Origin of the sequence: Aeromonas sp. R4-1 (assembly GCF_040908325.1) — a bacterium.
In the GTDB taxonomy this organism is placed as follows: domain Bacteria; phylum Pseudomonadota; class Gammaproteobacteria; order Enterobacterales; family Aeromonadaceae; genus Aeromonas; species Aeromonas veronii.
This window is the reverse complement of record NZ_JBFODM010000060.1, coordinates 1-56,564: the sequence shown is the minus strand read 5'-3', so window position 1 is coordinate 56,564 and position 56,564 is coordinate 1. Positions and strand designations below refer to the sequence as shown.

The 56,564-nt window shown below is 60.5% G+C and carries 49 protein-coding genes, 4 tRNA genes and 1 pseudogene (1 of these 54 running past the window's edge); 22 read left to right on the top strand and 32 right to left on the bottom strand.

Annotation, left to right across the window (positions count from 1 at the left end):
• On the top strand, window positions 1-1,084 hold the 3' portion of the coding sequence (locus AB5Y90_RS09830) for a GTP-binding protein (protein ID WP_160880587.1). 44 nt of this gene lie to the left of the window's left edge; only the last 1,084 of its 1,128 coding nucleotides appear in the window; its start codon lies beyond the left edge, outside the window; its stop codon occupies window positions 1,082-1,084.
• On the opposite strand, the gene AB5Y90_RS09825 is transcribed toward AB5Y90_RS09830, so the two are convergent.
• Entirely contained in the window at window positions 1,069-4,176 is a 3,108-nt protein-coding gene (locus AB5Y90_RS09825) for an efflux RND transporter permease subunit (RefSeq protein WP_265784063.1), read from the bottom strand. The genes AB5Y90_RS09830 and AB5Y90_RS09825 overlap by 16 nt on opposite strands.
• On the bottom strand, window positions 4,173-5,273 hold the full coding sequence (locus AB5Y90_RS09820) for an efflux RND transporter periplasmic adaptor subunit (RefSeq protein ID WP_201952865.1): 1,101 nt from the start codon (window positions 5,271-5,273) through the stop codon (window positions 4,173-4,175). Before AB5Y90_RS09820 ends, AB5Y90_RS09825 begins: the two co-directional genes overlap by 4 nt.
• A gap of 90 nt (window positions 5,274-5,363) precedes the next feature.
• On the opposite strand from AB5Y90_RS09820, the gene AB5Y90_RS09815 reads away from it, so the two are divergent.
• Both AB5Y90_RS09815 and mdtD read left to right on the top strand, forming a co-directional pair.
• Window positions 5,364-5,972 (top strand): TetR/AcrR family transcriptional regulator, encoded by a 609-nt coding sequence (locus AB5Y90_RS09815; RefSeq protein WP_201952862.1) that lies wholly within the window; start codon window positions 5,364-5,366, stop codon window positions 5,970-5,972.
• Window positions 5,973-5,983: 11 nt separating this feature from the next.
• On the top strand, window positions 5,984-7,399 hold the full coding sequence (gene mdtD, locus AB5Y90_RS09810) for a multidrug transporter subunit MdtD (RefSeq protein ID WP_201952859.1): 1,416 nt from the start codon (window positions 5,984-5,986) through the stop codon (window positions 7,397-7,399).
• Here mdtD and AB5Y90_RS09805 read toward each other — a convergent pair.
• The 3 genes from AB5Y90_RS09805 to folB form a co-directional block, all read right to left on the bottom strand.
• Window positions 7,371-7,859 carry a YbaK/EbsC family protein gene (locus tag AB5Y90_RS09805; RefSeq protein WP_201952854.1) on the bottom strand — a complete coding sequence of 163 codons (489 nt, stop codon included), beginning with the start codon at window positions 7,857-7,859 and terminating at the stop codon, window positions 7,371-7,373. The genes mdtD and AB5Y90_RS09805 overlap by 29 nt on opposite strands.
• Before the next feature lie 126 nt (window positions 7,860-7,985).
• Entirely contained in the window at window positions 7,986-8,495 is a 510-nt protein-coding gene (folK, locus tag AB5Y90_RS09800) for a 2-amino-4-hydroxy-6-hydroxymethyldihydropteridine diphosphokinase (RefSeq protein ID WP_201952852.1), read from the bottom strand.
• Window positions 8,495-8,866 (bottom strand): dihydroneopterin aldolase, encoded by a 372-nt coding sequence (gene folB / locus AB5Y90_RS09795; protein WP_201952849.1) that lies wholly within the window; start codon window positions 8,864-8,866, stop codon window positions 8,495-8,497. The genes folK and folB overlap by 1 nt, the downstream gene beginning before the upstream one ends.
• A gap of 157 nt (window positions 8,867-9,023) precedes the next feature.
• On the opposite strand from folB, the gene plsY reads away from it, so the two are divergent.
• The 6 genes from plsY (at window position 9,024) to AB5Y90_RS09765 (ending at window position 11,378) form a co-directional block, all read left to right on the top strand.
• Complete coding sequence (gene plsY / locus AB5Y90_RS09790) at window positions 9,024-9,686, top strand: glycerol-3-phosphate 1-O-acyltransferase PlsY (RefSeq protein WP_042053596.1); 663 nt, start codon at window positions 9,024-9,026, stop codon at window positions 9,684-9,686.
• Window positions 9,687-9,733: 47 nt separating this feature from the next.
• Window positions 9,734-9,809, top strand: a tRNA-Phe gene (locus AB5Y90_RS09785).
• Window positions 9,810-9,861: 52 nt separating this feature from the next.
• Window positions 9,862-9,937, top strand: a tRNA-Thr gene (locus AB5Y90_RS09780).
• 3 nt (window positions 9,938-9,940) lie between these two features.
• Window positions 9,941-10,016: transfer RNA gene (locus AB5Y90_RS09775), tRNA-Phe, on the top strand.
• Window positions 10,017-10,024: 8 nt separating this feature from the next.
• Window positions 10,025-10,100: transfer RNA gene (locus AB5Y90_RS09770), tRNA-Asn, on the top strand.
• A gap of 105 nt (window positions 10,101-10,205) precedes the next feature.
• The gene (locus tag AB5Y90_RS09765) at window positions 10,206-11,378 is read left to right on the top strand and encodes a nucleoside recognition domain-containing protein (protein WP_005355060.1); all 1,173 of its coding nucleotides are present in this window, start codon (window positions 10,206-10,208) and stop codon (window positions 11,376-11,378) included.
• Between the two features lie 86 nt (window positions 11,379-11,464).
• Here AB5Y90_RS09765 and AB5Y90_RS09760 read toward each other — a convergent pair whose 3' ends face one another.
• Window positions 11,465-11,797 carry a hypothetical protein gene (locus tag AB5Y90_RS09760; RefSeq protein WP_042053566.1) on the bottom strand — a complete coding sequence of 111 codons (333 nt, stop codon included), beginning with the start codon at window positions 11,795-11,797 and terminating at the stop codon, window positions 11,465-11,467.
• Window positions 11,798-11,929: 132 nt separating this feature from the next.
• Here AB5Y90_RS09760 and AB5Y90_RS09755 point away from each other — a divergent pair, with 132 nt between their 5' ends.
• Both AB5Y90_RS09755 and AB5Y90_RS09750 read left to right on the top strand, forming a co-directional pair.
• On the top strand, window positions 11,930-12,445 hold the full coding sequence (locus tag AB5Y90_RS09755) for a ClbS/DfsB family four-helix bundle protein (protein ID WP_139747732.1): 516 nt from the start codon (window positions 11,930-11,932) through the stop codon (window positions 12,443-12,445).
• Window positions 12,446-12,690: 245 nt separating this feature from the next.
• Window positions 12,691-13,146, top strand: coding sequence for a hypothetical protein (locus tag AB5Y90_RS09750; RefSeq protein WP_201952846.1), 456 nt, complete (start codon window positions 12,691-12,693; stop codon window positions 13,144-13,146).
• 75 nt (window positions 13,147-13,221) lie between these two features.
• Here AB5Y90_RS09750 and argH read toward each other — a convergent pair whose 3' ends face one another.
• The 5 genes from argH to argC all read right to left on the bottom strand — a co-directional run bounded on the left by argH (window position 13,222) and on the right by argC (window position 18,881).
• Window positions 13,222-14,607 (bottom strand): argininosuccinate lyase, encoded by a 1,386-nt coding sequence (gene argH / locus AB5Y90_RS09745; RefSeq protein ID WP_193860485.1) that lies wholly within the window; start codon window positions 14,605-14,607, stop codon window positions 13,222-13,224.
• A gap of 210 nt (window positions 14,608-14,817) precedes the next feature.
• Entirely contained in the window at window positions 14,818-16,053 is a 1,236-nt protein-coding gene (locus tag AB5Y90_RS09740; protein WP_201952843.1) for an argininosuccinate synthase, read from the bottom strand.
• A gap of 57 nt (window positions 16,054-16,110) precedes the next feature.
• Window positions 16,111-17,022 carry an ornithine carbamoyltransferase gene (locus AB5Y90_RS09735; protein WP_139411626.1) on the bottom strand — a complete coding sequence of 304 codons (912 nt, stop codon included), beginning with the start codon at window positions 17,020-17,022 and terminating at the stop codon, window positions 16,111-16,113.
• Window positions 17,023-17,047: 25 nt separating this feature from the next.
• Window positions 17,048-17,851 (bottom strand): acetylglutamate kinase, encoded by an 804-nt coding sequence (argB, locus tag AB5Y90_RS09730; protein WP_201952840.1) that lies wholly within the window; start codon window positions 17,849-17,851, stop codon window positions 17,048-17,050.
• A gap of 22 nt (window positions 17,852-17,873) precedes the next feature.
• On the bottom strand, window positions 17,874-18,881 hold the full coding sequence (gene argC / locus AB5Y90_RS09725; RefSeq protein WP_179903065.1) for an N-acetyl-gamma-glutamyl-phosphate reductase: 1,008 nt from the start codon (window positions 18,879-18,881) through the stop codon (window positions 17,874-17,876).
• A 271-nt stretch (window positions 18,882-19,152) separates the two neighbouring features.
• Here argC and argE point away from each other — a divergent pair, with 271 nt between their 5' ends.
• The gene (argE, locus tag AB5Y90_RS09720; protein WP_307896112.1) at window positions 19,153-20,298 is read left to right on the top strand and encodes an acetylornithine deacetylase; all 1,146 of its coding nucleotides are present in this window, start codon (window positions 19,153-19,155) and stop codon (window positions 20,296-20,298) included.
• A gap of 231 nt (window positions 20,299-20,529) precedes the next feature.
• Complete coding sequence (gene ppc, locus AB5Y90_RS09715) at window positions 20,530-23,163, top strand: phosphoenolpyruvate carboxylase (RefSeq protein ID WP_115522987.1); 2,634 nt, start codon at window positions 20,530-20,532, stop codon at window positions 23,161-23,163.
• 105 nt (window positions 23,164-23,268) lie between these two features.
• Here the strand turns inward: ppc and AB5Y90_RS09710 are convergent, their stop codons facing one another.
• Together AB5Y90_RS09710 and AB5Y90_RS09705 are read right to left on the bottom strand one after the other, a co-directional pair.
• A complete protein-coding gene (locus AB5Y90_RS09710) occupies window positions 23,269-23,904 on the bottom strand; it encodes a Vat family streptogramin A O-acetyltransferase (protein ID WP_257124228.1) in 636 nt (211 codons plus the stop codon).
• 23 nt (window positions 23,905-23,927) lie between these two features.
• Window positions 23,928-24,245, bottom strand: coding sequence for a hypothetical protein (locus AB5Y90_RS09705; RefSeq protein ID WP_201958524.1), 318 nt, complete (start codon window positions 24,243-24,245; stop codon window positions 23,928-23,930).
• A gap of 349 nt (window positions 24,246-24,594) precedes the next feature.
• Here AB5Y90_RS09705 and AB5Y90_RS09700 point away from each other — a divergent pair, with 349 nt between their 5' ends.
• Complete coding sequence (locus AB5Y90_RS09700) at window positions 24,595-25,485, top strand: sensor domain-containing diguanylate cyclase (protein ID WP_257124229.1); 891 nt, start codon at window positions 24,595-24,597, stop codon at window positions 25,483-25,485.
• 471 nt (window positions 25,486-25,956) lie between these two features.
• A complete protein-coding gene (locus tag AB5Y90_RS09695; protein ID WP_307896116.1) occupies window positions 25,957-27,231 on the top strand; it encodes an amino acid permease in 1,275 nt (424 codons plus the stop codon).
• 64 nt (window positions 27,232-27,295) lie between these two features.
• Here the strand turns inward: AB5Y90_RS09695 and AB5Y90_RS09690 are convergent, their stop codons facing one another.
• On the bottom strand, window positions 27,296-27,934 hold the full coding sequence (locus AB5Y90_RS09690; protein ID WP_368166841.1) for an exopolysaccharide biosynthesis protein: 639 nt from the start codon (window positions 27,932-27,934) through the stop codon (window positions 27,296-27,298).
• A 252-nt stretch (window positions 27,935-28,186) separates the two neighbouring features.
• On the opposite strand from AB5Y90_RS09690, the pseudogene AB5Y90_RS09685 reads away from it, so the two are divergent.
• Window positions 28,187-28,810: pseudogene (locus tag AB5Y90_RS09685) on the top strand (outer membrane beta-barrel protein).
• A 90-nt stretch (window positions 28,811-28,900) separates the two neighbouring features.
• Here AB5Y90_RS09685 and AB5Y90_RS09680 read toward each other — a convergent pair.
• Window positions 28,901-29,824 carry a GGDEF domain-containing protein gene (locus tag AB5Y90_RS09680; protein WP_307896119.1) on the bottom strand — a complete coding sequence of 308 codons (924 nt, stop codon included), beginning with the start codon at window positions 29,822-29,824 and terminating at the stop codon, window positions 28,901-28,903.
• 505 nt (window positions 29,825-30,329) lie between these two features.
• On the opposite strand from AB5Y90_RS09680, the gene amt reads away from it, so the two are divergent.
• Window positions 30,330-31,757, top strand: coding sequence for an ammonium transporter (gene amt, locus AB5Y90_RS09675; RefSeq protein ID WP_307896121.1), 1,428 nt, complete (start codon window positions 30,330-30,332; stop codon window positions 31,755-31,757).
• A gap of 82 nt (window positions 31,758-31,839) precedes the next feature.
• On the opposite strand, the gene AB5Y90_RS09670 is transcribed toward amt, so the two are convergent.
• The 9 genes from AB5Y90_RS09670 to AB5Y90_RS09630 form a co-directional block, all read right to left on the bottom strand.
• Window positions 31,840-32,307 (bottom strand): glycine zipper 2TM domain-containing protein, encoded by a 468-nt coding sequence (locus AB5Y90_RS09670; RefSeq protein ID WP_005340126.1) that lies wholly within the window; start codon window positions 32,305-32,307, stop codon window positions 31,840-31,842.
• A 97-nt stretch (window positions 32,308-32,404) separates the two neighbouring features.
• Entirely contained in the window at window positions 32,405-32,902 is a 498-nt protein-coding gene (locus AB5Y90_RS09665) for a GNAT family N-acetyltransferase (protein ID WP_307896122.1), read from the bottom strand.
• Window positions 32,903-33,014: 112 nt separating this feature from the next.
• Window positions 33,015-33,419, bottom strand: a complete 405-nt coding sequence (locus AB5Y90_RS09660; RefSeq protein ID WP_005356534.1) for a nitrous oxide-stimulated promoter family protein — start codon at window positions 33,417-33,419, stop codon at window positions 33,015-33,017.
• A gap of 87 nt (window positions 33,420-33,506) precedes the next feature.
• The gene (locus AB5Y90_RS09655; RefSeq protein ID WP_005355029.1) at window positions 33,507-35,309 is read right to left on the bottom strand and encodes an aminopeptidase P family protein; all 1,803 of its coding nucleotides are present in this window, start codon (window positions 35,307-35,309) and stop codon (window positions 33,507-33,509) included.
• A gap of 33 nt (window positions 35,310-35,342) precedes the next feature.
• On the bottom strand, window positions 35,343-36,008 hold the full coding sequence (locus tag AB5Y90_RS09650; RefSeq protein WP_005340138.1) for a GntR family transcriptional regulator: 666 nt from the start codon (window positions 36,006-36,008) through the stop codon (window positions 35,343-35,345).
• Between the two features lie 193 nt (window positions 36,009-36,201).
• Window positions 36,202-37,827: a phosphoenolpyruvate carboxykinase (ATP) gene (pckA, locus tag AB5Y90_RS09645; protein ID WP_307896123.1), complete on the bottom strand. Its 1,626-nt coding sequence runs from the start codon at window positions 37,825-37,827 to the stop codon at window positions 36,202-36,204.
• A 149-nt stretch (window positions 37,828-37,976) separates the two neighbouring features.
• Window positions 37,977-38,861, bottom strand: coding sequence for an Hsp33 family molecular chaperone HslO (hslO, locus tag AB5Y90_RS09640; protein ID WP_162517420.1), 885 nt, complete (start codon window positions 38,859-38,861; stop codon window positions 37,977-37,979).
• 77 nt (window positions 38,862-38,938) lie between these two features.
• Window positions 38,939-39,337, bottom strand: a complete 399-nt coding sequence (gene hslR, locus AB5Y90_RS09635) for a ribosome-associated heat shock protein Hsp15 (RefSeq protein WP_005356527.1) — start codon at window positions 39,335-39,337, stop codon at window positions 38,939-38,941.
• 256 nt (window positions 39,338-39,593) lie between these two features.
• Complete coding sequence (locus AB5Y90_RS09630; protein ID WP_005340143.1) at window positions 39,594-39,974, bottom strand: hypothetical protein; 381 nt, start codon at window positions 39,972-39,974, stop codon at window positions 39,594-39,596.
• Between the two features lie 185 nt (window positions 39,975-40,159).
• Here AB5Y90_RS09630 and AB5Y90_RS09625 point away from each other — a divergent pair, with 185 nt between their 5' ends.
• The 5 genes from AB5Y90_RS09625 (at window position 40,160) to dhaR (ending at window position 48,448) form a co-directional block, all read left to right on the top strand.
• Window positions 40,160-41,548: a phosphatase PAP2 family protein gene (locus AB5Y90_RS09625; protein ID WP_307896124.1), complete on the top strand. Its 1,389-nt coding sequence runs from the start codon at window positions 40,160-40,162 to the stop codon at window positions 41,546-41,548.
• Window positions 41,545-42,630, top strand: a complete 1,086-nt coding sequence (gene ydiK / locus AB5Y90_RS09620; RefSeq protein ID WP_307896125.1) for an AI-2E family transporter YdiK — start codon at window positions 41,545-41,547, stop codon at window positions 42,628-42,630. The genes AB5Y90_RS09625 and ydiK overlap by 4 nt, the downstream gene beginning before the upstream one ends.
• Window positions 42,631-42,853: 223 nt before the next feature.
• Entirely contained in the window at window positions 42,854-43,924 is a 1,071-nt protein-coding gene (locus tag AB5Y90_RS09615) for a helix-turn-helix transcriptional regulator (protein WP_236382041.1), read from the top strand.
• 183 nt (window positions 43,925-44,107) lie between these two features.
• Window positions 44,108-46,369 (top strand): hypothetical protein, encoded by a 2,262-nt coding sequence (locus tag AB5Y90_RS09610; RefSeq protein WP_307896126.1) that lies wholly within the window; start codon window positions 44,108-44,110, stop codon window positions 46,367-46,369.
• A 177-nt stretch (window positions 46,370-46,546) separates the two neighbouring features.
• A complete protein-coding gene (dhaR, locus tag AB5Y90_RS09605; protein WP_307896128.1) occupies window positions 46,547-48,448 on the top strand; it encodes a dihydroxyacetone kinase operon transcriptional regulator DhaR in 1,902 nt (633 codons plus the stop codon).
• 89 nt (window positions 48,449-48,537) lie between these two features.
• On the opposite strand, the gene AB5Y90_RS09600 is transcribed toward dhaR, so the two are convergent.
• From AB5Y90_RS09600 to AB5Y90_RS09565, 8 genes are all read right to left on the bottom strand, one after another.
• Window positions 48,538-49,620, bottom strand: a complete 1,083-nt coding sequence (locus AB5Y90_RS09600) for a glycerol dehydrogenase (RefSeq protein ID WP_307896130.1) — start codon at window positions 49,618-49,620, stop codon at window positions 48,538-48,540.
• A gap of 132 nt (window positions 49,621-49,752) precedes the next feature.
• Window positions 49,753-50,469 carry a dihydroxyacetone kinase phosphoryl donor subunit DhaM gene (dhaM, locus tag AB5Y90_RS09595; RefSeq protein ID WP_257699625.1) on the bottom strand — a complete coding sequence of 239 codons (717 nt, stop codon included), beginning with the start codon at window positions 50,467-50,469 and terminating at the stop codon, window positions 49,753-49,755.
• A gap of 1 nt (window position 50,470) precedes the next feature.
• Entirely contained in the window at window positions 50,471-51,100 is a 630-nt protein-coding gene (gene dhaL / locus AB5Y90_RS09590; RefSeq protein ID WP_307896132.1) for a dihydroxyacetone kinase subunit DhaL, read from the bottom strand.
• Window positions 51,101-51,109: 9 nt separating this feature from the next.
• Complete coding sequence (dhaK, locus tag AB5Y90_RS09585; RefSeq protein WP_307896133.1) at window positions 51,110-52,180, bottom strand: dihydroxyacetone kinase subunit DhaK; 1,071 nt, start codon at window positions 52,178-52,180, stop codon at window positions 51,110-51,112.
• 238 nt (window positions 52,181-52,418) lie between these two features.
• A complete protein-coding gene (locus AB5Y90_RS09580) occupies window positions 52,419-53,777 on the bottom strand; it encodes an NCS2 family permease (RefSeq protein WP_005340164.1) in 1,359 nt (452 codons plus the stop codon).
• 305 nt (window positions 53,778-54,082) lie between these two features.
• The gene (gene cspA, locus AB5Y90_RS09575; RefSeq protein WP_005316548.1) at window positions 54,083-54,295 is read right to left on the bottom strand and encodes an RNA chaperone/antiterminator CspA; all 213 of its coding nucleotides are present in this window, start codon (window positions 54,293-54,295) and stop codon (window positions 54,083-54,085) included.
• Window positions 54,296-54,889: 594 nt separating this feature from the next.
• Entirely contained in the window at window positions 54,890-55,174 is a 285-nt protein-coding gene (gene yjbD, locus AB5Y90_RS09570; protein ID WP_005340165.1) for a DUF3811 domain-containing protein, read from the bottom strand.
• A 146-nt stretch (window positions 55,175-55,320) separates the two neighbouring features.
• On the bottom strand, window positions 55,321-56,223 hold the full coding sequence (locus tag AB5Y90_RS09565) for a cation diffusion facilitator family transporter (RefSeq protein ID WP_307896135.1): 903 nt from the start codon (window positions 56,221-56,223) through the stop codon (window positions 55,321-55,323).
• Window positions 56,224-56,564: the final 341 nt, after the last annotated feature.

Sequence of the window (56,564 nt, the reverse complement as noted above, 5' to 3'; positions counted from 1 at the left end):
CGGCTTTCTCGGCAGCGGCAAGACAACTCTGCTCAACCACTGGGTCAAGCAGCCGGAGCTCGGTGAGTGCGCAGTGCTGATCAACGAGTTCGGCTCGGTGGGGCTGGATCACCATCTGGTGCAACAGGTGGATGAGCAGGTGATGCTGCTCGACTCCGGCTGCATCTGCTGCTCGGTGCAGGGCTCTCTGGTGGAGGCGCTGCAGGGGCTCTTTATGAAGGCCATCCAGCGCAAGATCAAACCGTTCAAGCGGCTGATTATCGAGACCACAGGTCTGGCCGATCCTGCTCCCGTGCTTTTTACCCTGCGCGAAGAGGGCTTTATCGCTCAGCGTTATCGCTTCGATGGCACCGTCACCGTGGTGGATGCCGGTCATATTGAGCAGCAGTTGGCGGCCCAGTATGAGGCGGTGAAACAGGTGGCGCTGGCGGATCTGCTGGTGGTGAGCAAGGGGGATCTGGTGGAGGACGAACAGCTGGCGCGGGTCGAAGCCCAGCTGGCGGCACTCAACCCGGCGGCCCCCATCCAGCAGGTGACCAATGGCGAACTGTCGCCCAAGGTGCTGGAGAAGCTCGGCGCCTACAACGAAGCGGCGGGGCGCGATGTGCGCCAGCTGCTGGCCTGGCTGCGCACCGAATCCCCCAAGCAGGGGCTGGCATCACCGATGCAGCCGAAGATGCAACCGTTCGCTGCCAAGGTGGGCACAGCTGCGCCCACCCACTTCGAGCACGGCAACATCGAGAGTTTCTCCCTGCGTATCGGTGAGCCGCTCAAGCCCTCTCGCCTGCTGGCCGCCATCGATGCGGTGCAGGCCCAATACGGCGATGCCCTGCTGCGCCTCAAGGGGATCTTGCAGCTGGAAGGAGAGAGCCAGCCGGTGGTGATCCACGGCGTCCACGGCCAGCTCTATCCGCTGCAGGCATTGGGTGACTGGCCGGAGGGCAAGGCCCAGTCCCGACTGGTGTTTATCGTGAAAAGTCAGGACAAGGCCGGTATCGAGCAGCTCTTTATGGCGACCCTCAAGGCCCCCGAGCCCACTCTGGAAGAGCGGCTCAAAGCCATGCTGGGTCAGCCCGACAACTGATCTTGCGCGTTGCGGCTCTCCTGCATCGGGTCAGGACGGCGACGGTTGAACAGCACAAACGCCACCGGCACAAAGTAGAACGAGAGCAGGGTCGCCAGCGCTGTGCCACCGGCGATGGCGATGGCAAAGGGTGGCCAGAGGCCGCCGCCCCCCAGCAATAGCGGGATGAAGCCGCCCACCGTGGTGATGGTGGTCGAGACGATGTGGCGGCTGCAACCGGCCACCAGGTCACGGATCTGCGGCAGATTGCCCTGTTGTGCCAGCGGGTCTGCCTTCAGCTCGGCCAGAATGACGATGGCGGCGTTGATGGCCAGCCCCATCAGTCCCAGCAGGGCGATGATCACCGTAAACCCGAAGGGGTACCCCAGTAGCCAGACCCACAGCAGGCCGAGCCCCGCCGACTGGATCGCCACCAAGGTGACGATGCCTGCCAGCCGGAACGAGTTGAAGCTGAGCACCAGCACGGCCACCAGCAGCACGGCGACCAGGCTGACGTGCGCCATCAGATTGCCCACCGATTCATCCCGCTTGGCGGCTTCTCCGCCAAACTCCAGTCGATAGCCCGGCGGCAACGCCAGCGCCTTGGCGGCCAGCCTCTCTTTGACCTGCTCCAGCACGGTTTGCGGCAGTACGCCGACCGCCAGATAGGCCTCCAGCACATTGACCCGCTCACCATCCCGACGGCTGATTTCCCCCCAGCTTGGCTGCAGCTCGGGAGTGGCCAGCGCCCGCAAGGTGAGATTGGCTGCCCCTTGCTGGCCGGTGCCGGTGAGCGACAGCGGCACATTGAGTAGCGCATCCGGATCCTGACGCAAGGGCTCGGCAAGCCGCACCCGAACCGGGATCGACTCGGTGCCTTCCAGCACAGTGCCGCCCAACCTGCCATCCAGTGCGCCCGCCAGCCGGGAGGCAACATCGGTCAGGCTCATGCCTGCCAGTCGGGCGGCCTCCTCATCGACCTGCAACCAGAGTTTGGGGGCCCCTGCCTGCAAGGTGGCGCGGGTCTGCACCACGGCCGGGGTATTGGCGAGCAGACTGCGAAGCTCCTCTCCCAGACGGTGCAGCTGTTCAAGGTCGGGGCCAAACAGCCGCAGCTCGACCGGGGCATTGAAAGGCGGCCCCTGTTCCAGCTTGCGCACCAGGATCTGCGCTTCGGGAAATTTTGCATCGAGCCGCTGTTGTAGTTGTGGAATGAGCCGTTCGGCGGCATCGGCATCCTGCAGGGTGATCATCCCCTGGGCGTAATCGGCCCGCCCCTGTTTTCTGGGCACCAGGTTGTAGTAGAAGCTGGGGGCGTTGTCGCCCACCACCCAGTCCTGACGAACCAGCTCGGGGAGACTGGCCAGCTCGGCAGAGATCCCCAGTGCCAGCTCGCGGGTGCGCGCCAGGCTCGCCTGTGGGGAGAGGCTGGCCTCGATGTGGATCATGTCCCGGTCGGCAGGGGGAAAGAACTGTTCGGTGAGGCGGCCCGCCACCCAAAAACCTAGCAGGGGCAGCAGACTGACCAGCAGCAGGGTTCGCCAGGGGTGAGCCAGCGCCATGGCGATGCTCTGCTGGAAACGGGCGCTCACCCGGGGCAGGCGCAAGCCATCCTGATACCAGCGTCCCCCCTGGTCACTGCCAATCCAGCGAGCTGCAAGGCCAGCCACCAGGGTGTGGGCGATGAGGTAGGATCCCAGCAGTGAACAGATTACCGCCCAGGCGATACCGCCGACAAACTCGCCCGCCGGGCCCGGCATCAGAATGATCGGCATAAAGGCGAGCATGGTGGTGAGGGTGGAGCCCAGCAGTGGCAGCCAGAGGTGGCCGATGGCTTCCAGTGCGGCGGCACTCATGGCCATGCCGTGGCGGCGCTGATACTGCACCCGATCCGCCATGACGATGGCGTTGTCCACCATGATCCCGAGTGCCACCACCAGACCGGTGACCGACATCTGGTGAATGGGCAGATTGATCAGGTTTATGCAGGCGAATGAGAACGCCACGGTAAGCGGCAGCGACAGGGCCACGATAATGGCGGCCTTGACACCCAAGGTCACCAGCAGCACGGCCACTATGATGAGAAAACCCTGCACAATGTTGATAAGCAGGGTGTCGAGCCGCTGATCGGTATAACGCTGCTGATCGAAGCTGGTGACGAGGCCGATATTATCCGGCAAGTCCTGTTGCAGCTGAGTCAGCATGGAGTCGACCCGTGCCGACCAGAGGTCGATGCGGTGATCCTGTGCCATGCGCAGACCGACCACCACGGCCCGCTCACCATTGGCAAAGGCCAGCTGGCTCTCCGGCTGGTGCAGGGTACGCCGTACCTCGGCCAGATCGCCAAGGCGCAGGGTCTGGCCCTGCTCGCCAGTCCGCAGCGGGATCTGGCGGATCCGCTCCAGGGTATCGAGGGCGCCGCGGATCTCCACCTGAAAGCGATTGTGGCTGCCCTGCAACTCCCCGGCGGCCACTTTGGCATCGGCACCACTCAGCGCCTGGGCAAGCTGTTCGCCACTCATGCCGCTGGCACTGAGGGCGAGGGGATCGAACCGTACCTCGATCTCCTCCTGCGGTGCCCCGACCCGCTCGACGTATTCGGTGCCCGGCAGCTGGCGAGCCCGGCGTTCCAGCTCGGCGCTGTAGCGGGCGAGGCGATCCAGCTGCGGCTGGCCCGGCCCGCGCCAGACCATATTGACCAGGCGGGTGAAGGGGTAGCCCTTCTCGTCATCCAGCTTGGGGGCACTGGCGCCGGCTGGCAGTCCGGCGGCCAGATCTGCCAGCCGGTCACGGACTCTGGTCCAGACGGGCTCGACATCGCTGACCTCATCCTTGAGCTCCAGATTGATGATGGAGAGACCGGGGCGAGAGCTCGACTCGATCAGCTTGATCTCGCTCTGGGCCCGCAGCCGGTTCTCGATGGGCTCGCTCACCAGCGCCTCCACCCGCTCGGCACTGGCCCCGGGGAAGTGGGTAACCACGCTGGCAAAACGGCTGGTGAGCTGGGGATCTTCGGTTCTGGGCAGGGTCTGCAATGCCGCAAGGGCGGCCGTCAGCAGCAGCGCGACCGTCAACAGCAGCAGGCGGCCATTCTCGATAAAAGGGCGGATCATGACTGTGGCTCCGGATGCGCCGCCTGATGATCCACGCTGGTGGTCAGGGTGACCTGCTGGCCCGGCACCAGTTTATGCAGGCCATCGGTCACCAGCTGTTCTTGTCCATTCAGGGCACCACTGATCCAGGCCCGCTCGCCATCTTGTTGCAGCAGGGTGACGTCCCGACTGACCACCCGGGGTGGCGTTTCGTCATTGAGCAGATAGAGGGTCCAGCTGCCGCGCAATCCCTGGGTCAGCGCGGTGAGCGGCACTTCGTAGGCGCGGGTAGGCTCGCGGGTCTGATGCAACAGGGTGATCAGTTGCCCCTCTGCCAGTTGTTCGCCGCCCCGGGTCAGCTGGAAGCGGGCGGTGCGGGTGTGGGTCTGCCCGTCCACTTGTACCCCCAGATTAAGCAGGCGCCCCTCCAGTGATTGCTCCCCGCTTTGCAGGGGGTAGTGTTGGCCGACGATCAGGGACTCGGCCTGTTTCACCGGTACGCCGATATCGGCCTCCCACTGACCGCTGCGGGTGAGGGAGAAGAGAGGCTGGCCTGCGGCCACCACAGCCCCCAATGCCTGCTCGCGGCTGACTACGATTCCGTTGAAGGGTGCGCGCAGCTGTGATTTCTCCTGTTTGACCCGGTTGGCTTCGAGGGCGGCGGCCAGCTGGTTGGCGCTTGCCTCCAGCATGCGGACTTTGCCTTGCTGTTCATCCAGCGCCTGTCGGGAGCTGAACTGCTGCTGGCGCAGGGCGGTGAGTCGTTCGAGCGTCTGCCGGGCAAGGGTCAGCTCGGCCTCGTTCTGGGCAGCCCGGGCGGCCAGCTCTTTGGCTTCCACTGCCAGCAGCCGGGTATCCAGTGTGGCGAGCAGTTCGCCAGCCGCGACCGGCTCTCCCCGTCCCTTGTGCAGAGTGGCGATCCGCCCTGCCAGCTCGAAGCCTATCTGGCTGTGCTCGGGGGCGATCACCCTGCCATTGAAGCGGTGCAGCACCGGGTAGTGATCGCTGGCTTGCAGCGGCTGGGCGATCACCCGGGTCAGGGCGGGTGTTTCTTCTGACTCTGTGACCGGGCTGCAGCCACTCAGTAACAGCGCCAGCAGGATTAAGCAAAGTGTCATGACATCATCCTCTGGTTGACATAACATCAAATCACACCGGTGAGTCTAGTTTTTCGAAACTAGACTGTCCAGTTTGATTGTGGAGGAAAAATGAACATTTCACCCCGTAGTCAGCAGAAGCGAGCTGCGATCCTCGATGCTGCCGGGCGGCTCTTCTGTCAGCACGGTCTGCATCTGGTCAGCATGGACATGGTGGCCAGTGAAGCGGGCGTCTCCAAGCAGACGGTCTACAGCCATTTTGCCAACAAGGAGTCGCTGTTTGCCGAAGCGGTGGGCAGCAAGTGCGTCAGCAGCGAGCTGATGCCGGAGGTATTGTTGCGTGGCAACAATGTGCGGGAGAGTCTGATTGCCTTTGGTCGCAGCTTTCGCAAGTTGATCCTGAGCGATGATGCCATCAATATCTTTCGCACCTGCATCAGCAGCAACGATGCCCAGCTGGCCACCCTTTTTTTCGAGGCGGGCCCGCTCTATGTGACCAAGATGCTGTCCAACTGGCTGGAGCAGCAGAAGCAGCAAGGCCTGCTTTGCCATCAAGACAGCGAACAGGCCGCCTTGCAGCTGTTGCTGATGTGGCAGGGCAAGGAGCGCATGCTCCGTGAGCTGGGTCTGCCGTTGACCCAGAGCGCTGCCGAGCAGGATGCCTGGACCCTGAGTTGTGTCGATCTCTTCCTGACCGCCGCCGCTCCCCCGCAAAAATAATGGAGGTGGCAATGAGCCACACAGTGACAGATGCCCAGCGCAAGTGGCTGCCCCTGCTGGCGGCGGTCGGTTTCTTTATGCAGGCGCTGGATGGCACCATTCTCAACACCGCCCTGCCCAGCATGGCCGAGACCTTGGGGGAGAGCCCGCTGCAGATGCAGTCGGTGATCATCGCCTACATGCTGACGGTGGCGCTGCTGATCCCGGCCTCCGGCTGGCTGGCAGACAGGTTCGGTACCCGCCGCATCTATCTGGCCGCCATCTCGCTCTTTACCCTCGGCTCGCTCGCCTGCGCCGCCTCCAATTCGCTCTCCATGCTGGTCGCCGCCCGGGTACTTCAGGGGATTGGCGGTGCGCTGCTGATGCCGGTGGGACGGTTGGCGGTGCTGCGGGTCTATGACAAGCACGAGCTGCTGCGGGTGATGTCGTTTGTCACCATCCCGGGGCTGCTCGGCCCGTTGATGGGGCCGGCGCTCGGTGGCTGGCTGGTGGAAGTGGCGAGCTGGCACTGGGTATTTCTCATCAACCTGCCGGTGGGGCTGCTCGGCTTTATCGCCAGCTGGCACTTTATGCCGGAGCTGCGGCAGCAGACCGCCCGGTTCGACTGGCAGGGCTTTGTGATGTTCAGCGTCGGCATGGTGCTGGTGTCGGTCGGCTTGCAGGGGCTGGGGGAGCACAGCATCTCCACCGGTTGGGCGCTGTTTGCACTGATCTTCGGCTTGGCGGCGATGGCGAGCTACTGGCTCTATGCCGCCAATGCACCGCAGCCGCTCTTTAGTTTGAACCTGTTCAAGACCACCACTTTTGCCATCGGCATCTGGGGCAACCTGTTTGCCCGCCTCGGCAGCGGCGCCATGCCCTTCCTCACCCCGCTGTTTCTGCAGCTGGGGCTGGGTTTCTCGCCAAGCAAGGCGGGGATGACCATGATCCCCACCGTGATTGGCGCCATGCTGACCAAGACGCTGGTGAACAAGCTGATTCCGAAGGTGGGCTATCGCCGCATTCTGATCGGCAACACCCTGCTGCTGGGGGCGATGATCGCCAGCTTCTACTTTATCGACAACCAGCTCCCCTACGGGGTCTTGCTGGGCTGGCTGGCGATCTTCGGCGCCATCAACTCGCTGCAGTTCTCCGCCATGAACACTCTTACGCTGCAAGATCTCAGCCCAACCCTGGCCAGCAGTGGCAACGGTCTGCTCTCGGTGGTGATGCAGCTCTCCATGAGTTTGGGGGTGGCGATTGCCGCCAGCCTGCTCGGGCTCTTCTCGGCGGGCTCCTCAGCGGGCACCTTAGTGGCCGAGGGGCAGTGGCTGGCCGGGTTCCACCTTACCTACCTCTGTGTCGGGTTGCTCTCCATGCTGGCGGCGCTGATCTTCGCCCAGCTGGCGCGCGATGGGGCTACGCCGTCGGGGCGGGCAGATAGCTGACCTCGCAGGGGAGCTGCGCCAGTACCTCGGCCAGATGCTCGGTCGCCAGCAGAAAGGTCTGCTCCGGGTGGCCCGGAGTCCAGGTGAAGGCGGTGTGGTTGAGCAGTTGCGGGTCCACCAGTAGCGGAATATCGGCGCGGGGCAGGAAGGGGCAGACCGCCCCCGGCAGGCAGCCGATCTCCGCCTGCATCTCCTCGGCGGTGCAGATGGAGGGCTTGCCACCGAGCGCGGCCTTGACCGCCTTGTTGTCGAGCCGCCCGTCCCTGTGGGTCAGCAGCAGGGCGAAGCGGCCATCCTTGAACTTGAGAAACAGGGTCTTGCTGAACTCCGCCTGCCAGCCTAGGCGGGCCTTGACCTTTTCATCGGTGGCGTAGTCGAGGATGGGTTCATGCTCATAGCGCTGGTGGGGCAGTTCGGCCAGCAGCTGGCAGTTGAAGTGGTGAATGGTATCGAGTGGCATGGGGTTCTCCTGTAGTGGGCGCTATCCTGCCAGCCTCGCAGGGTCAGGCCCAATGACACTTTCTTATCCGTGATAAGCAACCCTGTCCGTGCAAACAACAAGGGCGCCGTGAGGCGCCCTTGCGGATCAGTGATGTTGCAATTCACACGCTTCCCAGTGAAAGGGAATGGGGCACAGCTGCTGGGAGGCCTTGTCATAGGCTTGCCACAGCTCGCCCATGGTGCGGCCATCGACGGGGTGGCGCAGGGTGGGGGCCAGCTCGGCCAGCGGCCAGAGCACGAAGGCGTTGGTGAGCACTTCACCGCGCGGCAGCGCCAGCGGGGTGTCGCAGACCAGATCGCCATAGAGCAGCAGATCGAGATCCAGGGTGCGCGGGGCGAACTTCTTGGCATCCGGCTCGCGGCCGTGGGCGAACTCCATGGCCCGCAGTCGCTGGCAGACGGTGGTCAGCGGCAGATCGGTTTCGGCAGCCGCCACCAAGTTGTAGAAGGGGCGGCCGTTGAAGCCGACTGCCTCGCTCTCGAATACCCGGGAGACCCGCAGCTCGCCAAATTCGGCGTGCAGGGCATCGAGTCCGGCACGGATATGGCGATCCCGCTCGATGTTGGAGCCGAGGCTGATATAGATGGTGGTCATCAGTTGCTGCTCGCGGCCGGAGTGCGATGGCGCAGGATCTCGACGCCGACCCCGGCGGCATTGGGCACGGCGCCCGGCTTGGTGAGGGTCACCTTGACCCACTGTACCCGCTTGTCGGTCAGAACCAGCATGGCGACCTGCTCGGCCATGGTCTCGACCAGTTCAACCACCTTGCCGCTGACATGCTCGCAAATCTTGTTGGAGAGGTCGGCATAATCCAGTGCCAGATTGATGTCGTCGGTTGCTGCCGCGGGGCGGTTGTCGAACCCCATCTCGAGGTCAAAACGGAGCTTTTGGCGAATGCCCTTCTCCCACTCATATACACCTATGGTGGTCAAAACTTCGAGTCCGCGAATAAACACCTTGTCCATGACTGTACTTCTTCTTTACTCTTGATGGGCTGTGATGACAGCGCAGGGATGCTGGCCGGGCAACAGGCTTGCCGAGGCGCTCTGGGTGGGCATGGGCCCATGCCAGCGTATGTGGCCCGCATCATACCCCATTCATATCGTGGTAAAAACGACCAAGATGACGGCCCTGACGATTTTGATGATTATTCTGGCCTACCTGGGTGGTTCACTATCCAGTGCTGTGCTGGTCTCCCGTTGCACCGGTCTGCCCGACCCGCGGGATCATGGCTCCCACAATCCGGGGGCAACCAATGTGCTGCGCCTCGGTGGCCGGATGGCGGCGCTGGTGGTGCTGCTGCTCGATGTGCTCAAGGGCACTGTGCCCGTCTATCTCGCCTGGTATCTGCAGATCAAACCCGTTTACCTCGGCTTTATCGGGGTCGCCGCCTGCCTCGGCCATATGTACCCCATCTTCTTTCATTTTCGCGGTGGCAAAGGGGTGGCGACGGCGCTGGGCACCATGATGCCCATCGGCTTTACCATGGGGGGCGCCGTGATTGGCACCTGGCTGCTGGTGCTGCTGGTGAGCGGCTACTCCTCGCTGGCCTCCATCATTACCGTGCTGCTGACGCCGCTCTTTACCTACCTGCTCAAACCCGAATATACCCTGCCAGTCTCCCTGCTCTCCTGCCTCATCCTGATCCGCCATCACGAGAATATCTCCCGCCTGCTCAAAGGAGAGGAACCCAGAGTCTGGGGGCGAAAAGGCGCGGCCTGTGCCGAAGAAGTGGCAGAAATGGACGATGTTGCGCAAAAAAGAGACGAACGAGACAAAAAGTGAAATTTCCCGTTGACCATCTGCCTTAAAATCCGTTTAATAGCGCCCACGCCCAGATAGCTCAGTCGGTAGAGCAGGGGATTGAAAATCCCCGTGTCGGCGGTTCGATTCCGTCTCTGGGCACCAATTTTGGTGCCATGAAATAAAAAATTTGTTCATGCACAATGGTTTAAAGTGTGCCGGCTTAGCTCAGTAGGTAGAGCAACTGACTTGTAATCAGTAGGTCACCAGTTCGATTCCGGTAGCCGGCACCATTTGCCCAGATAGCTCAGTCGGTAGAGCAGGGGATTGAAAATCCCCGTGTCGGCGGTTCGATTCCGTCTCTGGGCACCAATTACAATTCCTCCTTAGTTCAGTCGGTAGAACGGCGGACTGTTAATCCGTATGTCACTGGTTCAAGTCCAGTAGGAGGAGCCAATTCAAAAAGCCCTTGTCGCAAGACAAGGGCTTTTTTCTATTTGGCGCAGCCATTTTTTAACCATAAAAACAACCACACACGCACAGATGAACCGCAGGATAGATATGGAAAATCATGTAGTTATAGAGTCAAAGGGGCGACTTGCCGCCATTCGGAACTGGATGGAACCCGTGCTGGTGCTGCTTATTCTCGGCAGCCTGTTCGGTTACCTCGGCAGCCAGATGGGCCTCTCTGCCATGGTCAACACCCTGTTCAATACCGCCCACCAGCTGCTGCTCAATACTGTGCTCTTTATCATGGGGATCACGGTGCTCTCCGGTGCCCTGAGCCAGCTCTTGAGCGAGTTCGGGGTGATCCGCCTGCTGGAGGTGCTGCTGGCCCCCCTGATGAAGCCGGTGTTTCGTCTGCCCGGTCGCACCGCCCTGGCGGCGCTGATGACCTTCTTCTCCGACAACCCGGCGGTGATCAGCCTCGCCAAGGACAGCCGCTTTCGCAAAGGTTTCACCCCCTGGCAGCTGGTGTCGCTCACCAACTTCGGCACCGCCTTTGGCATGGGACTGATCGTGGTGACCTTTATGGCCACCTTGCAGCTGCCGAGCGGTGAATCCACCGCCAGCGCGGCGCTGATTGGGTTGCTGGGGGCTCTGGTGGGCTCGGTGGTCTCTACCCGACTGATGCAACGGATGATCCGCCCCTTGGTGGGGGAAGTGCTGAACGATGACGCTGTATCGTCCGATGGCCGCAAGGTAGGGGTGACCAAAGAGGCGGCTCCCGGCTGGCTGCGGATCCTCAACTCTCTACTCGATGGCGGCAAATCCGGTGTGGAGCTGGGGATGGCGGTGATCCCCGGCGTGCTGATCATCAGTACCTTCGTGATGCTGCTCACCTTCGGACCCGGCGACAAGGGCTATACCGGCGAAGCGTTTCAGGGGGTAGCCCTGCTGCCGGTGCTGGCCGCCAAGGTGAGCTGGCTGTTTGACCTGCTGTTTGGCTTCCAGCAGCCGGAGCTGGTCGCCTTCCCGGCTACCTCCCTCGGTGCTGTCGGCGCCGCTATGTCGCTGGTGCCCCCCTTTATCGCCAAAGGGTGGATTACCGGTAACGAGGTCGCGGTGTTTACCGCCATGGGGATGTGCTGGAGTGGCTTCCTGAGCACCCACACCGCCATGCTGGATGCCCTCGGCTATCGCCACCTCACCTCCCGCGCCATCGTTGCCCACACCATCGGCGGCCTGTGTGCCGGTGTGGCCGCTCACCAGCTCTATCTGCTGCTGGGCTGAGTCGGGTTCAGACACGGATACAAAAAGAGGCTCTTTGGAGCCTCTTTGCGTTTCCCCCTGCCGCGCCCTGCTCACGGGCATACCAATCACCCTTGTGGCGTGATGCCCTGTACCTTCAACCAGAATCGCTCCTGACAGTGGTTGTGAAACAGCTTGCGGGCTGGAGTGATGGGGATGGGACTGGCGATGACCCGATAGCTGATCCAGCACTCGGCACAAAGCTGCTGAGATGGCGCTTCGTCCTGTTCGGTTTGCTGGCGGATGACGACCCCATTGGCAAACCAGCTGGTGGTTATCTGGTGTTGGATCACAGTGCCGCTCTCATCATGCTCGCTATAGTGTTCACTCTCTTGGCGGGTGAGAGTGACGGGGCTCGCTTGTCGATGAATGGCCCTGATATAGCTGATTAGTTGATTCATTGCCGATCTTGCCGTGATGGTTGGCCTGCACTGGATGAGCTGTACAGGATGAAGAGGGTTAGCGTAACGTGCTGCCTTGGTTGCGGCAATCGCCTCGGCTGCGCCGCAAGTAAACTTGAAAAGGGGAGAGCAATGGGGATCCCGCAAAACAAGGCCGAGCTGCTACTCGCGATCGATACCAATTTCAGTAAGTTGTTCAAGGCGTTGCAGGCCGTCCCTGAGAGCCGGGTGCGGGAGCCGACCCTGGCAGGGCACAGCAAGGGAACCACGATGAGCGTTGTCAATCTGCTGGCCTACCTTATCGGCTGGAACGAACTGCTGATCAAGTGGATCGAGCGGGATGCGGCAGGTCTGCCAGTGGATTTTCCCGAAACCGGTTTTAAGTGGAACGAGTTGGGCGGGCTGGCCCAAAAGTTCTATCGGGATTACGAGGGGCTCAGCTATCCGGCGTTGTTACAGCGGTTGGCTGCCGCCAGAGGGCACATCATCGAACTGGTGGAGGCGCGCAGCGACCTGCAGCTGTATGGCTGCCTCTGGTATGAGAAGTGGACGCTCGGGCGGATGATCCAGTTCAATAGTGCATCCCCCTATCTCAACGCCAACGGGCGGCTGCGCAAGTGGCTAAAAGAGTTGGCGATCAGGGTGTGAAAGGAAGAGGTCGCGGCTCGGGTGGGCGGCAAAACGCTTTGCCACCATATTGCCACTACCGCCCGTGGCTGCAGCCACTGGCCGCCTGACACCCCTTTGCGCTCGGCTATCTCCTGGTGCTGCTTGAACAAATAGATCAGCCATTCAAGGGATTAGCCGGTGCGGTACGTTTTATCGCCGTGCTGGCCCCGCTTATGCACATCTCTTGGCAACACCATTCAGGGTCGTTGTCGCGGAGAGATATCATGATCAGCAACCTGCTCCCCCTTGCCTCTATCGCCCTCAAGCTGGGCAGTCAGCTGCTCGGCAGCAGTGCCAAACCTGAGCCTGTGCAGCAAACAGTGCAGGAAGAGCACCTAGCCCCGACCGTCCAGAGCCTGTTCCAGCGGCTCGGCATCAAGGAGGCCAATAGCGAGCAAAATCGCGCTGCCATCAACCACTTTATGGGTGAGCTGATGCAGACTCTGGGGCAGGAGAATGGTGGTCAATCCCTCCCAGCTGCCATCGACAGCGCCCGCAACCAGCTGGCGAGCGGCACCCAGAGCACCCGCCTCGACGCGCTGCAAAGCGAGCTCGATACCCTCAAGGATTCCCTCGGTGCCAGCAATCTCAACCTCGACCAGCTGCTCGGTGCCTTTAAACAGACCCTGCCTAATGGCAAGGGGGAAGGGGTTGGCAAACTGCTCAATGCTAGCGCCTGAACCGCGGTGAGCAATAAAAAACGGCAACCTGAGGTTGCCGTTTTGCTTTCTAGTTCGAATGACAAGCAGGTTGGTTTAACCCGTCCGTTTTGCCAGCCAGGTTTCGGCTGCGGTCAGGGCTGCCTCAACCTGCTCGCGGGCGACGCCGCCTTTGGCGACCCGTTTAGCGAGGGTCGCTTCCAGTTCCAGATTGGGGTAGACGTCGAACTCGATTACCGGGCTGAAGCGCTGGAACTCGCCGATGGAGAGCTCTTCCAGCGGTTTGCCCACGCTGATGGCGAAGACCACGGTTTCGCCGACGATATGGTGCGCTTCACGGAATGGAATCCCCTTGGCAACCAGATAGTCCGCCAGCTCGGTAGCGTTGGCGTAGCCGCCTTGCGCCGCCGCCATGGTGCGCTCGCCATTCACTTTCAGATCGATCAGCACCAGCGCCGCCATATCGAGGCAGTCGTGCCAGGTGTCGAGGGCATCGAACAGCCCCTCCTTGTCTTCCTGCATGTCCTTGTTGTAAGCCAGCGGCAGCGCCTTGAGGCTCATCAGCATGCCCATCTGGGCGCCGACCACCCGGCCGGTCTTGCCACGGATCAGCTCCAGCGCATCCGGGTTCTTCTTCTGCGGCATTAGTGACGATCCGGAGGTCACCGCGTCAGAGAGCTCGACAAAGCCCGCCTCGCCGGTGTTGTAGAAGATAAGGTCTTCGGCAAAGCGCGACAGGTGGGTCATGGAGAGGGACGCCACGTGCATCAGCTCCACCACGTGATCCCGATCCGAGACCGAATCCAGACTGTTGCGGGTGGCACCGGCAAAGCCCATGTCGAGCGCCAAGGCTTCGCGGTCGATGGCGTAGGCAGTGCCCGCCAGCGCGCCGCAGCCGAGTGGGCTGGTATCGAGGCGCTTGAGGGCATCCTGCAGCCGGGAGTAGTCCCGCTCCAGCATCTCCACATAGGCCAGCGCCCAGTGAGCGAAGGTGACCGGTTGGGCGCGCTGCAGGTGGGTGTAACCGGGCAGCACCGCGGCCTGATTGGCACGGGCGGAGGCGACCAGTCCCTGCTGCAGGGCGGTGATGGAGCCGAGCAGCAGCTCACCCTGCGCCTTGCACCAGAGTTTCAGGTCGGTGGCGACCTGATCGTTGCGCGAGCGGCCGGTGTGCAGTTTCTTGCCGAGATCGCCGACGGCGGCAATCAGTTGGCTCTCGACCCAGGAGTGGATATCTTCGGCGTCCGAACTCAGGATCTGCTGCGGATCCTGCTGCACCGAGGCGAGCAGCACCTCCATCGCCTGCTGCAGCTTGCCCTGCTCATCGGCGGTCAAGACTCCCACTTTTACCAGCGCTTTGGCCCAAGCCATGGAGCCTTGAATATCCTGCTCCGCCAGTCGGTAATCGAACCGCAGCGAATCGTTGAACTGCTTGAACCGGCTATCGGCTCCCTGACTGAAGCGTCCACCCCAAAGTGCCATACTGCTCTCCTTGAATGCGTTGTCGGCGGCGCCCTGGCCACCGAGCTTGAAATCGTGCCCTGTTTTTCTGCGAGCCTGTTATCTCACAGAAGCGGCCGGTGCGCTGCCGCTCTTGTCACACCTGCCGATGGTGGCTCAGGGGCCATGCCCTCGGCCTATAGAAGAGGGGGCCATGCCCCCTCAACGGAATCAACGGGTTATCGCGCTTGCTTAGCCGTGGGTATGGTCGCCACCGATTGCCTGATGCTGCTCCTTCATGGCGCGGATCCGGCTGGCCAGGGTGTAGAGACGGATAAAGCCTTCGGCATGGCTCTGGTCATACACTTCATCGGCGCCGAAGGTGGCGAAGTCTTCGGAGTAGAGGCTGTTCGGCGACTTCTTCTGCACCGCGGTGACCTGCCCCTTGTACATCTTCAGCACCACTTCACCATCGAGATCTTCGGCGATGGCGTTGGCAGAGGCGAGGATCGCCTTGCACAGCGGGGTGAACCAGCGACCGTCATAGACCAGATGGGAGAACTCGGCACCCAGCTTCTCCCGCCAGGCGCGGGTCGGGCGATCCAGTACCAGCTCTTCCACGGCGCGCAGCGCGGCGACCATCACGGTACCGCCCGGGGTCTCGTAGCAGCCGCGGGACTTCATGCCCACCATCCGGTTTTCGGTGATGTCGATGCGGCCTACGCCGTGCTTGCCGGCACGCTCGTTCAGGGTCATCAGGATCTGGTGCGGGCTGAGCGGCTGATCGTCAACGGCCACCACTTCACCCTGCGCCACGGTCAGCTTGACGTACTCCGGCTGATCCGGTGCCTGTTCGGCCGGTACGGTCCACTGCCAGACCGCTTCGGACGGCTCGTTCCAGGTGCTCTCCAGCTCGCCACCTTCGGTGGAGATGTGCCAGGCGTTGGCGTCGCGGCTGTAGATCTTCTTCAGGGTCGCCTTGCAGGGGATGTTGCGGGTCTCCAGATAGGAGAGCAGATCTTCCCGGGAGCGCATGTCCCAGATCCGCCACGGGGCGATGACTTTCAGCTGGGGCGCCAGCGCGGCAACCGCACCTTCGAAACGCACCTGATCGTTACCCTTGCCGGTGCAACCGTGGGAGATGGCATCGGCCCCTTCCGCCAGCGCGGCCTCGACCATCGCCTTGGCGATCACCGGACGGGCCATGGAGGTGCCCAGCAGATAGGTGCCTTCATAGACGGCGCCGGTCTTCAGGGTCGGGTAGACGTACTCTTTGACGAACTCTTCGCGCAGATCCTTGATGATGCACTTGGTGGCGCCGGAGGCGATCGCCTTCTGTTCGATTCCATCCAGATCGTCGCGCTCCTGACCGACGTCGGCCACGAAGGCGATGATTTCGGCGTCATAGTGCTCTTTCAGCCAGGGAATGATGGCCGAGGTATCCAGTCCACCCGAGTAAGCCAGTACGATCTTGTTGATTCCGCTCATTTTACTTCTCTCCATGATGATTCAATAAAGGTGTCGTGATTCAGGTTGAGTACCGCGTTACTTGCCGCCGAGAAGGGTCAGCAACACGGCGTTCTGGATATGCATCCGGTTTTCGGCCTCGTCCATGATGAGGGAGGCGGAACCATCCATCACCTGCGAGGTGATCTCCAGCTCCCGATGAGCCGGCTGGCAATGCAGCACGTGCTGGATGCCGGTGCGGTCGAGCAGGGCCTGATTGATCTGGTAAGGCATAAAGAGGTCTTTGACCTGCTCCATCGGGGTGTTGTCACCCATGGAGACCCAGGTGTCGGTGTAGGCCACATCGAACCCTTCGATATCCGCCACGTCATCGCTGATGTGGATGCTCGCTCCCGACTTGGCCGCCAATGCCTGCGCCTGCAGGAAGATCTGGGTATCCGGGCCGTGGCCTTTCGGGCAGATCAGGGTGACGTCGGTGCCCAGGGTCGCCCCCAGCAGCAGCAGAGAGTGGCTGACGTTGTTGCCATCACCGAGGTAGGCAAGCTTCACCTTCGACAGATCGTCGTAGTGCTCGGCAATGGTCATAAAGTCGGCCAGCCCCTGACAGGGGTGGTAGAGGTTGCACAGGCTGTTCACTACCGGCACTGTGCCGTGCTCCGCCAGCTCGACCAGGGTCTGGTGATCAAACACCCGGGCGACGATGGCATCACACCAGCGCGACAGGTTGGCGGCGAAATCCTTCACCGACTCCCGCTTGCCCAGCGCGCCGTTCTGCTGATCCAGATAGACGCTGTGGCCGCCCAGTTTGGCGATGCCGATGTCGAAGGTGACCCGGGTGCGCAGGGAGGGCTTCTCGAACAGGGTGACCACGCTCTTGCCCGCCAGCGCCTGGCTGTACTTCTTCGGGTCGGCCTTCACTGCCTTGCCCAGCGCAATCAGCGCTTCAATCTGGGCTTTGTTCAGATCACTGTCTTTCAGAAGATGTTGCATCGGATATTCCTTGTTCCGGTGAGGATTAGAGGGCTACCTGATTGCCATCGGCAATCTTGACCAGAGTGCCGACCGCGCCGCCCGCCAGCAGCTTGAGCAGCTGCTCCGGGTAGCGCCAACTGGCGACACAGACCGGCTTGCCGAGGGTCTCGGCGGCGTGCAGGGCTGCTTCTACCTTGACCGCCATGCCGTCCGTGATCACCCCTTTCTCCATCAAATCCAGCGCGGTCAGCTTGTCGAGCTGGGGCACCAGCTTGCCCTTGCCATCGAGGATGCCGCTCACGTCGGAGAGCATGACCAGATCGGCGCCGAGGGCCTCGGCAATGGCGGTGGCGGCCTGATCCGCGTTGACGTTCATCAGCTGCCCGTCGGCAGTGATGCCGATGGAGCTCACCACCGGCAGGAAGCCCTGACCGAGGATGCCTGCTACCAGCGCCGGGTTGCCCGGCTTGCACTCGCCGACCGCGCCGAGATCCGGGTCGAGCTGGGTCACCTGACAGAGGCCGCCATCTGCCAGACAGAGCCCCACCGCCGGAATGCCGGTGGCGATCGCCTTGGCCATCATCTGCTTGTTGGCAGTGCCCGCCAGCGCCCCGGCAATAAAGGGGATCTGCTCGAACGGGGTCACCCGCAAGCCGTTCTTCTTGGTGGAGGTGAGACCCAGCCCCTTGAGCAGGTCATCCACCAGACAGCCACCACCGTGTACCAGCACCAGCGGACGGTGCTGATCGTCGAGAAAGGTTTTGAGGGTGGCGAACAGGGCGGTCAGCGCCTCGTCGTTCTCGATAAGGGCGCCGCCCAGCTTGATTACCAACGTCTGTTTGTCCATGTTCGAAATCCTTCCTAAGTCCTTAAATCAGGCCGGTGGCCGGTTCAAAACCAAATTTGATATTTATGCACTGCATGGCTTGCGAGGCGGCGCCCTTGAGCAGGTTGTCGATGGCCGAGACCACCACCAGCATGTTGCCCTGCTGTTGCCAGGCAATGTCGCAGTAAGGGGTGCCCGCGACACCGCGGATGGAGGGCATCTGGCCGGTGAGGCGCACCAGCGGCTTGCCTTCGTAAGCCTTGAGGAAGGCCTGATCCACCTGGGTGGGGGTGACGCCGTCCGCCAGCTGCACATAGATGGTGGCCAGAATGCCGCGCACATAGTTGCCAAGGTGGGGCTGGAACAGCACCTCCTTGCCGAGGTGGTGGCTGATTTCCGGCTGGTGTCTGTGATTGAAGGTGCCGTAGGGATTGAGGCTCACTTCGCAGAAGCTGGTGTTGATGGCTGCCTTGCGCCCGGCGCCGGAAACCCCGGAGACGGCGTTGATGATCGGCTGCCACCCCTTGGCAATCAGGCCATCCTGCTGCAGCGGCTTGAGGGCGCACAGCGATGCGGTCGGGTAGCAACCCGGCACCGCAATCAGCTGGGCGGTGGCGATGGCATCAGCGTTCCACTCCGCCAGGCCATAGACGGCCTGATCCAGCCACTGTTCGCTCTGGTGGGTGAAGCCGTAGAAGCTGTCGTAGAAGCCCTGATCCTTGACCCGGAAAGCGCCGGAGAGATCGAACACCGGCAGCCCCTTGGCGAGAAACTTGGGTGCGAGCTCGGCGCTCACTTCGTGGGCGGTGGCCAGCAGCACCAGATCGGCCTGGGTCAGGATCCGGGTCATGCCGTCGTCGTCCAGCGGCAGCAGCGGCTGATCGAGGGCACCGACCCACTGGGGATGCAGGGAAGAGAAGCGCTTGTGGGCATCCTGACTGCCGGCGGAGACATAGAGGCCGAACAGCTTGAGTTGTGGGTGGTTCTGTACCAGTGCGGCCAGTTCGGCTCCCGCGTAGCCACTAGCACCGACGATAACGGTGTTAAGCATGTTGAATATTCCAAGTCAGAGTTCGAGATTCACAGCATGACGCTGCAGTGCACAAGGGTGTTCGATCGCCCCTTTGCACAAGTGCGGAGGGGCAATTCAGGCGGGTGTGTGTCGTCGGTTATAGATCAGGTGACAGAACATTAACTTTCCCTTACAACTAGAAGCCTTTGTTGATGAGCCAGATATTCAGGTAAAATTACAGAATATTCATGCACTCACTTTGCATTTGTATTTTCTAACAGAAACATTCCGGGGACGCAAGGAGGAGCTGATGGCCAATCTGGATTTTTTTTCACTTTATAAGAATATTATTGCGATTCCATCTATCAGCAGCACGGATCCCAAGTGGGATCAGAGCAATGAGGCGGTGATCCGGCTGCTGGCCGACTGGTTCGGCCAGCTCGGTTTTCAGTGCGAGGTAACGGCGCTCCCCGATCTGCCGGGCAAGTTCAATCTGGTGGCGACGATTGGTCAGGGGGAGGGCGGTCTGCTGCTGGCGGGTCATACCGATACGGTGCCGTTCGATGAGGGGGGCTGGAGCAAGAATCCCTTCAAGGTGACCGAAGAGGGCAACCGCCTCTATGGCCTCGGCACCATCGATATGAAGGGCTTCTTCGCCTTTATCGTCGAGGCGCTCAAAGAGATTGACCTCACCAAGCTCAACAAGCCGCTGCGTATTCTCGCTACCGCCGATGAAGAGACCACCATGGCGGGGGCCCGCGCCATCGCCGCGGCGGCCGAGCTGAAACCCGACTACGCCGTGATTGGCGAGCCGACCGGACTGGTGCCGGTGGTGGCCCACAAGGGACATATGTCGGAGGCGATCCGCATTACCGGCAAGAGCGGTCACAGCTCGGATCCCGCCAACGGCGTCAACGCCATGGAGATCATGCACAAGGCGATGGGGCAGGTGCTGCGCTTGCAGCAGGATCTGAAAGATCGCTACGCCGACCACCGCTTTGCCGTGCCGCAGCCGACCCTGAACCTCGGTTACATTCAGGGGGGCGACAGCCCGAACCGCATCTGCGGCTGCTGCGAGCTGCATATCGACCTGCGACCTACCCCGCAGGTGGGGCCGGATGAGCTGATGGGGATGCTGAAAGAGGCGCTGTCGCCCATCGAGATCCACCAGCCGGGCTGCCTGCATCTGCAACATCTGCATGAACCCATTCCCGCCTACGCCTGCGCCGACGACTCTCTGCTGGTGCGAGAAGCTGAGAAGGCGAGCGGTCGCGCCGCCGAGTCGGTCAATTACTGCACCGAGGCGCCGTTTATCCAGCAGCTTGGCTGCGAGACCATAGTGATGGGCCCCGGCCATATCACCCAAGCGCACCAGCCGGATGAGTATCTCGACCTCTCCTTCGTCAAGCCGACCACCTCGGTGTTGCAGCACCTGATCAGACGTTTTTGCCTGTAGCGGCGGCGGTGAAAGGGGCGTAAAAACTGTAAGTAAGTTACATAACAAGCCGGTTGTGGAGTGGTGAGGGAAATACATGTTCTGAATCGGCCTGTTATTTGACCTTGCGCAGACAATCTGGGTAGATTGTCACCCTAAGATGACGGAGCATATGTTGTAATCGCACAACAATAAGTGAGGTCGTCTAGCACCCCGGATGGGTGTCAGGCACCAACAAGATAAGGATGTGGAATGAACGAAAAGTACGCCGCACTACGCGCCAACGTAGGTATGCTGGGTCAGCTGCTGGGTAAATCCATCAAGGATCATCAGGGTCAGGCCTTTCTCGACAAGATCGAAACCATTCGCCAATTGGCCAAGTCCTCCCGCAAGGGTAATGAATCAGACCGGGAACGTCTGCTCGATACCCTGCGAACCCTGAGCGATGATGAACTGCTGCCGGTGGCCCGCGCCTTCAGCCAGTTCCTCAATCTGGCCAACGTGGCGGAACAGTTCCACACCATCTCCCGTCGCTGTGAAGAGCAGGTCTGCACCCCGGATCCGCTGGAGCAGATGTTCGACAAACTGAAAGCGTCCAACCTGTCGCAAGAGGCCATCATTCAGGCCGTGCGCGAGCTGGATATCGATCTGGTGCTGACCGCTCACCCCACCGAGGTGACCCGCCGTACCCTGATCCACAAGCACGTACAGCTCAACGACTGCCTCGAGGCGCTGGAGCTCTCCGACCTGCTGCCCCGCGAGCGGGACAAGATCCTCAACCGCATCGAACAGCTCATCAATCAGGCGTGGCACACCAACGAGATCCGCGAACAGCGCCCGACACCGGTCGACGAGGCCAAGTGGGGCTTCGCTGTGGTGGAGAACAGCCTGTGGCCAGCCATTCCCGAATTCATGCGCAATCTGGACGAGCGTCTGCAACACCATCTTGGTGTGCGGCTGCCGCTGGATGCCGCGCCGGTCAAGTTCACCTCCTGGATGGGCGGTGACCGCGATGGCAACCCCTTCGTCACCGCCAAGGTGACTGCCGAAGTGCTAGAGCTGGGCCGCTGGATGGCGGTGAGCCTGTTCTACAAAGACATCAAGGAGCTTACCTCCGAGCTCTCCATGTCCGACTGTACCGACGCCGTGCGCGCTCGCGTTGGCGATCACCCCGAGCCCTACCGTGCGCTGGTGCGCGAGCTGCGTGAAGCGCTGCGCGAAACCAAGGAGCACCTCACCGCCAAGGTGCAGGGCCAGGCGAGCGAGAGTCAGGATCTGGTCAAGACCACCGCCCAGCTGCGCGAGCCGCTGGAGCTCTGCTACCACTCATTGCACGCCTGCGGCATGGGCAACATCGCCGATGGCATGCTGCTGGATGTGCTGCGCAAGGTCGCCTGTTTCGGCATCCATCTGGTCAAGCTGGATATCCGTCAGGATGGCGAGCGTCACGGGCTGGTCTTCTCCGAGCTGACCCGCTATCTGGGTCTGGGTGACTACGCCGAGTGGAGCGAAGATGACAAACAGGCCTTCCTGCTCAACGAACTGAACTCCCGTCGCCCGCTCATTCCCCACGACTGGGAACCGAGCGCCGAGGTGCGCGAGACGCTGGATACCTGTCAGGTCATCGCCGAGCACGACCCCGATGCGTTCGGCATCTACATCATCTCCATGGCCGGTGCGCCGTCCGATGTGCTGTCGGTGCAACTGCTGCTCAAAGAGGCTGGCTGCAAGTTCCGCATGCCGGTCGCCCCGCTGTTTGAAACCCAGGATGACCTGATGGCAGGCACCGCCGTGATGGAGCGTCTACTCTCGGTGGACTGGTATCGCGGCTACATTCAGGGCCGTCAGTACGTGATGATCGGTTACTCCGACTCTGCCAAGGATGCGGGCATGATGGCCGCAGGCTGGGCCCAGTACGCCGCCATGGAATCCCTGGTGGGTCTGGCCGAAGCCAACAATATTCGCCTCACCCTGTTCCATGGCCGTGGCGGTACCGTCGGTCGTGGCGGTGCGCCTGCCCATCAGGCGATCCTCTCCCAGCCGCCGGGATCCCTGCGCGGCGGTCTGCGTACCACCGAACAGGGGGAGATGATCCGCTTCAAGTTCGGTCTGCCGAAAGTGGCGATCAAGAGTCTGGAGCTCTACACCAGCGCCGTGCTGGAAGGGAACCTGCTGCCACCGCCCAAGCCGAAAGAGTGCTGGCGCGAGGTGATGGAACAGCTGGCCGCCGACTCCTGCGATCACTACCGCAGTATCGTGCGCGGTCATCCAGACTTCGTCCCTTACTTCCGTGCCGCCACCCCGGAGATGGAGCTCGGCAAGCTGCCGCTCGGCTCCCGTCCCTCCAAACGCAAGCCCAACGGCGGCGTCGAGAGCCTGCGCGCCATTCCGTGGATCTTCGCCTGGACCCAGAACCGCCTGATGCTGCCGGCCTGGCTCGGTGCCCACAAGGCGCTGCAACAGGCCATCGACGGCGGCAAGCTGGCCGTGCTGGAAGAGATGAGCGCCCAGTGGCCCTTCTTCCGCACTCGTCTTGAGATGCTGGAGATGGTGTTCCTCAAAGCGGACGTCTGGCTCGCCGAGTACTACGACACCCGTCTGGTGCCGCAGGAGCTGTGGGGCCTTGGCAAACAGCTGCGTCAGGAGCTCGCCGAGTCCATCGAGGTGGTGCTGAAACTGAGCCCGCGCGGGGATCTGCTGGAGGATCAGCCTTGGATCAAGGAGTCCATCAAGCTGCGCAACCCCTACACAGACCCGCTCAACGTGCTGCAGGCCGAGCTGCTCAACCGTTCCCGCAACCACCCGGAGACCCTGCACCCCGAGCTGGACAAAGCGCTGATGGTCACCATCGCCGGTATTGCCGCAGGGATGCGTAATACGGGTTGATAGCCAGTCCAAGCCAGCAGGCTTCAGCGATATCCATCAAGCCAAAGGGCGCCGACAAGGCGCCCTTTGTTGTTTCTACGATCTCGCTTGGTTTACAGGTTGTCTCTATGGGGTTGCCGCTTCCAGCGCGGCTATCTCGCCGCCGCTTATAAGCGGCAGGTTGCGGCTGATCTGCTCCACCGGCCAGTCCCACCAGGCGATGGCGTTGAGACGGGCGATGGTGTCGTCGTCGAAGCGGTAGCGGATCACTTTCGCCGGATTGCCGCCGACCAAGGCGTAGGCGGGCACATCGCCGGTGACCACGGAGCGGGCGGCGATAATGGCACCGTTGCCGACTTTTACTCCCGGCATGATCAGGGCGTCATAGCCAATCCAGACATCGTTGCCGATCACGGTATCCCCCTTGTAGGGGAGGCTGCCCGGGGCGGGTGCGGCATGCTCCCAGCCGTTGCCGAAGATAAAGAAGGGGTAGGTGGAGAAGCCGGAGGTCTGGTGGTTGGCGCCATTCATGATGAATTTCACCCCGCGGGCGATGGCGCAGAACTTGCCGATGATGAGCTTGTCGCCGATGAAGGGGAAGTGGTAGAGAACGTTGCGCTCGAAGCCCGCCGAATCCTCCGGGTCGTCGTAATAGGTGTAGTCGCCCACCTCGATATTGGGCCCCTTGATGGTGTTCTTGATAAAGCACACCTGGGGAAAGCCGTTCATGGGGTGGGGATTGGCGGGATCGGGTCCGTGCATCTGGTCTCCTTGGATGGGCCGGGCTAGAGCGCCGGGAAGTAGCAGGCGCTCATGTCGATGGGGTGATCGGGGCTGCCGGGCAGATAGAACTGCCAGCCCGCATCGGAGAAAGCGCGCAGTTCGGTTTCGACAAACTTGATGGCGAGGCTCAGGGCCTGCAGGCTGTCGATGCCGTAGATGAAGGTCTTTTCGCTCAGCCCCGCCAGCTTCACCTTGCAGCGCCAGTCACCGCTGGCGGACTTGGGATCCGGCTCGGGGGCCTTGATGACGATCTTGAGGGTGAGCTGTTCCCCTTCGGTGCTGATGGCGTCGAAGCGGGCGGTAACGATAGCGTTTTTCATCTGGCGATTCCTTTTCCGTGGTACAGCCCCTGCGGTTGCGGGTGGCTGGCGTTCCTGATGGCTGATGAGGTGAAAACTGGACTCAGGACGGCCAGCGTAAATGAACTTGTGAGTTGAAACAATGGGATATGCGTGACCGGGTGAGGGGGCTTTCGCCGCCGTGAGCGAGCGCAGTGGCGGGAGTAGCAACGCGCAGGCCACAGGTGGTGGCCGAGAGGCTGGCAGGCTGCTAGATGTAAAGGATTGTTGGCTGTGGCCGCAGATTTTTCTGCGCTGACGATGAGGGCGAGTGAGTCCTCTTGAGGCAGAATATCTCCCCCCTGTTTGACGCTGAAGTACAGGAGTCTCCGTGGCGCTTTCGGTAACCCAGCTTTATGAAGTGATGGCCCAGCTGCCAGATCCCGTCTTTATCCTCAGTGAAGATGGCTATTACGTGGAATATATCGGCGGCATGGAGCAGCAATCCTATCACGATGGCAATCCGCTGGCGGGCAAGCAGCTGGCCGATGTGCTGCCACCCGAGATGGCCATGTGGGTCAAGGCGCAGGTAGCCGAGTCGCTGGCGAGCGGTCAGGTGCGGGTGGTGGAGTATGAGCTCTCCGCAGCCGAGGTGGGGGGGATCAATGCCGCCGCCGGGCCGCAAGGGATACAGCGTTTTGAGGGCAAGATTGCGCCGCTGCCCTCCCTCTATGACGGCAAGCGGGCGGTGGCCTGGGTGACCCGCAATATCACCCGCCAGTACGAGTTGCAGCAGCGACTGCTGCGCCAGAGTGAAACCGACCAGCTGACCGGCCTCTACAACCGCCGTTTCTTCTTCGAGCACTGCCAGCCGTTGCGGGCAGGGGAAGCCCCCTGTGGTCTTATCATGCTCGACATCGATCACTTCAAGCAGCTCAACGATCGTTACGGCCACCAGCAGGGAGATCGGGCCTTGCAGCGCTTCAGTAGTTGTATCGATGCCCTGTTGCGGGCGGACGACCTCTTTGTACGCAGCGGTGGCGAGGAGTTTCTGATCCTGCTGCCGCGGATCGATGAAGCCGGTTTGCTGCAGATGGCGGAGCAGATCCGTGCCGCCGTCGAAGCGTTGCCTGCCGATCCGGTCGCCATCACGGTCAGTCTGGGTACAACCCTGGTGCAGCCGGAGGAGGAGATCAATCAGGCGCTGGCTCGGGCCGACGAGTGGCTCTATCGGGCCAAGCGGGCAGGCCGCAACCGGGTGGCGCACTGCCCGGCAGGTTGAAAGTGCCGCTCCGGTCGCTGTGGGAAATAGCCTGCGCTTTTACCCTGAATAAATTGGCTGACATCACTGTCAATTAGTAGAAAAGTTGGCCGTATTATTTAACTCATATTCCACAGCTTAAGGTGTTAATATTATCGGCCTGATCGCTGGTCTTATTTGTGTTGTTGGGCAACAGCATGAGGTTTTATCGGTATGTTATCAAACAGGCGTGAATCGGGTTTTGGGTGACGAATGTGATACATCCTGTTGTCTTTTGAAACATTCCGATTCAAACAGTCATGAATTATTAACCTTGACCCGGATAGCGATTTCAACGATGGTAGCGTGGCCGCTCCGTTTCTCTCCGGTGGCCCTGTTGGCCGCTGGCGGCGTTGTTTTTTCATGTGCAGGGCGATATGCAACGACATATCTCCAGCCTGTTATTCGGGCTAATAAAAATAATGATGACAGATTAATAAGGTATATATTGCAATGAGTGTTTCTATTGCTGAAAAGAGTAACCCTGTTTCAAAATTTAAATGGGAGAAAAGCGATTCGGTATGGACCATGGGCCTATATGCCACTGCTGTCGGTGCCGGTACGTTATTTCTCCCTATTACTGTTGGCAGTAATTCTCCGGTTATTTTGCTATTTATTTTATTGCTGGCTTTTCCGCTCTCTTATTATTCCCACCGGGCATTGAGCCGCTTTGTGCTCTCCAGTTCCCATCGGGAAGGGGATATCACCCATGTGGTGGAGGAGCACTTCGGTGCCAAGGCGGGCAAGCTGCTGATGCTGATCTATCTGATGGCCTTCTACCCCATCATTCTGGTCTACAGCATCTCCATCACCAACGCGATCCAGAGCTTCGCTGTTCACCAGCTGGGGGATGCCGAGCTGCCGCGCGGCTTGCTGGTGCTGGGGGTGATGCTGGGCCTGCATCTGGTGCTGCTGGCCGGCAAACAGATCGTAGTGTCGGCCATCAGCGTGCTGGCGCTACCGATGGTCGCCTTTCTGATTGGCCTCTCCATCTATCTGCTGCCCCAGTGGAGCCTCTCCTACTTCAGCGAGAGTCAGGCGGTGGACTGGCGTGATCCGGCGTTCTGGAAATCCCTCTGGCTGATCGTGCCGGTGATGGTGTTTTCGTTCAGCCATGCGCCTATCATCTCCTCCTTCAGTGCGGCGCAGAAGAAGCGTTGCCAAGAGAGTGCCGACCTGCGTGCCAAGCGGATCATCAAGTGCAGCAGCCTGCTGATTTGCGGCAGCGTGCTCTTCTTCGTGGTGAGCTGCGTGATGAGCCTGAGTCAGGCCGAGATGGCGCAGGCGCGCATCGACAATATCTCGGTGCTGTCGGCGCTGGCGAACAAGTTCTCCAATCCGCTGATCGCCTATGTGGGGCCGCTTATCGCCATTCTGGCCATGTCCAAATCCTTCCTCGGCACCTCCATGGGGGTGAGCGAGGGGACGGTGAGCATGGTGAGCGGCGCCTGTCAGGGGCTGGGTCTTTCCCTGCGTGAAACGACTATCGCGCGGGTCTCGTCGGTGATCCTGTTCGTGGTGACCGGGGTGATTACCTACCTCAATCCGAACGTGCTGGAGATCATCGAGAAGGTGAGCGGGCCGCTCATCGCGGTGATCCTGTTCCTGCTGCCGGCCTGTTCCATCTATCGTCTGCCCGCCCTCAAGCGTTATCGCGGGCCGAGTACCCTTTTTGTGTTGGTGATGGGGCTGCTTGCCATCTCGGCCCTTATCTACGATCTGCTTTGACCGGGCGGTATCCCACAAATCAAAAAGGGCGACCATCTGGTCGCCCTTTTTCTGTGCATCGGGGTTAGCCGAGTAGGCCGCTGGCGCTCTGGCCCGCCATCAGCAAGCCGATGGCCAGCACGCTGAACCAGACCAGGGTTGCGCTTACCAGCAGATAGCCGCTGGCGACGAACAGACCGTCCCGCTGCAACATGCCGGTGGCCAGCAGCAGGATGGCCCAGGCAGGCATGGCGTTGGTAAACGGGATGGCGCCCAAGGGCAGCATCAGCAGCAGGGCGGCCAGCATGATCAGCAGGCCGTTGCAGCGGTTGACCGTGTTGCTGCCGGTCAGCACCAGCAGGCGCGGGCGGATAACGCGATCGACCCGGGCCAGCAGATCCGCCCCCTTGTGCAGGGTCGGCTTGAGCTGGTCGGCGGCGAAGCGGCGCTCCATCAGCATGGCGGGTAGCCAGGGCACCCGGTTGAGGGTGATGCCTATACCGATAAAAAGGATCAGCAGGCCAAACGGGGTGCTGACACCGGGGATGGAGACCGGCAACAGAAAGGAGACGGTGAGCAGCACGCAAAACAGCAGCATGCCCTGTTCGCCCACCAGCTCCAGCATCTGGCGCAGGCTGATGTGGCTTTCGTCGATGGCGTGCGCGGTGGCCCGCAGGGTATCCGCGAGGGTGGTTTGGGGGTCGTGAAGTTGCGCGGCAACCATTCCCTGATGTCCTTCTGAGTGGTGATGACAGGTCCCTATGACCCGCTTTGGCGCCAGCATACGTGGCAGAGGTTAACCGCCGATGAATGGTGGCGGGGGGGGCATAGCGGCGCCAGTGGGGCGGCTCGGCAGAGGTTCCGGTGAGAGGGAAATCCCGCGATGAAAGTGATCCGGTACAGCCGCCATTTAGGATGGGCCTAGGACGCCTCTGGTATGCTTTCTGCACAATCACACAGGGAGCAGGGGATGATGATGAAGAGAGCCGGGATAGTGATGATGGGATTGTTGCTGCCACTGGGGCAGGCCTGGAGTAGCGAGGCCGCGACCACATCCGGTTGGCAGGTGACGCCATTTTTCGGTTACAGCTCAGCCATCGACTTCGAGAAGAGTGACGATGTGGTGCAGCCGGTGCCGCTTTCTGCATCGTTTGATTCACTGCAGGGACAGGGCTCCGGCAGCTGGGGCCTCTTTATCAGCAAGGAGGTGGATGATCCCGGCATGATCGAGCTGCTCTACAGCCATCAGTCCACCACCCTCTCTCCCGACCAGCCGGATCGCCTGACGGTGGATACTTTGCACTTTGCCGGTGCGCTGACCCTCTTTGACAACCTGATGGCGCCCTAAATCGGCGCCGGGATCGGGGTGACCCGCTTTGCCGCCTACGACAGCGAGGTGACCCCTTCCATGTCGCTGGCGCTTGGGGTGCAACCGCGCCTCGCCGAGCATCTGGCGCTGCGGGCCGAGGTGCGCGGTTATGGCTCGCTGGTCAACGACAACAACCAGTTTCTCTGCAACCCGGAGCAGTGCGTGTTCAAGGTGCGCGGGGAGCTGGTAACCCAGTGGCAGGCCAATATCGGTCTTACCTTCCGCTTTTAAGCGAGGGGATTTTCCCCATGAAACAGGGGCCATTGGGCCCCTGTTTCAGCAGCAATGTTTCGCCGTGATCGGCAATCAACCTGCAGATCTTCATACCTCCTTGTTAGTCGGCGTTGCCCATACCGCGCAGTTTCTGCCCGCCTCCTTGGCGCCATAAAGCGCCTGATCCACCCGTTTGAATAGCGAGACTGCCGGCTCCTTGGGCTCGCGGATCCCCACTCCCAGGCTGACCGTCATGGTATGGGCCGGGTCGGGTGCTATGGTGCGGGTCGCAGTGAGCAGGGTGTTGGCCAGTTGCTGTAGCTCGGCTTCGTGGGCGACGGGCAGCAGCAGGGCAAACTCTTTACCCCCGACACGGGCCGCCAGCGCACCGGGCGGGCAGTGCTGTTGCAACAGCTCGCCAAACTGCTGCAACACCCGATCCCCGATATCGTGACCGTAGTTGTCATTGATCCGCTTGAAGTGATCCAGATCCAGCAGGATGAGGGCGTGGCAAATCCCCTGTTCCAGAAACAGCTGCTGATGAAAGTAGCGCCGGTTTGGCAGCCGGGTCAGATCGTCGAACAGCGCCTGTTGTCTGAGCTGGGTATTGATGTGGAAGAGGTGGTGCATGGTGCTCAGGATGCCGATGCTGCTGAGCAGGATGCCGCTGGAGCGCAGCAAATCCTCGGCATAGATGGCGAGCCAGAGTGGCTGCGCCACCAGCTCATCCATGATGTCGGCGGTGGCCCCCATGATCCACAACATCAGACCGCAGGAGAGCATGCGGTAGGTGTGGGTGGGCAGGTGGGCGCACTGCACCACCCAGAACAGGAACAGCATGGTGAGCCAGTTGATCACCTCGAAGCCAAAGCTGACGGCGTAAAAGCGCTCGTAAGGGAAGTGGGGCAGCAGCAACAGATGAAGGGCCATGATGGCCAGCATCACTATCCCCAGCAGCGCGATGTGGGCGCGATGCTCCCGGTCGAGATGACGGTAGTGGGAGAGGCTGATGTCGAGACGATCGAACTGCATGGTGTTCCTCGGATTGGGCCTGCCATCAGGTTGCAAACAAGAGGCTGCGTAATGGCATGCCGTGGTCGGATAACAGGAAACGGCTGGTCTGTCAGTGTAAACGAGCGTGCCCGCAGCGCGCGATATCGATGACGTCAGCTTGTGGGCTGGCTCAGGGTTTGCGCACTTCTGGTGCGTGAAGTATCGCCTGCCCTGTGACAGGGCGACCCTGGGCAGGTTAGCGCAGCTCATGCGCCAAATTGGTGCGTTGATGATGTGTGATCTTTCTAATGCAATGATTTAAAAGGATTTAAATTTATGGCCCGCTTTATGCTTTTTAGATGTCAGACGGTCTCTTGCGGTCATCGACGGCAGATGCAGTGATGAGGAAGTGGCAAGAGGCATCCCCGTGCCGGGCACGGGTGTGATTCTGGCGGGTTGCAGCAACACCTTGCGGTTCGCCACAGATTCAATCAGGGAAACGGAGCCGGTCTTGTACCGGTACGACAGGGAAGGAGAGTGCTCTATGGTCAAAAAATGGATGATGGCGGGTCTGACGATGTTGCCTGCCTTGCTGGTTACCCCAAGTTGGGCCGAAGAGGTCGCTCAGGTACAGGCGGCGGTGGCGCCGGTTGCCGCCATGACAATCAACAAGGGTGACAACACCTGGATGCTGCTCTCGGCGGCGCTGGTGATCCTGATGTCGATCCCCGGTCTGGCCCTCTTCTACGGTGGTCTGGTGCGGGCCAAAAACATGCTGAGTGTGCTGATGCAGGTCTTTACCCTGTTCTGCCTTATCTGCGTGCTCTGGGTGATCTACGGCTATTCGCTGGCCTTTACCGAGGGGGGAAATTTCTACGGCTCCTTCAGCAAGGTGCTGCTCAAGGGTGTGACCCCTGACTCCATCGCCGCCACCTTCAGCAAGGGTGTCGGGATCAGCGAGCTGATCTATGTGGTGTTCCAGGGGGCCTTTGCCGCCATCACCTGCGGCCTTATCGTGGGGGCGTTTGCCGAGCGCATCAAGTTCGCTGCCGTGCTGCTCTTCTCGGTGATCTGGTTCACCTTCGCCTACATCCCGCTGGCTCATATGGTGTGGTACTGGGCGGGTCCGGATGCCTATACCAGCGCCGAGGCTGCGGCCACAGCGACCGCCACTGCGGGTTATCTGTTCCAGCATGGTGCGCTGGATTTTGCAGGCGGCACAGTGGTGCACATCAACGCCGCCGTGGCGGGTTTGGTGGGTGCCTATCTGGTGGGCAAGCGTCTGGGCTACGGTCGTGATCCTATGACCCCCCACAGCCTGACCATGACCATGATCGGCGCCTCCCTGCTCTGGTTCGGCTGGTTCGGTTTCAACGCGGGCTCCGCGCTGGAAGCCAACGGTATCGCCGCTCTCGCCTTTATCAACACCTGGGTGGCGCCGGCTGCAGCAGCTCTCTCATGGACCTTGGCCGAGTGGGTGATGAAAGGGCGTCCCTCCCTGCTGGGTGCAGCCTCTGGTGCGGTGTCCGGTCTGGTGGTGATCACCCCGGCAGCCGGTTTCGTCGGAGTTGGCGGTGGTCTGGTGATGGGCCTTATCAGTGGCGTGGCGGGTCTGTGGGGTGTCCACGGTCTCAAGCGCCTGCTGGGGGCCGATGACAGTCTGGACGTGTTTGGCGTACACGGGGTGTGCGGTATTCTCGGCGCCCTGCTGACCGGCGTTTTTGCCAGCCCGGATCTGGGCGGTACCGGGGTGTGGGACTATGTCACCAATCAGGTTGCCGAGGGCTACTCCATCCTGACTCAGGTGAAGATCCAGGCTGTCGGGGTCGGTGTCACTCTGCTCTGGTCCGGTGCCGTGGCGGCGATTGCCTTCAAGGCGGTCGACATGCTGGTGGGTCTGCGGGTGAATGGCGATGCCGAGCGGGAAGGGCTGGATGTCACCTCCCACGGCGAGAAGGCTTACAGCATGTAATCCCGAATGCCAGACAACAAAAAACCGCCGGAACCGGCGGTTTTTTTATGACTCTAAAGCTGCAAAGCCTGAGTTCACACGCTTAATTCACGACGGCCACGTTGATGCTGCCATTGCCCTGGGTCATGCGTACACGGGCGCCCGGGGTGAAGGTGGGGCTGGCTTTCTGCACGACCACGATGGCTTCGCCGTTCTCTTTCTTGATCTCCAGCTCGACACCGTCGACCTGATTCATCTTGTTGCCGATGGCGTTGCCTGCCGCTGCACCGGCGATGGCGCCGCCTGCGGCTGCGATGTCGCGTCCGGTGCCGCCACCGACTGTGCTGCCCAGCAGGCCACCGACCACGGCGCCGCCAATGGTGCCAATCAGGGAGTTCTCATCGGCCTGGATCTTCACCGGGCGGGTGGAGATGATGGTGCCGTAGCTGACGGTCTGCACCTGTTTGGCGCGGTCCTTGGTGTAAACATCGCCAGAGTAAACGTCACTGTTGGCGCATCCGGTGATGGTGGTCGCTGCCAGCAGGGCAATAAGGGTCATACGCTTCAACATGGTGGGCCTCCTGGGCTGCACGTAATTTGAACAATCCGGTTGATGAGTGAACTTTACTCCAACCCCGTCACACATGAAATCGGCAAAATGTAACCAATTATGCGTTCTGTAACCGGTTTTGTCCTTGAATCGCAGCTGTACCGGAGAGGGTTTTAACCAGCAGCAAACGGTCTTCTCCGGGGCCGAAATAGTCGGCTATTTCCGCCTGCAATGTGTAACCGAGCCGGTAGTAGAGGCGCTGGGCCGGATTGGCCGGATCGACCGTGAGCCGCAGTTCGCTGATCTGCAGCGCCTGCTGGTTGGCCTCCATCTGGCGCATCATTCGCTCGGCCAGACCAAAACCGCGAGCCTCGGGCAGCACCGCCAGCGAGAGTACCCAGCCTTGCGACCGCTCCTGACCGAATCCCCCCAGCACATAACCCACCAGCTGCCCCTCGTATTCGGCCACCAGCAACAACTCGGGCCACAAATCCATCGCCTGACGGAAGAAGAAGGCGGGATAGACATCTTCGCCAAACACCTTGGCATCGATCTGCCAGATGGCGTGCATGTCATTGTGGGTAGCGGCGCGTAGCAGGGGCGGGTTGTGGTGCATCAGGACTCCATTGGCAGCAAACGGATCGGCAACGCCGCTGACCTTGGGGTCAACGGCAGAAAAGGAGTCATAGGGTAGTGGTCATCCCCTGCCGGATGCAAGGGATTGGCGGTTATGGCGGCAGGGGGCGGCTCTGGGGCAGTTTGGGAGCTTTGCGCAAGCCGTCGAGCAGATGGCGGAGGGTGAGCCAGGGGTGGCGCAGCAACATGCGCGGGCCGCTCCACTTCATCACCTGCTGGATCTGTTTGCGCATCGCCGGTGCGTAGCAGTGGATATTGCAGTTGGCACAGGTGGGTTTGTGGCCGTGGCCATAACGGCAGCGACGTAGGCGCTGATGGGCGAAATCCCGCAACTGGCGACAGTGGCGGCAATGGGGATCCTGATGATGGTGCTGGCAGTAGAGGCGGATCATGGCGCTGACCGTCTGCTGCTCGCGCATGAGTCTGGGATGGTCACTCGCCTTTTTGCTGGCTGCGGCGTGTGAGCCCCGGGCTGGGCTGGCATGATGACTTTTCATGGCCGCCATTCTCCTGACCTGCTCGCTTGGGGTGTTGATACAGGTCAAAAGGGGGGATAAAAAACAGGGCCCGCAGGCCCTGTGTCATCAGATGAGGCTGGTTGCCTGCTCCAGCCAGGCGAGATCCTCGCCCTCGAGCAGCGGGCTCAGGCGGCGGAACACCTCGACATGGTATTCGTTGATCCAGCGGAATTCGGCCGGGCTCAGCAGGCTGCGGTCGATCAGGCGGGTATCGAACGGCACGTAGGTCAGGCGCTCGAAGCCCAGCATCGGCAGCTCGCCAACCTGTTCCAGCTCGGTCACGACTACCAGGTTTTCGCAACGGATGCCAAAGCCATCTTCACGGTAGTAGCCCGGCTCGTTGGAGAGCACCATGCCCGGTTGCAGGGCAACCATGCTCCCTTTCGGCGCGATGCGCTGGGGCCCTTCGTGGACGCTCAGGAAGTGGCCGACGCCGTGGCCGGTGCCGTGGTCGTAGTTGTAACCGGCTTGCCACAGCGGCATGCGGGCCAGCACGTCGAGTTGGATACCGGCGGTGCCACGGGGGAAGCGGGCCTGATCCAGCGCGATATGGCCCTGCAGTACCCGGGTAAACATCGCTTTCTGCTCGTCGCTCACCTCACCCACCTTGATGGTGCGGGTGATGTCGGTGGTGCCATCCATATACTGGGCGCCGGAGTCCAGCAGATAGAGGCTGTCCTGACCGAACGCACGGGGGGTGCCATTGGTGTGGTGGTAGTGGCACATGGCGGCGTTGGGGCCGAGCGCGGAGATGGTATCGAAGCTCGGCTCGACGTAGTGCTCCTGCTCGCGGCGGAACGCTTCCACCTGATCGGCCAGAGTGCCTTCATCCACCCCCTCGAACTCGCCGGAGGCGACCAGCCGATCCAGCCAGGCGAGGAAGCGGGTCATGGCCACACCATCGCGCAGATGAGCGGCACGCATGCCGGTCAGTTCGATTTCGTTCTTGCATGCTTTCGGCAGCATGGTGGGGTCTTGCCCTGCCACCAGAATGGCGCCCGCCTCTTCCATGACGAGCTGGGTCCAGGCGTTGGCGCTGTCCGGATCGGCCAGCACCTTCTGCTGATCTTCACCGATGCGCTGCAACACGTCGCCCAGCTTGTCGATGGGGTAGACGGAGACGTCCTGCCCCACGTGCTGGGTGAAGGCGAAGCAGTCAATTTTGTCGGTATCGACGAAGAAATCCATGCTGGTGTTGGCGTAGAGCACGGCAAAGCCCAGTACCACCGGCAGCCGGTCGATGTCGCGGCCACGCAGGTTGAGCAGCCAGTTGATGGGCTCGGCCTGGGTCAGCAGCACGGCATCCAGCCCGCGCTTGCGCAGGTCGGCTGCCAGCTGTTCACGTTTGGACTGGCTGGACTGGCCCGCCAACTCCTCGCTGTAGAGGATGACCGGGCTCTTGGTCGGCTCCGGGCGATCGCTCCAGTTCAGGTCGATGGGGTTCTGCTCGACGCGGATCAGCTCGATACCGCGGTCGGCCAGCACGGCCTTGGCATTCTTGTACCAGGTCAGGCTGTGCAGGCGGGCATCGAAGCCGACCCGGGAGCCTGACGGCAGTTGCTCGGCCAGCCATTGCACATGGGGATTTTCAATGAGGTGGAGGAATTCGAACAGTTCGGCGGGAGTTTGCATCCGCGCCTGTACCGTATAGCGACCATCGACAAAGAGGGCTGCCCGCTGGGCCATGATGATGGCGACGCCGGCAGAGCCGTTGAAACCGGTGATCCAGTCAAGCCGCTCGGCATAGGCGGGGATGTACTCGCCGAGGTGCTCATCATCGTGGGGGACGATAAAGGCGTCCAACTCCTGCATGGCCAGCTCGGCCCTGACTTGGGCGACGCGGGTTTCAATTATCTCGAAATTATTCATGTCGTTAGTGCCAGATGGTTGCTATATGAGTGTTCAGTTTTTATGGCCGCTGGCCAGGATCCGCTTGATCGACTGACCTGCTGCTTCGATATGCTGCCTGAGCAGCACCACCGCCTCGTGCTTGCGCCGGGCGCGGCACAGTTCCAGCAATTGGGCGTGTTCACGCTCCGCCTTGTCCACCCCGTCGCTGGCAAAGAGCAGCTCGAAGCGGACATAGCGGTCACAGCTCAGATTGATCTGGGCGATCAGTTCAAGTGCCTGGGGGCGACCGGCTGCCTGATAGAGGGTGGCGTGAAAGCTGTGGTTCAACTCGGCCCAATGTTCGATCTGGGTGCCTGACTCCAGGGCGTGATCAAACTGGGCGAGGATCGCCTCCGCTTGCGCGAAGGTGGCTTCCGTCATCTTGTCGACGGCGTGAAACAGGGTATCGGCTTCCAGCAGCGCTCGCAAATAAAAGAGCTCTTCAATGGCCGAGGCGTCCAGCATGGTGACCACGGCTCCGCGATGGGCTTCGAACTTCACCAGCCCCTGCGCTTCCAGCTGCATCAGGGCTTCGCGCACCGGGATGCGGCTCACGGCCAGCTCTTTGGCTATGGCATCCTGACGCAAGGGGGCGCCAGCGGGGAACTCCCCACGGAGGATCCGGCCACGGAGGTTTTCCATCACCATCTGGGTTCGGGTCTTGTAGGGTGGGGTCATGGTCGGGTCACGATTGGGCGTTACAGAATTGTATATTGTATAAAGTTTGGCTGAATCTAACCTGTCACAACAGGCAAAGGCAAGGTTTTGGCCCTTTTAACGGGGGCGATTGCAGCGTTCGGGGCTCCACAAAAACAAAAATGCCGGTCAGCGTGGCTGACCGGCATGATGTCACTGATACGAAGCGAGCCTGTTACAGCTGCGGGCCTGCCGCAACCAGACGTTTGCCTTCGTCGTTATCGGTGAAGCGCTCGAAGTTCTTGATGAAGCGCCCTGCCAGATCGACGGCCTTGGCATCCCACTCGGCCTTGTCGGCGTAAGTGTCGCGCGGGTCGAGGATCGCCGGGTTCACATCGTGCAGCGCGGTCGGGATCTCCAGATTGAAGATCGGCAGCACCTTGGTCTCGGCCTTCTCGATGGAGCCATCCAGGATGGCGTCGATGATGGCGCGGGTATCCTTGATGGAGATGCGCTTGCCGGTGCCGTTCCAGCCGGTGTTGACCAGATAGGCCTCTGCACCTGCCGCTTCCATCCGTTTCACCAGCTCCTGACCGTACTTGGTCGGGTGCAGGGAGAGGAAGGCTGCGCCGAAGCAGGAGGAGAAGGTCGGAGTCGGCTCTGTGATGCCGCGCTCGGTACCGGCCAGTTTGGCGGTGAAGCCAGAGAGGAAGTGGTACTTGGTCTGCTCCTTGGTCAGTTTGGAGACCGGAGGCAGCACGCCGAAGGCGTCGGCAGTCAGGAAGATCACCTTGGTGGCGTGACCTGCCTTGGAGACCGGCTTGACGATGTTGTCGATGTGATAGATGGGGTAGGAGACGCGGGTGTTCTCGGTCTTGGAGCCATCATCGAAGTCGATGGTGCCATCGGCAGCAACGGTCACGTTCTCCAGCAGCGCATCGCGACGGATGGCGTGGTAGATGTCCGGCTCCGCCTCTTCGGAGAGCTTGATGGTCTTGGCGTAGCAGCCCCCTTCGAAGTTGAACACGCCGTGGTCATCCCAGCCGTGCTCGTCATCGCCGATCAGCTGACGCTTGGGATCGGTGGAGAGGGTGGTCTTGCCGGTGCCGGAGAGGCCGAAGAAGATGGCCACGTCGCCGTCCTGACCCACGTTGGCGGAGCAGTGCATGGAGGCAATGCCGCGCAGGGGCAGGAAGTAGTTCATCATGGAGAACATGCCCTTCTTCATCTCGCCACCGTACCAGGTGCCACCGATGAGCTGCATCTTCTCGGTCATGTTGAAGGCAACGAAGTTCTCGGAGTTGAGACCCTGCTCTTTCCAGTTCGGGTTGGTGCACTTGGCACCGTTCATCACCACGAAGTCAGGCTTGAAGGTTTTCAGCTCTTCATCGCTCGGGCGGATGAACATGTTTTTCACGAAGTGTGCCTGCCAGGCCACCTCGGTGATGATGCGCACGGCCAGGCGGGTATCCGGGTTGGCACCGCAGAAGCCATCGACCACAAACAGGCGCTTGCCGGAGAGCTGTTTGGTGACCAGCCCTTTCAGATGTGACCACACTTCGGGGGTAATGGCTTTGTTATCGTTTTTACCCTGGTCAGACCACCATACAGTATCCTGGGTAGTGGCATCTTTGACGATATATTTATCTTTCGGGGAGCGACCGGTGAAGATACCGGTGTTTACGTTGACGGCGCCCAGCTCGGTCACCACACCGCACTCGAACCCTTCCAGGTCAGGGCGTGTCTCTTCCGCGAAAAGCTGCTCGTAAGAGGGGTTGCGAACGATTTCTTGGCTGTTTTTGATGCCGTACTGGTCCAGTCCTAATTGTTGGGCCAGGGTGGGTTCTGCCACGATTGTCATTGTATTCTCCTGGGTTCAGAGGTTGGTAGGGTTCTATCTGACGGTCATCCTATCACTTAGGTGGTAGAGTTTAGCGATCGCCATCAAACTTTATAAAATAGGGTATTTTTTTGTTATTAAAGTTAAAGGCGGGTTTTGCCCGCCTTCAATTAGTGTAACTGGTTTGCATCATTGCCGGGAGCCCTGCTGAACAGGGTTTCGACATCGATCCCATTAAATTGGTACTGGGCGCCGCAATAATCACAGTGCATGTCGATCTTGCCGAGCTCCTGCACCATCTCCATCACCTCTTCCTTTTCTATCTGCAACAGGGCCCCTTCGCAGCGCTCGCGGGAGCAGGTGCAGCGGAACTCGACCGCCTGCGGATCGAACACCCGCACCTTGTCCTGATGGTAGAGACGGTAGAGGATCTCTTCTGCCTGCAGGCCGAACAGCTCTTCATCCTTGATGGTGCTGGTGAGCTGGGTCAGGTGATCGAAATCGTTGCTGTGATCCTCGCTCTGGGCGGGCAGCTCCTGCAGCATGATGCCGGCAGCACGCGGCGCACCTTCGTGGTAGCCGGTGCGGATCCACAGCTTGGTGGCCAGCTGTTCGGAGCGGGCGAAGTAGTGCTCCAGGCAGCCCGCCAGAGTATCGGCGTCCAGCGCTATGATGCCCTGATAGCGCTCGCCCTGCTCCGGGGTGATGGTGATGATCAGTTGGCCATTGCCAATCAGGCTCTGCAGCTTGCCATCGTTCGGCAGCTCCCCTTCATAGCGGGCCACGCCGCGCAGCTGCTGGTTGTTGTCACCGTTGATCACGGCCAGACGCACCGGGCCATCGCCCTGCAGCTGTACGGTAATGGAGCCTTCAAACTTGAGGGTGGCGGTCAGCAGGCTGGTGGCGACCAGCAGCTCGCCCAGCAGTTTTTGCACCTGCACCGGGTAGTTCTGGGCTTCCACTACGTGGCGGTAGGTGTGATCCAGCTGGACCAGCTCGCCACGCACTTCGTACTCTTCAAACAGATAGCGATACAGCAGATCTTGGTTGCTCATCATGTATTCCTGGCTTTTCGGTGAGGTAAATCGGGCGGGCTGGGGTTGAGGCCAGCCCGGTATCAAATCGGGGTCGGTCAGTACTGTTTGACCTTGAGCAACTGGCGTCGCTCCTGCTTGTCGGGGCGGCGCTCGGGGCTGGGGGCAAACTGGCTGTTGAAGCGGCGCGCCTCGCTGTTCTCGGCCCGTTTTTTCAGGCTCTCGGCGGTCTCTTCATAGAGCTGCTGGGCCAGCGGAGCCGATTTGCGCTGCTCGCTCAAGGCCAGCACCCGCACTTCGCGTTCGTCCTGCCCCTGCCAGAAGCGGATCAATGCACCCACTTCGACCTGCTTGCCCGGTTTGCTGCGCTGACCATTGTAGTGCACCTTGCCCCCGTCGATCTGATCCCGCGCCACGGAGCGGGTCTTGTAGAAACGGGCTGCCCACAACCACTTGTCGAGACGAACCTCGAGGGCACTTTCTGCATGATTGGGCATGAACAGGCTCCATAACGGGGAAAAGAGGTGGTCGATTATACCAGAGCACGGGCTCGGGATAGAAACCGGGCCACCGCCGCGCGGGGCGCAAACCATGTCAAGGTGATGCAACATATGGGCAGTTTGCTGATTCACAAGGGAAAGCCGCTGCTTTATCGGGTATTCATGGGGGCTGGGAGGGGCCTTCATACCGCGCATATAACACTGCCGCCCCGGTTGGGGGCGGCAGTGTTCACATCCATCAACCATGTCAGAGTCAGAAGTGATCGTGCTGATCCGGCTTCTTCTGGTCGTGGGGGCCTTCGCTGTGGGCGATGGCGGTGCGGATCAGATCAACCCCGGCGCGGATAATCAGCACCCCCATGTTGACCAGCTTGACGCAGACCCACATGAAGGTGATGAGCAGGATCAACTTGAGCACGGTCTGGAAGGCTTCCAGGAAGTTCTGCTCCAGCTGGGCGGTCAGGCCGTTGGCACTGGTCATCAGCCAGGTGTAGACCTCGCGCACGAACGGGATGCGGCTTGGCATCTCCAGTACGTCCAGTGCGGCAGGGAGCGCCTGGAAGATGACGATGCTGCCGAACAGGATCAAAATGACACCGATGGCGATGCCGAGGAAAAAGCCGAACTGTCTCATGGAGGGCTCCAGCGTTTGCTGCATGAAATTGAAGATAGCCGCCAATAGTAGGGAGTGCCCTGCTTCATCGCAATCTTCCGTGCACCGCCTGCGCGGCGCGAACGGCGGCGATCCCGCCGCTACCGTTGCCCAACTATCTGATTTCTGGGAGGCTTGTCGCCATTGTGCATAGGGAAAGCAAATTGATGTCGAGAACCCTCTTTTTACTGTTGCTGGCACTGTTTACCGCTCTGCCAGCCCTGAGCGCCGAACCGGCGGCACCGACGGCAGCAGCCTGCGCCATCCGCCATCAGGATCAACTGCTGCTGGTGCAGGATCGCATCTCCTCCCGCTACAGCCTGAGCGGTGGCTATATCGATGGCGGCGAGAGCCCGCAGCAGGCGGCGCTGCGCGAACTCTATGAAGAGACCGGCTTGCGGGGGGAGGTGGTGCAGGAGCTGGGTCGCTGGCAGCGGGCGCTTATCTTCGCTTGTCGCACGCTGGAGCCTATCGTCGCCCAGCAAGATTCCGATTTTGTCTCGCTGCTGAAGGCCCCCAATCTGGGCGGGGAGATCCTCAATGCCCGTTTGATCGCGGTGAACAAGCTGCCCCGCGAGCAGCGCCGTTTCCCGGATCAGCTCGACTGGCTGCAATCCCGACTGGATAAGGTGCCCGAGAGCGAGGTGCTCTGGCAGGCCGATTTTGTGGCGCAGGGCAATGCGCTGCATCAGGTCGAGATCCCGCTGATGTTGCGGCTGCAACAGTGGCTGGGGCCCGATGTCTGGTGGCTGTCGGTCAGCAATCTGTTTGGTTCAGGCGGCTTTCAGCTTGCCCTGATACCTTTGCTGCTCCCGCTGCTGGGATGGCCGCGGCTGCGCCAGTTGCTGTTCGCCATGCTCTGGCTCGGCTTGCTGGTGCAGGCAAGCAAGGAGAGGATCGGCTGGCCGCGACCCTTCCATCTGCAACCGCTGCTGGCAACCCAGAGCGCGCAAGGCTTTGGCATGCCGAGCGGCCATACCGCTTCGGCCCTGCTGTTCTGGGGGGCGCTGCTTGGCTGGTTCTGGCCTGCCCGGCGCGGGCTGGCCTATTCGCTGGCCTTGCTGCTGGCGCTGACCACAGGTCTGGCGAGGGTCTGGCTCGGGGTGCACTTTATCTCCGACGTGGCGGCGGGGCTGCTGATTGGCGCCTTGCTGCTGGCGGTTCGCCCCTACTGGCGGCTGGATCAGCGTTCATCCGTGTGGGGCTTGCTGATCGCTGCAGCACTGGTTTGCGCGGGCCTGACCCAGTCGGCCCATCTGGCCGGGATCGGGCTGGCGGCCTTCGGGCTCTGGGTTGGCGGTTTGCTTACCCTGACCCGCGGCGGTTATCCCCCCATTGTGACCGGCGCGGTCACGCTGGCGGGGGGCGCGGTGATCGGGGCGGGACTCTGGGCGCTACCGCTGCTGACCAGCAGTTCGCTGGCCATATTGCTTGGTCAGTTTGTGCTCTTTTTCGGGCTGGGGCTCTGGTTGAGCGCTGGCCTCTGGTGGATACTCTCTTTCTTGAAATGCGACACACGACCCAAGGGCAACGGCTCTGACAAGGGAACTCTATGAATGTGAAAAAAGTGGATTTGGCCAAGATAACCCTGGGGGTGCTGTTTCTCAGCATCCTGATTATCTCCTGTTTCTTGGTGTTGCAGCCCTTCCTGCCTGCGCTGGTGTGGGCCACTATGATCACCATCGCCACCTGGCCGCTGATGCTGATGGTGCAGCGCCTGTTGTGGGGCAAGCGCACCCTGGCGGCCCTCTTTATGACGCTGGTGCTGCTGTTGATGTTTGTCATCCCGCTCTTTATGACGCTGGCCAATGTGGCGGAGAAGGCGCCCATGCTGATCGAGCTGGGTACCCATATCAGCCAGTCACCGCCGCCCGAGCTGCTCTGGCTGCAACAGATCCCGCTGGTAGGCAGCAAGCTCTATGACTTCTGGCAGCAAATTCTGGCGAGCGGTGGTCAGGTGCTGTTTGCCAAACTGGCTCCCTATTTCGGCCAGACCGCCCGCTGGCTCGCCGCTCAGGCGGGCAATCTGGGGCTGCTGTTCGTTCACTTCCTGCTGACTGTCGGTATCTGCGGCCTGCTCTACCACTCCGGTGAAGTGGTGGCGACCGGTATTCGCCGTTTTGCCCACCGTCTGGCAGGGCAACGGGGCGACAACGCCACAGTGCTGGCCTCTCAGGCGATCCGTGCCGTGGCCATGGGCGTGGTGGTGACCGCGCTGGTGCAATCTACCGTGGCGGGGCTGGGTCTGCTGATTGCCGGCATTCCCTACACCATGGTGCTGGTGGTGGTGATGTTCCTGCTGATCGTCGCCCAGATCGGCCCCTTCCCGGTGCTGCTGGCCTGTATCGGCTACCTCTACTGGAGCGGTGACACCACCTGGGGTACTTTCCTGCTGGTGTGGTCACTGATTGCGGGCACCATGGACAACTTCCTGCGCCCCTTCCTGATCAAGCGGGGCGCCGACTTGCCGCTCATCCTCATTCTGGTGGGGGTAATCGGTGGCTTGCTGACCATGGGGATCATCGGTCTCTTTATCGGCCCCGTGGTGCTAGCGGTGGGCTACACCCTGCTGGATGCCTGGATCAAGGAAGATGACCAACCGGCGACTGCTGCGGTGGAACCGCCCAAGGCCCAATAACGATTCAGTAAAAAGACGATTCGGTAACAAGACGATTCAGCCATCCATCGCTGATACAAAGAGCCGCCCACCGGGCGGCTCTTTGGTTTTTGACGAACGAGATTTATGGCGATTCACTTCCACCACAGATCACATAAATAGACAGGCTCGCTTTCACTGGCTTCTGTATGCGCCAGAATGGGTAGTGCCCATATCATCACGCTAACAGTGGAGGTTGGTGTGTATGTCAATTTGTATCTCGAAGCTACTGGAATTGCAGGGGCGCCTCTACGAAGCGGAGCAAGACTATGAACTCCTGTGCAAATTGTTTGATGAGGTGAGAGTCCTGTTCAATGCATCCGCTGCCAGCGTGGTGCTGGCGCCAAGGCACGCCCCTGAGGATGCCATCGTTTGGACCAAAAGCTACTCTCGCTCTGACTTGGCATTTTATTTTGAACGCATGGCAGACGATGTCTTTCTCAATACCTATATGCAGCACATGCTCGCTGGCAAGGCTGTCATCGTTGATCAGCTGTTGAACTTTGATCGCATCGACAACCCCGTGTTCAGGGAAGAGATGGTGCCGCGTTTTCAGGCTCGCTATGCTCTGTGCATTCTGGTTCCTTTGAGTACCCTTGATGAGTTTGCGATCACTCTCCATCGGGATCAGACACAATCCCCTTTCACCCCGGCTGAGCAACAGATGTTGCAGTTGCTCTCCGACGGTTTGGGATGTTGGGCCAGAAGTTATCGTCGACGTCAGAGGTTCAATAAGGAACGTACACTATTGACTGCCCTGCTGGAGCGGGATAATCGTCCCCGCGCCGTTGTGGATCAATATGGACATCTGCAGCTGGCCAATCGAGCCATGCAACAGGCGCTGGGTGAATATCGCATCACACAGAGCCCTGTTGACCTTCAACTGGTCATCCCTTCTCGCTGGCAGACTCTTTGGCGGGAATCGTTGAGCCGTGGGAGTGAAGGGCGTCTTGTTCTGCCTCTATCAGAATCTCATCGCGTAATCCTCGAATGGATTCCACTGCCAGAGCCCGTCGGATGGTTTGAATTGATGCTGATTGACCCGCGATGGGAGCATGAGCGGCACCTTCAACGCATGGAGCTACTCTATGGCCTGACCAAGAGCGAACAGGATGTGCTTACTTTGCTCTCACGTGGCCTGACCGGAGCAGAGGTCGCTCGTCTTCGCGGTGTCTCGGTCGAAACCGGCAAAAGCCAAATAAAAATGCTGTTGCATAAAACTGGCACCAACAACCAAAACGATCTACTTAACTTGTTGTTCAATATTTCTCATTAAATATACCACTACTCTCCTTCCCCACATGCAACCGATCCCCCGATAGGGGGATGCGGTTTATGCACGACGAGCCTATAACCAACACAGTCGCTAAAGCGACATGTCAGTTATTTAAAGGGGTCTGTCGGTGCATCCGTCATGGATGACAGCAAGCCATATAAAAAGTCAGGGACTGGGGGATATATGAAACTTTTTACTCAATCATTGCTGGCCGCCAGCATCATTACCGCTCTTGGCGGCTGTGGTGGCGGAGGCAGTAGTGGTGACAGCACAACGCCACCCGAGCCTAAAACCACGCTTCAGATAAGAGCGATTGATGGCGTGTTACAGGGCGCATTGGTGTGGATCGATCTCAACGGAAATGGCCTGCGTGATGCTGCAGAACCCTCAGCCAAGTCAGATAGTGAGGGGAGAGTGCTGTTCACCCTTGAGCCTGGCCAAGCGCGCACCAATGTGTATGTGGAAACGATTCCCGGCGAGACCGTCGATCTGGAACGAGGACCTGTTGATACCGCCTTTACTATGGTTGCTCCTGCAGGTTCGGGCAGTAATGGTGCAGAACGAGTCGTATCTCCTCTGACCACGTTGCTGCATCTCGAAACACAGAAATATAGCGATTTGGCACAGGCTCGGGAAGCATTGGCTCAGCGCTTGGGCATATCTTCAGACATGCTGGATGCAGACTTTGTCGCGTTGGGTGATGGGCGGGCCCTGTTTATCGCCAAAGTTATCGCCGATGCGCTACCAGCCTCGCTGCCAGCAGAGGCAAACGAACAGGATGTCCTGCGTTTGGCTCTGAACAATAAAAGCGGTCAAGCCACTGCTATTTACGACAAACTGACAGATGAACAGATCACCGATCAGGGGGCTCCCACCCTGAAGAGTGAAATCGATTACAACACTCATAAGGCAACATTCACCATTGAGTTTGCCACCCGTAAAACGGAGGGCGGTGTCGAGGTAAGCCAAGGTACCAAATATTACTGGGATAAAAATGCCAACGATTATGAGAGATACAATGGTAAACCACTGATCGCTACCACATGGAGCCTGGAGACAACACGCAAAGCTGATGGAACCATAGAGCGCTATGCAAAATGGGAACATGACTTTAACAAGGATGGCGAGCGAAACTTCAAGGGACAATCGCTGAGTGTGGGGAACGACACCAAGTGGGTGGAATATTTTGACGAGGACACCAACTGCAAAGAGCTGAATGAACATCAGTGCAATGATCCCAAACGTATATATGAAGGGCGAGACTTGCGAGCCGAGTTCGTAGCGCAGGATTACAGTACTATCGATTTTGTTCAGATGTGGACGAAAAATGCCAATGCCACGGGCCACGACATCGAGATGATCGAGTACAAAACCGATGCACCGACGCGCGACTGGTTCAAGCCGGACAATCCGGGGCAACCCGGTTTCCGCCGACTGGAGCATTACGCTAAAGAAGCCGATGGTATACGTATCACATATGAGAATGATTGGAACGCTGATGGCTCCATCAATCAGCGAGAATCACTGCTCAGCCGCAAAAATGGCACGACTCGTTATGAGTCAGGCAAAATTGTCTGGGCCAACCCTCTTGATGACTCGTTTGAAGAGTATGCGGACTACAACTTCCATACGGAAACACGTTTACCTTACTGGTACGACACTGTCGTCGAATATGTGCCCCTGGGAGATGGGTTGCAACAGTTAACCACCGAAGGGAAGCGCTATTTGCTTGATGAGGAGAAGCAGCTGCGCAAGAGCGATGGCTCGCACCCGGATGGCTACCTGTTCCATCAGTATAAAGTGCAACAGAAAGAGGTATCTGCCGATGAGCAGCAGATCCATGTGACTTGGCAGCATATTGCGTTGGATGGATATGACTTCAACCGTAACGATATTGGCCAGGAGTTCAAGGTCATGCGTCGGCACAAGGTTGATGGGGATGCAATGAAAGGGTGGTGGATTGGCCATAACTATGCCGAGTGGGGTAGTCAAGCGGTGGACAATCTCCCTAGCAAAGTGCTCGCGCTGCTGGCAGAAGGCAAGAGCTTTGCTCAAATTACAGCCGCTGAGCTGCCCGGATTGGGGGCTTATGACCAAGTTGCGCTGTCTGGTCCTCTGTTTACCACTGCGTTCAAAGGGTATCTGGTGACAAACGACAGTTGGCTTGGTGCCTCTGGCAAACAAAAAATGACGGTGAATGGTCAGCGTGTCGGCACACAGGACCTGTTGCTACAACAGGCGGGGGGCATGACTTCGCTGGTTTTCCTGAAAGGAATTGGTTCGGAACCCTGTGCCTGGTGGACTTGCTGGGAGCAACGGATTACTTCGCTTGACGGCGTTGACCCAGCGAAAGGGATCATGACATTCAAGCGCTGGAGTGACACTGACCCATTTACAACACTTTACCTGCGTGAAGCGGATGCTGACGTAGCCATGGCTCCTTGATTGTCAGGGAGGAGTTTATAAATAGAGTGAGCGCGGGGCTCCTGAGGCCCCGTGATGCATTTATGACGAACGATATCTCCGGCGTTGTGGTTGCCACCCTCTGAGGCAGGTCACTGAATCGGGGGCGCTGGCGTGGTTAAATGGTCGGCTCACATCTTGCCGGATATTGCTGTGACCATGCCATCTGACCTTCAGCCGCTGCTCGCTTGGCCTGACTATCTGCAGGCCTCCTGGCTGCGCTGCGCCCACCAGACCAGTGCCACCCTCTGGCATCCGCCCCACTGCGCCAAGGGGCAGACCTTGCAGAGCCTGCGCCAGCGCAAGCGCGACCTGCTCACCACCGGCGAGATGGCCCTCGAAGATCTCTACGAATTTATGGAGGGGCGCCCCTGCGCCCTGCTGCTCACCGACGAGAGCGGCTGCCTGCTGGCCCAAACCGGCCACCCGGATACCCTGCACGAGCTGGCGGCGCTGGGGTTTGGCCCCGGCGCCTTTTTCAGCGAGGGGCGCATCGGCACCAATGCCATCAATCTGGCGGCACTGGAGGGCGTGCCGCTCTGCGTCAGCGGCCCCCAGCACTTCAACCAGACCCTCCACCCTTGGCACAGCTGCGCCAGCCCGGTCTACAACAGCAATGGCCGTCAGGTCGCCATCATAGCTCTGATCTGCAAGGTGGAGGAGGCGAGCGCCGGCGATCTGGCGCTCACCGTCAGCGCCGGACGCGAGCTGGCCCATCTGCTGCAGATGGAGACCCTGATGCAGGAGTCCCAGCACCACCTGAGCGAACTTTATGCCCTGCTCGATGGCATGGATGACGGTGTGCTGGCCTGGGATCCGCAGGGTCGGTTGCGCTACCTCAATGCGCTGGCGGCCAACCGGCTGCGGCTCGATCCCGCGCTTTGTCTCGGCCAGCCGCTGGAGCAGCACCTGTTGCTGCCGCAGCGGTTGCAGCTGGCCATCAGGGGGCAGACGCCGCTCAGCCATGTGGAGGTGACGCTGGAGCGGCTCGGCGCGCAGGAGGGGGAGTTCATCAATGCGCTGGTGAGCCTCAAGCCGCTGCCGGGGCCGGAGGGGGTCAGCTTTATCGCCCTGCTGCACCCGGTAGATCGGCTGCGGGCCATTCACCAGCTGCGCCAGACGGTGCCCGAGCTGTCGGCGCTGGTGGGGGAGTCGAGCGCCATGCGCAAGCTGCTGCGCTACGCCCGGCAGGCGGCCCAGAGTCAGGGGCCGATCCTGCTGCGAGGCGAGGAGGAGGTGGGCAAGGCCCAGCTGGCGGAGGCGATCCACTTTGGCAGCGAACGGGCCGCCGGGCCGCTTATTACCCTCAACTGCAAGGCGCTGCCGAGCGAGCGGATGGCGCTGGAGCTGATGGGGTCCGACGAGGCGGGGCAGGAGCGGGCGGGCAAGTTCGAGCTGGCCCACGGCGGCACGCTCGTGCTGGAGCAGGTGGAGTGCCTCTCTGCCCCCATGCAGGCGGCGCTGCTGCAACTGCTCAAGACCGGTCGCATCCAGCGCTTCGATTCGGCCCGTATCCTGCCGCTCAAGGTGAGGATCATCGCCACTAGCAGCGCCCCGCTGGAGCAATTGGTGCAGGAGGGGCTGTTTGGCCGCCAGCTGCTCTATGCCTTGCAGGTGTGCGAGCTGTGGCTGCCGGGATTGCGGGAGCGCGCGGCGGATCTGCCGGGCCTGATCAGCCAGCAGTTGGCGGCGCAGGGACGCGAGCCGGTGCGCCAGTTCAGCCCGGCGGCCCTCGATTGTCTGCTCGCCTATCCCTGGCCCGGCAATCTGGGGGAGCTGCGCAGCGCCGTCGAGCATGCGCTGCTTCATGCCGGTCAGGGGCCGATCCCGCCTGAGGCGCTGCCCGCCGCCATTCGCCACGGCTATCAGCGGGTGGCGGACGAGGTAGTGGGGCAACCGCTGCTCACGCTGGCGGAGCTGGAGCGGCAAGCCATCTTGCGCTGCGCTCACGCCTGCAAGGGGCAGGTGAGCCAGATGGCCCAACATTTGGGTATCAGCCGCACCACCCTGTGGCGGCGGCTCAAGTTGCTCGAGATCGATCCCGCCGACTATCACGGCTGACGGTGAGCCGTCGCCAAGAGGCCCGCAGAAAACGAAAAGGCCCCGCAGATGCGGGGCCGATTTATATGGCAAGCTCTGCCGTGGCGCGGTTACAGCCCCAGCTGGTGGGCAGTGACGATGGCCGCCAGCACATCCTCGGCGGTGACCTTGAACGGCATATTGTGGATGGTCTCGCCCTCGGCGGTGGAGGCTTTGGCCACCTCCATCAGGCGCGCCATGTCCAGCTCCTTGACCCCCATCATATGCAGGTTGGTCGGCAGGCCCACCGAGCGGCAGAAACCCAGCACTGTCTCGATCTCCGCCATCGGCGCGTTCTCCAGCACCAGCTGCACCAGGGTACCGAACGCCACTTTTTCACCGTGATAGAGGTGGTGGCACTCGGCGAGCTGGGTCAGGCCGTTGTGGATGGCGTGGGCGGCGGCCAGACCGCTGCTCTCGAAGCCGATACCGCTCAGGTAGGTGTTGGCCTCGATGATGTTCTCCACCGCCTTGGTGCAGAGCCCCTGTTCCACCGCCAGCTTGGCTTTGTAGCCATCGGCCAGCAGGGTCTTGTAGCAGAGCTCGGCGATGGCCTGCGCCGCCAGCGTGGAGGCGCCCCCGGCCATGGTCTGGCAACCGGAAACCTTGTTGGCGCGCGCCTCGAAATAGGTGGAGAGCGCATCCCCCATGCCGGAGACCAACAGCCGCACCGGGGCGCGTGAGACCACGCCGGTATCCATGATGACCATGTTGGGGTTGGTCGGGATCATCAGGTATTCGCTGAACTGCCCTTCCGGGGTGTAGATGACCGTCAGCGCGCTGGTGGGGGCATCGGTGGAGGCGATGGTCGGCACTATGACCACCGGCACCTTCTGGTAGAAGGCGACCGACTTGGCGGTATCCAGCGTCTTGCCGCCGCCGATGCCGATGATGACGTCAAACGGGGTCTGCTGGCAGCGGGCCAGCAGGCGGTCGATCTCGGGGCGGGAGCACTCGCCATTGAAGCAGTCGAACTCGGGCTTGATGCCTGCGCCGTGGAAGCTGGTGGCCACGGTATCGCCCACCAGCTTGGTGACGAAGGCGTCAGCCAGGATCAGTGGCTTGCTGCCGAGCGCTTTGACGTAGTTGCCGATATTGGCGAGGGCCCCGTTGCCTTGCACGTATTTGCTGGGGCTGATGATAATGCGGTCCATATTCTATCCCTCTCTCTTTACTAATTAAGAATCGGGGCGAAGGGGCGGCTGTGCCGGGGACTCCTTCGTCTTGAATGAAGCTGCACAGGCTCAGCGAGCGAGTGCAGCCCCTTGAAACAATGGTGTGCGGCGTCAGTCGCCAAAGCGCTCGTCGGCCAGCTGCTGGAAGCAGGCCAGTGCGGCGGTGGCATCCTCGCCGCGCGCCAGCAGGGTGAGCTGGTCGCCCTGACGCACGTTGAGCATGGCGAGCCGGGTCAGGCTGCGGGGGTTGGCTTCTTTGTCCCCCTTTTGCAACTTGAGTTCAGCGGCAAAGGGCTTGAGGGCTGCCACTAGTCGGGCGGCGGGGCGCACATGCAGGCCGTGGGGGTTATCCACCACCACCTCACAGCGCAACCAGCCGTCGTCGGCAACGGGGGCTGTCTCGGTAGCGGTCTGCGCCGCGCTGGCTGGCAGCATCGCCTGTTTCGGGCCCAGCGCGCCGAGCGCTTCGGCGGCTACCTCGTCCAGCGTCAGGCCGGAACCGGCCGCCACCACGGCGGCCAGGGTACCCTCCACCAGCGGGGCGGGGCAGAGCCGCACCCTCGCGCTCAGCTCCGGGGGCAGCAGTTCGAGGGCGGTCTCTGCGCTCAAGAGGGCGCTGCCCAAATCCATCAGCACCAGCACGCCACTGCCGTCATCCGCCTCTTCAATCGCACTCATCACCGCGATGGCATCGGTGCCGATGGGGTGGTCGGGGTCATCGACCCCGGCCGCCAGCAGCAATCGGGCCGGACTGCCGAGCTGGTCGGCCAGCGCTTTCAAGCCGGCCGCCAGCATGGCGCTGTGAGAGACCACTACGATTCCGATCATGTCACAACCTCGCTCTGTCACGCAGGGCGGTCAGCAGCAGCAGGGTCGAGGTGGCCCCTGCATCCTGATGGCCGATGCTGCGCTCGCCAAGATAGCTGGCGCGCCCCTTGCGGGCCTGCATCTGGATGGTCGCCTCGGTACCTGCCGCGGCAGCCGCCACCGCCTTGTCCAGCGCTTCATTGAGGGGCAACTCTTGCTGCTGCGCCTGTTGCAGGGCGGCCAGCGCCGGCCACCAGGCGTCGCACATGGTCTTGTCGCCCGGCTCGGCACGACCGCGGGAGACGATCCCCTCGACCCCGTCGCTCAGCATTTTGCACAGCTGACTGAGGTTCAGGCTCTGGCAGGCATCGCTGCTGGCCGCGGCCCGAATAAAGAAGGTGCCGTAGAGCGGGCCGCTGGCGCCGCCGACCGAGGAGAGCAATGTCATGCCGGTGGTTTTCAGTACCTGCCCGATATCCTTGTCTGCCACCGCCGGCAGCTTCTCGGCCACCTTGGCGAAGCCGCGCTGCATGTTGAGGCCGTGGTCGCCGTCGCCGATGTCAGTATCCAGCGCGGTGAGGTAGTCGCGCTGCTCGGTGAAGATATGTTCGCAGTCGAGCAGCCAGTTGACGATGTGATGCTTGCTTAACATGGGTTCTCCTTAGCAGCCGCGACGCAAGGCAGGGGTGTGGACGGGGGCATCCCACAGGGTCATCAGCTCGTCATCCACCTTGAGCAGGGTGATGGAGATGCCAGTCATGTCGAGGGAGGTGCAGTAGGGGCCGATCAGGTTGCGCACCAGATGGATGCCCGCCTCTTCGCACAGGGTGGCGAGGCGACCATAGACGCCATAGAGCTCTGAAATCGGGGTGCCGCCGAGACTGTTGACCAGCGCGATAACCCGATCACCCTTGTTGAGTGGTTCGATAAAGGTGTGCTCCTCCTGCCAGCTGCCGCTGGTGCGATCCCAGTGGCGCAGGGTGCGACCATAGGGGGTATTGTCCGCCAGCTCGCTGAACATGTCGTCCACCAGGGTATTGAGGTCGGTGAAGGGGCGGCGCTCGATGCCCGGTTCGCCGTGGATACCGACGCCGAACTCCAGCTCGTTGTCCGCCAGGGTGAAGGAGGGCTTGCCTGCGGCAGGCACGGTACAGGCATGCATGGCTACGCCTATGGTGCGGCTCTGGTTGTTGATGCGACGGGCCAGCGCCTCGCAGCGCGCCAGATCGTAGCCTGCCTCGGCGGCGGCACCGACCAGCTTCTCGCACAGCACGGTCGTGGCAACGCCACGGCGACCGGCGGTGTAGAGGCTGTCTTTGACCGCCACGTCGTCATCGATCAGGGCGAAGCCCACTTTTACACCATCGCCGTGCAGCAGCTCGACCGCGGTCTCGAAGTTGAGTACGTCGCCGGTGTAGTTCTTCACCAGAAACAGCACGCCCGCGCCGCCATCAACGGCCTGACCGCACTCGTACATCTGATCCGGCGTCGGGGAGGTAAAGATCTCGCCGGGGCAGGCGCCATCCAGCATCCCTTTGCCCACCAGACCGCCGTGCATCGGCTCGTGGCCGCTGCCACCGCCGGAGACCAGCGCCACCTTGCCCATCACGGGGGAGTCGGCGCGAGTGATGTAGTGGGGTTCGATACGTATCTTGAGCTCGGGGTGGGCGGCTGCCATCCCCATCAGTTGTTCACGGACCACGGCATCGACGGCATTGATCAGTTTCTTCATGGCTCACTCCTTGGCTTGCCACCGCTCGGGTGGGCAAATGGTTGATGGAGCCAGTCTAACGACAGAAAAAGGGATAAAAATGACGGTCGATTTGGTTCGGATTTGAAACAGCAGAAGGGGGATGGACGTTTCAATCTGAAACGGCGCAGGGCAAGCGAGCGGGAAACTGTTAGCTGACTCACAGCCATGAAAAAGGGCCCCGCAGGGCCCTTCGCTATAACCGGAATATGCGGACGGGTTAGATGGCCCAGCCACCGGCGTAGAAGATCACCAGCGCCAGGGCGATGATAACGGTGCCGACGTTCAGCTTCTTCCACTCGGCAGCGAAGATGCGGCCAACGACCAGCGCAACGAAGCCTAGCATGATGCCGGTCACGATGTTGCAGGTCAGTACGATGAAGACGGCGCACAGCATGCCGGAGAGCGCATCGACCGAGTCGCTGAAGTCCAGCTTGGTGACGTTGCCCAGCATCAGCAGACCGACGTACATCAGGGCCGGTGCGGTGGCGTAAGCCGGTACCAGATAGCTGAGCGGGGAGAGGAAGATCATCAGCAGGAACAGCACGCCGACCAGCGCGGCGGTCAGACCGGTCTTGCCACCTGCTGCGGTGCCTGCGGCGGATTCGATGTAGACGGCCGCCGGAGCACCGCCAACGGCGCCTGCCACCATACTGCTGACGGAGTCGGCAGTCAGGGCCTTGCCGCCGCTGATGATGTGGCCACGTTCGTTGATGAGACCCGCCTGTCCGGCCACGGCACGGATGGTACCGGTGGCGTCAAACACGGCGGTCATCACCAGCGCCAGCACGGTCGGAATGACCACCGGATTGAGGGCGCCCAGCAGATCCATGCTGCCAACCAGCGAGCCTTTCTCACCAGTCAGGCTCGGCATGGCGAAGAAGCCCTGCCAGGTCACTTTCGGGTCGAAGATAAGACCGAGGATGGAGATGGCGATAATCACCATCAGGATGCCGCCCGGCACCTTGCGACGCTCCAGACCGAAGATGGCAGCCAGACCCAGCACCGTCATGATGACCGGGAAAGCGGTGACTTCACCCAGCTGAACCGGCAGACCGGCCCCTTCGTTCTTGATCACCATGCCAACGCCATTGGTGGCGATCAGCAGCAGAAACAGACCGATACCGATGCCGGTGCCGTGGGCGATGCCGGAGGGGAGGTTATCCAGGATCCACTGGCGCACGCCGGTGACGCTGATCAAGGTAAACAGCACCCCCATCAGGAAGATGGCGCCCAGGGCAACCGGAATGCTCAGTCCCTGACCCAGTACCAGACTGAACGCGGTAAAGGCGGTGAGGGAGATGGCGCAACCGATGGCCATCGGCAGCTTGGCCCACAGACCCATCAGCAGGGAGCCGAAGGCGGCGATCAAACAGGTGGCGACAAATACCGGGCCCTGCTCAAAGCCGGCAGCACCCAGCATGTTCGGCACCACTATGATGCTGTAGACCATCGCCAGGAAGGTGGTCAGCCCCGCGACCAGCTCCTGACGCACGCTGCTGCCGCGCGCAGAAATGGAAAAATAAGAGTCCAGAAAGCCGCCTGTCCCTGTTTGGGCGGCCATATCTTGCTTTGCCATAACTAATCCTGAAAGTGTGAAGGAAATCGTTTGCGTTGGTGGCGCGCAAAATAGCAAGAATTCGCGGCAAATACAGCGGATAACCTGACTTTTTCGTCACTATTTTACATTTTGAGTCCATTCGGAGCTCATTCTAAGACTCAAGCGGTGAGAGCGTGTAAGGGAGGTATCAAGCGGTCGGGGGAGGGGAGATCTGTGAGGAAAAAGCGGGGAAAAACAAAAAACCCGCCGAAGCGGGTTTTTTTAAATTCTTGCAGAGCTGTCAGCAGTTGGCATAAGCCATCAGCAGCATGCTCCGGCTTGAATTACAGACCAACTACGTTGGCAGCAGCCGGGCCTTTCTGGCCTTGCTCGATGGTGAACTCAACGCGCTGACCTTCGTCCAGGGTTTTGAAGCTGGTGGACTGGATAGCGGAGAAGTGTACGAACACGTCTTTGCTGCCGTCAGCCGGGGAGATGAAACCAAAACCTTTCTCAGCGTTGAAGAACTTAACGGTACCAGTCATTTTGTTAGACATAATAATTTCCTTAAATAGTGTTGAATGCCACCTAAATGGCAATTTTTGATTTTTCGTCAGCAATACGTATGGGGAGCACTAAAGAAGGAGAATTATTTGATAAGAATTATCCGAGGATAACGCTTATGCTAATCACTGCTTTACTAAAATGACTGCCTAACATAATCAGGTCTGAACTGCCGAACCATCGAGAAAGATTAAAACACGCTCTCATTTTTAAAGCAAACTTTATCTCGATATTAATGTTTTGTAACAGCCAAAAATATCATTTTTTATAGTAAACATGATGCATTTCAACGGCATAGAAAAATCAGTGCAGACTCATATCACCCTGTGGCAAGCCAGATTCGGCTTTTTTGTCCTGACTATGTAGCCAGTTCTGGCAAAAAATATGAGAAAAAATGAAAAGCTGGCGATAGATGGGGATTGTCAGTTGGCGTTTTCTCTAACGCGCAATGTAAATCACTTCTTTGCTGCTGCGATTAGCTTCTGAGCTGCAAATCAATGGCGGCGCCAAATTTGGCTCATCGAGCATCGCCCAGACATGCAAACGCCCGCAGGCACAAGTGCCAGCGGGCGTTTTGCAAGAGGGGATCAGCGCTTGCTGCGAAACTTGTTGCTGACCGAATCAATCCAGCTGAAGGTTTCCGGCAGTACCTGGTTCTTGGCGCGCTCTTTGGCTTTCTCGCGAGCCAGCTTGGAGGCTGCCTTGGCCGCTTCGGCGCGGTCGGCCACAATTTTCAGGCGACCCTCTTCGCGGATCTTGTTCCGCTCTCCGTTGGTCAGCTGGTGGTCTGCATTGGCTTGTGCCTTTTGCAATAACAAGGCTATCTCGGCTTTTTCGGCCTCGGTCAGATCTTTCATTTCCAGCTTTTTCACGGCGCGCTCCTGCGGCAGGGTGGTTAGACACCCTAACACAGTTGTGCCGATCACTTCTTATGCAATCGGCTTTCCGGCAGTAAAAATGCGGGTTTGTGCCAACTTTCCGTTATTTCGCTGCCACTTTCCCGCCTGTTTGCCACATTTCAATTTATGGCGAGCGGTGAGGGCAGCTCTTGCTCCTCCGGCTCGACGTGGATCAGCACGATGGCGTGGGGCAGTTGCGCCATGATGGCGTGTTCGATGCGATCACAGATATCGTGAGCTTCGCCGATGCTCATCTCCGGGGGCAGGGTGAGATGGAAGTCGATATGGCGGCGACGACCGGCACGACGGCTGCGCAGATCGTGAAAACCGCTGGCGGCAGGGCAGCATTCGGTGATGATGCGGCTGGTCATCGCCAGCTCTTCCGGGCTCATGCTCTGGTCGATCAGCGGCTGGAAGGCCTCATTGAGCATGCTGATCGCCTCTCTGACAATAAAGATGGCGACTGCAATGGCGACCAGCGGGTCGAGGATGGCGAGTGAATGGCCGAACAGACCGGCCAGCCAGATCCCGCCAAGACCGATGGCGACCCCGGTGGAGGTGAGCACATCCGCCTTGAGATGAAGCGCATCGGCCGCCAATGCAACTGACTCTTCTTCCCGGGCCACCTTGTAGAGGTAGGCTGAGACGCCGCTGTTGACCAGCGCCGAGATCACCATCACCAGCACGCCCCAGCCAATGCTTTCAATCGGGCTGGGGGTGATTAGCTTGTCGACAGCTTCGAAGATGATCCAGCCTGCGGCCAGCAAGATAAGCAGTGCTTCGATGACACCGGAGACATTTTCAATCTTGTCGTGACCATAGGGGTGGCTCTCATCGGGCGGGAGATCGGACTTTTTCACCGCGAACAGGGCGATCAGGGCCGCCACCAGATCCATGGCGGAGTGGATCGCCTCCGAGATGATACTGACCGAGCCGCTGGCGAACCCGGCTACCATTTTCATGATGATCAGACTGATATTGGAGCAGACCGACACCATGGCGGCTCTGGTTTTTCTGTTCATGTACAGCTTCCTGAATAAAAACGGATATTTCGGTGCGGCGCGCATTATATCCGGCTGACCGGAAATAACCTATTCGGTGTTGTAACCTGATGTTTCTGATGATATTGCGAATGCTTATTAAAATGGTGACCTCTTGCGCGGCAATAAATAATGAGAGGGATTTATATTTATCCGTGAAAATATCTAGGGAAGGTGCGAACAAGTCCCTGATATGAGATCATGTTTGTCATCTGGAGCCATGAAAAAGCTTAACCATCCCCTCATATGAGCGAGGCGTGGCGCGGCTTCTGAGGTATGATCGCCATCCTTGACCAGCTAATACCCAACAGACTATCCCCATG

Coding starts and splice junctions, on each gene's coding strand:
- AB5Y90_RS09610 (WP_307896126.1), top strand. CDS start 44,108: ATGAAACTTTTTACTCAATCATTGCTGGCCGCCAGCATCATTACCGCT.
- argE (WP_307896112.1), top strand. CDS start 19,153: ATGGCCAATCTGGATTTTTTTTCACTTTATAAGAATATTATTGCGATT.
- AB5Y90_RS09820 (WP_201952865.1), bottom strand. CDS start 5,273: ATGACACTTTGCTTAATCCTGCTGGCGCTGTTACTGAGTGGCTGCAGC.
- AB5Y90_RS09735 (WP_139411626.1), bottom strand. CDS start 17,022: ATGCAACATCTTCTGAAAGACAGTGATCTGAACAAAGCCCAGATTGAA.
- AB5Y90_RS09615 (WP_236382041.1), top strand. CDS start 42,854: ATGTCAATTTGTATCTCGAAGCTACTGGAATTGCAGGGGCGCCTCTAC.
- AB5Y90_RS09750 (WP_201952846.1), top strand. CDS start 12,691: ATGATCAGCAACCTGCTCCCCCTTGCCTCTATCGCCCTCAAGCTGGGC.
- AB5Y90_RS09565 (WP_307896135.1), bottom strand. CDS start 56,223: ATGAACAGAAAAACCAGAGCCGCCATGGTGTCGGTCTGCTCCAATATC.
- ydiK (WP_307896125.1), top strand. CDS start 41,545: ATGAATGTGAAAAAAGTGGATTTGGCCAAGATAACCCTGGGGGTGCTG.
- cspA (WP_005316548.1), bottom strand. CDS start 54,295: ATGTCTAACAAAATGACTGGTACCGTTAAGTTCTTCAACGCTGAGAAA.
- AB5Y90_RS09710 (WP_257124228.1), bottom strand. CDS start 23,904: ATGCACGGACCCGATCCCGCCAATCCCCACCCCATGAACGGCTTTCCC.
- AB5Y90_RS09580 (WP_005340164.1), bottom strand. CDS start 53,777: ATGGCAAAGCAAGATATGGCCGCCCAAACAGGGACAGGCGGCTTTCTG.
- AB5Y90_RS09630 (WP_005340143.1), bottom strand. CDS start 39,974: ATGAGACAGTTCGGCTTTTTCCTCGGCATCGCCATCGGTGTCATTTTG.
- AB5Y90_RS09755 (WP_139747732.1), top strand. CDS start 11,930: ATGGGGATCCCGCAAAACAAGGCCGAGCTGCTACTCGCGATCGATACC.
- AB5Y90_RS09805 (WP_201952854.1), bottom strand. CDS start 7,859: ATGCCACTCGATACCATTCACCACTTCAACTGCCAGCTGCTGGCCGAA.
- amt (WP_307896121.1), top strand. CDS start 30,330: ATGGTCAAAAAATGGATGATGGCGGGTCTGACGATGTTGCCTGCCTTG.
- AB5Y90_RS09695 (WP_307896116.1), top strand. CDS start 25,957: ATGAGTGTTTCTATTGCTGAAAAGAGTAACCCTGTTTCAAAATTTAAA.
- plsY (WP_042053596.1), top strand. CDS start 9,024: ATGACGGCCCTGACGATTTTGATGATTATTCTGGCCTACCTGGGTGGT.
- AB5Y90_RS09665 (WP_307896122.1), bottom strand. CDS start 32,902: ATGCACCACAACCCGCCCCTGCTACGCGCCGCTACCCACAATGACATG.
- AB5Y90_RS09825 (WP_265784063.1), bottom strand. CDS start 4,176: ATGATCCGCCCTTTTATCGAGAATGGCCGCCTGCTGCTGTTGACGGTC.
- AB5Y90_RS09680 (WP_307896119.1), bottom strand. CDS start 29,824: ATGCAGTTCGATCGTCTCGACATCAGCCTCTCCCACTACCGTCATCTC.
- AB5Y90_RS09625 (WP_307896124.1), top strand. CDS start 40,160: ATGTCGAGAACCCTCTTTTTACTGTTGCTGGCACTGTTTACCGCTCTG.
- ppc (WP_115522987.1), top strand. CDS start 20,530: ATGAACGAAAAGTACGCCGCACTACGCGCCAACGTAGGTATGCTGGGT.
- dhaK (WP_307896133.1), bottom strand. CDS start 52,180: ATGAAGAAACTGATCAATGCCGTCGATGCCGTGGTCCGTGAACAACTG.
- argC (WP_179903065.1), bottom strand. CDS start 18,881: ATGCTTAACACCGTTATCGTCGGTGCTAGTGGCTACGCGGGAGCCGAA.
- AB5Y90_RS09815 (WP_201952862.1), top strand. CDS start 5,364: ATGAACATTTCACCCCGTAGTCAGCAGAAGCGAGCTGCGATCCTCGAT.
- AB5Y90_RS09660 (WP_005356534.1), bottom strand. CDS start 33,419: ATGAAAAGTCATCATGCCAGCCCAGCCCGGGGCTCACACGCCGCAGCC.
- argH (WP_193860485.1), bottom strand. CDS start 14,607: ATGGCACTTTGGGGTGGACGCTTCAGTCAGGGAGCCGATAGCCGGTTC.
- AB5Y90_RS09760 (WP_042053566.1), bottom strand. CDS start 11,797: ATGAATCAACTAATCAGCTATATCAGGGCCATTCATCGACAAGCGAGC.
- AB5Y90_RS09600 (WP_307896130.1), bottom strand. CDS start 49,620: ATGGACCGCATTATCATCAGCCCCAGCAAATACGTGCAAGGCAACGGG.
- folB (WP_201952849.1), bottom strand. CDS start 8,866: ATGGACAAGGTGTTTATTCGCGGACTCGAAGTTTTGACCACCATAGGT.
- AB5Y90_RS09705 (WP_201958524.1), bottom strand. CDS start 24,245: ATGAAAAACGCTATCGTTACCGCCCGCTTCGACGCCATCAGCACCGAA.
- pckA (WP_307896123.1), bottom strand. CDS start 37,827: ATGACAATCGTGGCAGAACCCACCCTGGCCCAACAATTAGGACTGGAC.
- argB (WP_201952840.1), bottom strand. CDS start 17,851: ATGGACAAACAGACGTTGGTAATCAAGCTGGGCGGCGCCCTTATCGAG.
- AB5Y90_RS09765 (WP_005355060.1), top strand. CDS start 10,206: ATGGAAAATCATGTAGTTATAGAGTCAAAGGGGCGACTTGCCGCCATT.
- AB5Y90_RS09655 (WP_005355029.1), bottom strand. CDS start 35,309: ATGAATAATTTCGAGATAATTGAAACCCGCGTCGCCCAAGTCAGGGCC.
- dhaR (WP_307896128.1), top strand. CDS start 46,547: ATGCCATCTGACCTTCAGCCGCTGCTCGCTTGGCCTGACTATCTGCAG.
- AB5Y90_RS09690 (WP_368166841.1), bottom strand. CDS start 27,934: ATGGTTGCCGCGCAACTTCACGACCCCCAAACCACCCTCGCGGATACC.
- mdtD (WP_201952859.1), top strand. CDS start 5,984: ATGAGCCACACAGTGACAGATGCCCAGCGCAAGTGGCTGCCCCTGCTG.
- AB5Y90_RS09740 (WP_201952843.1), bottom strand. CDS start 16,053: ATGAGCGGAATCAACAAGATCGTACTGGCTTACTCGGGTGGACTGGAT.
- dhaL (WP_307896132.1), bottom strand. CDS start 51,100: ATGTTAAGCAAGCATCACATCGTCAACTGGCTGCTCGACTGCGAACAT.
- folK (WP_201952852.1), bottom strand. CDS start 8,495: ATGACCACCATCTATATCAGCCTCGGCTCCAACATCGAGCGGGATCGC.
- hslR (WP_005356527.1), bottom strand. CDS start 39,337: ATGCCCAATCATGCAGAAAGTGCCCTCGAGGTTCGTCTCGACAAGTGG.
- hslO (WP_162517420.1), bottom strand. CDS start 38,861: ATGAGCAACCAAGATCTGCTGTATCGCTATCTGTTTGAAGAGTACGAA.
- dhaM (WP_257699625.1), bottom strand. CDS start 50,469: ATGATCGGAATCGTAGTGGTCTCTCACAGCGCCATGCTGGCGGCCGGC.
- AB5Y90_RS09650 (WP_005340138.1), bottom strand. CDS start 36,008: ATGACCCCACCCTACAAGACCCGAACCCAGATGGTGATGGAAAACCTC.
- AB5Y90_RS09670 (WP_005340126.1), bottom strand. CDS start 32,307: ATGTTGAAGCGTATGACCCTTATTGCCCTGCTGGCAGCGACCACCATC.